The sequence below is a fragment of the Scytonema hankhaensis NUACC26 genome (assembly GCF_045865695.1).
Lineage (GTDB): Bacteria > Cyanobacteriota > Cyanobacteriia > Cyanobacteriales > Nostocaceae > Scytonema.
In genome coordinates this window covers 1-57,671 of the sequence record NZ_BAACAP010000200.1, presented here as the reverse complement: position 1 = coordinate 57,671, position 57,671 = coordinate 1, and the positions used below count along the sequence as shown (strand labels likewise).

Below are 57,671 nucleotides of genomic sequence, written 5' to 3'. Positions count from 1 at the left end.
TTCTGCAAATCATGGCTATCCTCCTTTTGAGGGAACTGCCAGTTTTCGCCATGCTATTACTAGCTGGTATCACAGGCGTTATGGAGTGGATTTAGATCCTGATAGCGAAGCATTACCGTTACTCGGATCTAAAGAAGGATTGGGACATCTTGCTATGGCTTATATCAATCCGGGCGATCTAGTTTTAGTCCCCTCTCCTGCTTATCCCGCTCATTTCCGGGGACCTGTCATAGCTGGAGGGACAATTCACAGTTTAATTCTCAAGCCGGAGAATGATTGGCTGATCGATCTTGCTGCTATTCCTGACTCCGTAGCCGAACAAGCAAAAATCCTCTACTTTAATTATCCTAGCAATCCTACAGCGGCTACTGCACCCCGCGAATTTTTTACCGATATTGTCGCTTTTGCTCGGAAGTACGAGATTTTATTGGTACACGATCTGTGTTACGCTGAGTTGGCTTTTGATGGTTATCAACCAACTAGTTTGTTAGAAATTCCAGGTGCAAAAGAAATTGGGGTTGAGTTTCATACCCTTTCTAAAACTTATAATATGGCAGGTTGGCGCGTTGGTTTTGTTGTAGGCAATCGTCATATTATTCAAGGTTTGCGAACGTTAAAAACTAACTTGGATTATGGTATTTTTGCAGCATTGCAAACTGCTGCAGAAGCCGCTTTACAACTACCGGATAAGTATTTGTATGAGGTGCAAGAACGATACAGCGAACGTCGTGATTTTTTAATTCAGGGTTTGGGACAGTTAGGTTGGGATATTCCTAAAACTAAGGCGACAATGTATCTGTGGGTTCCTTGTCCTACTGGGATCGGTTCTACAGATTTTGCCTTGAGTGTATTGCAGCAAACTGGTGTTGTTGTAACACCCGGTAATGCTTTTGGGGTTGCTGGGGAAGGATATGTGAGAATCAGTCTAATTGCAGATTGCGATCGCTTGGGTGAAGCTTTACACAGATTTAAACAAGCGGGTATTTACTATTCATAAAAGTAAGGGACTTGCAATACTCCCTGGGCGTGCTCTTATGATTACCATTACACGTAGGGTGGGCACTGCCCACCAAAGCGCGAACGGTGGGCAGTGCCCACCCTACAAAATTCGGTAATTTTAGAGCGGAAAGGGAGTAAGATAAGATCCCACCAAGCAGGGAAAATCTGGTAAACGCAACCTACAAAAATTCACGATAATTACTTCGGTTATGAGAATCATACAAATGTCTTCATATTTTAATCGAGTGTCCATTGCACAATTGCCTCACTTAGAAATTATCTTGTTGATTCCGAAGTAAAGCTTGTAATATATCTCTTTGTTCTTTCAAAAGAGCTTGCTGTTCTGTGACTAAATTTGTTAATTGGGCATTTAATTGTGTTAGCAACAGAACTAAATCTCGGTATCGTTCTAATAGACGAGTTTCTTCTGTTTGGCGACGACGTTGAAAGCGATACGCAATTAAAGGTGGACGATTCAGTCGTAATCGTTTGCAAGTAAATTCTCCTGTTATGGTCAAAGCCAGCAACTGCCCATCCTCTAACTCAATAAAATGTTTATCATATTGTTCAGAGCGAGGATTCCACAATTTTGGTAAAGACTCATCTGTACTCCAGAAATCTTGCTTATATTGATTACAACAAGTGCAAGAATAAATTAGGTTTTCTAAATTGTCAGAACCTCCTCTCGATTGGGGTTGGTAATGGTCGATCGTGAGAGTTCCTCCTACATCAGTTTCTCTCACTCCACAAAATTCGCAAGCATAGTTTGCTCGTTGCCGAACTTGTTCTCGTACTTCTTTTGAGATAGTCATGCCGAATGTCGAATTGCCAATTCTTGCCGTAATATACCAATTTCTTGGCGTAAATTCTCATTTTCGCGAGATATTTGCTGAATGCGTTGAGCTACAAATGTTAGCTGGTTTAAGGATGCTTCAATCTGAGTTGGCAATTGTGCTAGGTTAATTTGAGAGCTAGTATTATCACCCAGCAGTTTGCTTTCAATTGCATCTAGCTTTGCATACCAAGCATCTAGCTGCTCTTTTTCTAAGGTAGTAAGTTGTTCGCCTAGCGTTGAGCGATTGTGCAGTTGCCTCCCTATTTCATCTGAAATCATTAGTTCTCTCCTGACTTGTGGCTAGTGAAAATTGTACCAATAAAAAGAAACAAGGCAAAGCGAAAGGTGTCCACATTCAACAAACCAAAATATGCTGTTTAATGCTCGCGTGGGATGGCAGTCACAAGAGTATCAAGCTAGTATAGAAAATCAACCCACTCTTTGTTTAGAACTTACTTAGTTGTTGTGATTAACCAACACTCGGAAACTATCCTTAACGCTCAATTTGAAAAAGCATCAAATCGGGGCTATATATTTACCTGGTTTGATTGGTTTTGCCTGTGGTATCCTCCTGGTTGGCTCATTTTATTTAATCGACACTGGCAGCACTATCATACAGATCCAGATGGGTGGAATTGGCTGGAGTATCTCTTATTTCTAATCCCTGGAGGGTTCTATATAGCATTGTCCGTGCGTTGGTTGCGTCTTGGCTGTCGTTCCCCACAGAGTGAGAATGGAGAATTCGATTCCAATTATCAACAAGCGTTTCGAGATGAAATTCTTGCTCCTATAGTTAAATATTATTTTCGTGGTGAGTTACAACAAGTCGAAAATTTACCGCAAACAGGACCAACGATTGTGGCAATGAATCATGCGGGAATGTGTTTTCCTTGGGATATTATGACTCTAGGCTACCTTTTAAGTAAAACAAGAGGATGGATAGTACAACCATTAGCTGGTGTCTCTTTGTTCGATCATGCTTGGATAAATTGGTGGCTACCACCTGGATGGACAAAAATGTTAGGTGCTATCAGAGCAGAGTTAGATGATTTTGAAGCTGCAGTCCAAGAACGAAAAATTCTTTTGTATGCACCAGAAGGTTTGCGCGGACCAAGAAAAGGTTGGGGAAAACGCTATCAATTAGAAACTTTTGATTTAAGTTTTATTCGGCTCAGTCAGCGTTATAAAATTCCTATATTGCCTGTCATTTGTATTGGTAGTGAAAACTTACATCCTTGGACATTAAATATTAAAAAAATACAAAATTTATTGAATTTGCCATTTTTGCCGATATCTCCTTTAATACCAATATTTATTCTTTTTCCCTCAATGGGCGTTTGGGCAATGAGAAGTAGATTGCGTTATTTTATTCAGCCTTTGTATGAAGTAGAAGGCTATAGCGATCGCACGGAAAGAGCAGAGGCTTACCAAAAAGCACAACAGTTAAAAGAAAAAATTCAAGCTCAAATTATCCAAATAAGAACTTCATCTAAAAAAAGAATATGTTCGTAAAACAATACGGTTCAGTTAAGGATAATTGTAGGTTGGGTAGAGCGGTAGCGTTACCCAACAAACGCTGCCTTGATGTTGGGTTTCGTTCCTCAACCCAACCTACATCGTATTATCTCATAAAAGAGCAAAAACTTGAACTTCATCTGCCTGTACGGTAGTTTTGAGGAGTTGTTCCTGTTATTTGGCGAAATTGCGTGCTGAAGTAGGCATGACTGTTAAAACCAACTCGATAAGCAATTTCAATAATTGGTAGTTCTGTCTTCTCCAATAAATATTTTGCTTGGTTGATGCGATGGTGAATTAAATACTTAAGAGGAGTTTGCCCAGTTGTTTTCTTAAAAATACGTGAAAAGTGAACGGGACTGTAGCCCACTATTTTTGCCATGTCCCCAATGGAAATATTTTGTGTGCCTTTTGCTGCAATAAAATCCCGCAATTTGGTTAATTGTCGAACAGAGAGTTTACCTGAATTTAGAGTCTTAGGAAAATTGTTGGGGGAATTATTAACTAAATGATATGCGAGTACATTCAGTGTAGATTCAATGAGTAACTGACTGGCTTCTCCATAACGCAAGCGATCGCTGCGTATATTTGCTGCCAATTGTATTATAAACGGGTCGTCGGTAATTTTCAGATCTCCTAAACAGAGCGATCGCCCCCTATCAGATTCAGGTATTGCTTGGGTAATCCAATGAGGTGTTAAGTAAAAGTTCACCAATTCACTAGCTTGTTCAACCACCAATCCGTGCGGTTGCTTGGAAGGGACTATATAGCATTGTCCCACTCTAACTTGCCCTTGCATTTGCCGTCCCGTTGCAGTGTGCCAAGTACAAAAAAGCTCTCCGTTATCGAACACAACGGTTATTTGATAAGGAATATGCTCGTGTTCGCCAAGATTATTCGGTTGCAGATTAGCATTAAAAAGCCCTGTCCCATCGTTATCCAACCTGAGATATTGGTGCAAAATGCCGCGATCGTCATAATGTGAGGTTTTCTGACCAGTGTTTGGATCGATGAGCATACTCCCAAAATAAAAGAAATTTTACTAAACAACAAATTGCGATGGAATATTGAAAATCATGATAAATATCTGAAAGATTTTTGACTGTCGGTATCTTAAACTAACCCTGAGTAATTTTTGCCAAATTTAAGGTAGCCTTTACCTTGAGGGAGTAACTATATGACCGAACGAGCCAAAGCAGTCGCAATTGTTACAGGTGCTTCAAGAGGTATTGGAGCCAAGATTGCTAAAAAACTGGCTTCCAATGGTTTTGCTGTAGTGGTTAACTACGCAGGGAATAAGCAAAAAGCGGATGAAGTCGTCAACGCCATTAAAGCCACAGGAGGGGAAGCAATCTCAGTTCAAGGGGATGTATCCAACTCCAAAGATGTTGCCTATTTATTTGATATTGCCGAACAAGAATTTGGTGGTGTTGATGTCTTAGTGAATAATGCCGGTATTCAAACCCCAACAGCCATGAATATTGCCGATACGGACGACGATTTGTATGACCGAATTTTCAATACAAATACTCGTGGTACGTTCTTTCTTTTGCGACAAGCTGCCAAGCGATTGCGTGAAGGCGGACACATTGTTAACTTTTCAACCAGTGCAGTTGGTTTAGCTATGCCCGGTTATGCTGTATATGCTGGCTCAAAAGCTGCTGTTGAAATCTTTACCAACATAATGGCTAAGGAACTCAGGGGACGAAATATCACTGTCAATGCTGTCGCACCAGGACCTACCGCTACCGATCTATTCTATCAAGGTAAGTCTGAGGAATTGATTCAGAAATTTGCTCAACAAGCACCTCTAGAGCGATTGGGACAACCAGAAGATATTGCGAATGCTGTGGCTTTCTTAGTTAGTCCTGCAGGAAGTTGGATCAATGGTCAAATTATTCGTGTGAATGGAGGTATTGTTTAGTTTAGGATTGCTATGGTATCAAACACTACGACTTAACTGATAGTTGGGAAGTAGACTGATTGCCGCTCGCTGCATGGAAAGGTATGCTCGTGGTAAATTTTTAACAGTACAGTCTACTTGTCCCACCTCATTAATACAATCCACACTATGAAAATCGACCGATTGCAGGAACTCAAGCAAAAACTGACGAATGAAGCAGAATTGTCCGAGATTTGGACATTTTATATGGATCATTTTGCAGATCATCCGGAATTTACTGACCTGGGTAAGCCAGCCCAGAATGAATATTTAAATAGTGTCATCCACAAAACTTGTCAGCAAATGTTTGGCAAGGCAATCAAGATTACTAATTTTTTCCTAATCTACATTCCGGAGTATCGTTTATTTCACGGTCCTTTCCAAGTTGAACGACGTATTGGAGGTGTGATTTATTTCGAGGATCTAAAAACTGGGTTACTTGCAGTGTCGGCAGATTATCCACCTACCGATGCGGTTAAGTATTCACGTTTTTCTGAGGTGATGCGATTGTCAGGACTTAATCGCAACGATCTCAATTGAGAGAAGCGCAACGCCTATCATCATAATGATTCCTAGTCTGCTAAGGTACAAATTTATCAGCGTTCATCTGCTACAGGCTGTGGTTAATTCACGATCTTGTAATTCCTGAAAGTGGGAATCGCTACAATTCGGATGTAGAAGTTCCAAAGCGATATCCTTTGCCATAAATGGTATGAATTAAAGGGGTTTCTCCAGTCTGTTCGATCTTCCTCCTGAGCAAACGAATCAGTGCTGCAATCACATTACTGCTAGGTTGTTCGCCATCCTTCCACAAATGTTGCAAAATTTGCGCGTGGGTCAGTAATTGCCCAGAATTTTCCATGAAATACTGTAAAAGCTGGCTTTCTTTTTCAGACAGTTCGATCGCTCTTCCTTGACGATAAGCCACTTGATTATCGCGATCGAGTTCTAGCTCGGCTACAGTTAACTTATGAGCGATCCCGCTATAAGGTTGCGAGCCAGAACGACGTAACAGCGCCCGGACTCGCGCCAGTAACTCCCGCAATTCAAAGGGTTTCACTAAATAATCATCTGCACCCACATCTAAACCTTGTACTCGGTCATCTAGAGTATCCTTAGCAGTTAGAAATAAAACTGGCGTAGTTTTCCCCTCGCTTCGCAATTCTTGACAAATCTCCAATCCCGTCTTTCCTGGCAGCATCCAATCTAAAATTAGTAAATCGTAATTACCTTCCTGTACGAGTTGACTACCTCTCGTGCCATCATAAACAGTATCAACACTATAGCCCTCACGAGTTAACAAGCGAGTCAAAGGGTCAGTCAGTTCAATTTCATCATCAACTACCAAAATTCGCATATCTTAGGGATTGGGGGTTGGGGATTGGCGATTGGCGATTAGGGATTGGAAAATGTGTTCGGGAAACTGATATCCTACAAATTTGAGCTTAATGCGTAACCTCCTAATCTAAGATCTTCATATGCTGACTGTTGCACTACCAAAAGGCGAACTTCTTAAAAATACCATCCGCATACTGCAAGATGTAGGATTGGACTTTAGTGCTTTTTTGGATTCGGGTAACCGCCAACTTCAGATTACTGATTCTAGTGGAACAGCAAAAGGTTTACTAGTACGGGCGCAGGATGTGCCGGTTTATGTAGAATACGGTCAAGCACAGCTAGGTATTGTTGGTTACGATGTACTGAGGGAGAAAAAACCACAAGTCGCTCATTTGGTTGATTTGCAGTTTGGGCATTGTCGGATGTCGGTGGCGGTAAAACAGTCAAGCCCTTATCGTTCGGCGTTGGAGTTACCTCCTCATGGTCGAGTTGCTTCCAAGTATGTCAATTGCGCTCGCGAATATTTTTACAGTTTGGATTTTCCTGTAGAAATTGTACCGTTATCTGGTTCTGTAGAATTAGGTCCGATTACAGGAATGTCGGAGGCAATTGTTGATTTGGTTTCTACAGGACGGACTTTGCGCGAGAATGGTTTGGTTGAGATTGCAACTCTTTATGAAAGTACGGCTAGGTTAATTGCCCATCCTTTAAGTTACCGTCTTAATATGGGAAATTTACTGGAATTTGTTGAAAAATTGCGAGTTAGGGGGTAAGCATTAAAGGCGATCGGCAATAGCACTCAGAATGATTGTAGTCAATAATTATATAGGACTAGTATTTGATTTTTGAAATATGCGTAGTAGGGTGGGCATTGCTCACCATTTGCTATCGGTGGGCAATGCCCACCCTACAGTACTTAGAGTTTTTTACAAATCATTTATGATTCCTATAATAATTTATATAAATTAACAAGCAGAGCGAAAAACAAGCGCTAAAAGTGTTAAAACTTAAAAGAACTTTCACAATACAGAAATAGATCGCTTTAGCAAGCTATAAATAGAGGAAAGTACAGAGAAATTTCTGTAAATTTATTTAAAGATTTATGAAAGATGAGACAACTTATGATGAAGTGGCGAGGTTAGAAGCACTCCGTCAATATCAAATTCTCGATACCGAACCAGAAGAGGCTTACGACAATATTGCTAAGCTAGCTGCCTTTATTTGTGACGCTCCTATTGTTTTGGTCAATTTTATTGATAAGGATCGCCAATGGTTTAAGGCAAAGATAGGTATTGACTTTACAGAAGTCCCTCGAACTGTAGGTTTATCCTACCTGTGCTATAAAGCACGGGATGTGGCGATCGTATCTGACACTCATGCTGATGAAGAGTTAGCAAAGAATCCAGTCGTTACAGACTATCCCTATGTAAGGTTTTATGCGGGCTTTCCCTTAATGACTCCTAAAGGAGATCTGGTGGGTACTCTCTGTGTCCTCGATCGCGTTCCCAGAGAACTGAACCAATCACAGATAGAAGCTCTCAAAGCCTTGAGCCGTCAAGTCATCAGTCAACTGGAACTCAGACGCAATCTCACTGAGGTCTGTCATTTTGCAGATGAACTTCAATTGACACAGGAAAAACTCGCACACAGTGAAAATCTTCTCCGTACAATTGTTCAGTCAGAACCAGAGTGTGTCAAATTACTCGCCAACGATGGCACTCTGTTGGAGATGAATCCAGCAGGGCTGGCAATGATTGAGGCTGATTCTCTCAAGCAAGTTGTGGGAAAGTGCATTTATCCTTTAATTGCTCGTGAGTACCGTCAAGAATTTATAGATCTCACAAATGAGGTTTTTCTGGGGAAATCGGGGATACTGGAATTTGAACTTATAGGACTCAAACAAAAGCGTCGTTGGTTAGAAACTAACGCTGTTCCTTTGCGTAGTCCCGATGGAGATATTATTTCTTTGTTAGCAGTGACTCGCGATATTACTGCTCGCAAGCAAGCAGAACAAGAGCGTCAAAGACTTCTAGAACGAGAAAAAATAGCACGGGAACGAAGCGAAGTGGCTCAACGCGAAGCAGAAGCCGCCCGAAACCAAAGCATAAAAATTTTAGAAAGTATTACTGATGCCTTCTTTGCCCTAGATAAAGATTGGCGTTTTATTTATGTAAATCGACAAGCAGAACGATTTTTACAAAGCAAGCGGGAAGAATTACTCGCTCAATCTGTATGGGAGAAGTTTTCCGAGGCAGTAGGGGCTACTTTTTATCAGCAGTATCACAAAGCAGTTGCTCAACAGGTAAGTGTTTCTTTTGAAGCATTTTATCCACCACGAAATACTTGGTTTGAAGTCCATGCTTATCCCACAAGCGTTGGGCTTTCTGTATATTTTCAGGACATTACTCAGCGCAAATACGCTGAAATCGCTCTTAGAGAAAGTGAAGAACGCTGGCAATTAGCTCTACGGGGTAATAATGATGGGATTTGGGACTGGAATATCAAAACTAATGAAGTGTTCTTTTCTCCTCGTTGGAAGGAAATGCTAGGGTATGAAGACAGTGAGGTTTCTAATTATTTGGATGAGTGGAGGAAACGAATTCATCCTGATGATTTAGAAAGGGTTATGGAAGTGATAAAAGATCACTTTGCAAAAAAGACCCCCTACTATATCAGCGAACACCGAATACAGTGTAAAGATGGTTCTTATAAATGGATTCTAGATAGGGGTCAAGCATTGTGGGATGATGTAGGTAATGTCTTACGTATGGTAGGATCTCATACAGATATTACAGAACGGAAGCTAGCCGAAGAAGAATTAAAGCACCAAAATAGGCGATCGCAACTTTTTGCCGAAATTACCCTAAAAATTCGCCAATCGTTACAAATTGAGGAAATCCTGCAAACAGCAGTCACGGAAGTCCAAAAACTGTTAAAGGCAGATCGAGTTCTTGTGTTCCGTCTTTGGACAGATGGTTCGGGGACTGTCATGCAAGAGGCTGTTTTGCCTGGATTTCCGATAGTTCTGGGCAAAAACCTTCACGATCCGTGCTTTGGGAAAGACTATCAAGAGCCATACCGTCATGGAAGAGTGAGCGCGATCGCGGATATTGAAACAGCAAACATCCAAGATTGCCACAGACAATTTCTCGCACAATTTGGTGTAAAATCTAATCTCGTCGTACCGATACTCCAACGGGAAAACTTATGGGGTTTGTTAATCGCTCACCAATGCGATCGCCCCCGAAATTGGAGCAGTTTAGAGATAGAGTTATTACAACAGTTAGCAGATCAAATTGGGATTGCTTTATCACAAGCACATTTGTTAGAACAAGAAACCCATCAATGGGAAGAACTCGTTCGTTCTAATGCCGAACTAGAACAATTCGCGTATGTTGCTTCTCACGATTTACAAGAACCATTGCGAATGGTTACAAGTTACTTGCAGCTTTTGGAGCGACGCTACAAAGATAAACTAGACACTCAAGCCCACGAATTCATAGCCTATGCTGTAGACGGGGCGCATCGGATGCAGAAACTCATCCAAGATTTACTGAGTTATTCTCGTGTCAGTACTCGCGGACAGCCCTTCCAGTTAGTTCAGTGTCAGTCTCTTATCAAAAGCGCTCTTACCAATCTCAAAATAGCGATCGAAGAAAGTGGTGCAGTCATTACACAGGATTCATTGCCTGAAATTATGGCAGATCCCACACAACTGACACAGTTATTTCAAAATCTGATTGCAAATGCCATTAAATTTCGCAGCGAACAAACACCTCTCATTCATATTGGAGTCGAACGTATAGAGGAAAGATGGCGATTTGCTGTCAGAGATAATGGAATTGGTATGGAACCCCAGTATGCGGAGCGAATTTTTATTATTTTCCAAAGATTACATACCAGAGACAAGTATCCCGGTACTGGTATTGGACTGGCAATATGTAAGAAAATTGTAGAACGTCACGGTGGAAACATCTGGGTTGAGTCACAACCGGAACAAGGTACAACTTTCTTCTTTACTATTCCCGATAGAGCAGGAAATCGCTTGTGAGTACAGAATTAGTTATGCCTATTGAGATTTTGCTTGTAGAAGACAATCCCGGTGACGTGCAGCTAACCCAGATCGCTCTGGAAGATAGTAAAATCTCCGTGAACTTAAATGTAGCACGCGATGGCGTTGAAGCAATGGCATTTCTACGTAAGGAAGAACAGTATAAAGGAATGCCAACTCCAGACATTATCTTACTCGATCTCAATTTACCGAGAAAAGATGGACGAGAGGTGCTAGCAGAAATAAAAGAAGATAGAATTCTTAGAAGAATTCCAGTTGTCGTCCTAACCACATCTGGTTCGGAAGAAGATGTTCTCAGAGCATACAATCTCTGTGCAAACTGTTACATTACCAAACCAGTTGACTTTGACCAATTCGTTAAAATTGTACATTCTATCGAAAGCTTCTGGTTTACTGTTGTCAAACTACCACAGGAGTAAAGAGGACGGGGGAGTGGCAAAATAGGGGAAAATAATGAAAGTCTTATTAGTTGAAGATAACCCTGGAGATGTTCGGCTGTTGGAGGAATTTTTATTAGAAGTTCCGTCTGTTGAATTTGTTTTGCAACAAGTACAACAGTTAGATGAAGCACTAAAATCTCTGGAAGAAGAAAATTTTGATGTTATTTTACTAGACTTGTTACTGCCAGATAGCCAGGGATTAGAAACATTTATTAAAATTCACACTCAATCTCCTACCATTCCTGTGATTGTTTTGACAGGTTTTAATGATGAAACCCTAGCAATCCACGCAATGCAGCAAGGGGCGCAAGATTATTTAGTCAAGGGACAGGTAAATGGCGATTTACTGTTCCGTTCTATGCGATACGCAATTGAGCGTCAGCGCACGGAGGAAGCTTTAAGACGGAGTGAGGAGCGATTTCGGGTAGCGCTGAAGAACTCTCCTATCTTTGTATTCAACCAAGACAAAGAACTACGCTATACTTGGGTTTATAATCCGATTTTTGGACTGACTGCTGAAGAAATTTTGGGCAAATGCGATTCAGAGGTTATTTGGGGTAATGATGGCGAACGTCTCAAAGAGATAAAGTTGAATGTACTCGCTACCGGAATAGGAATCAGGGAAGAAGTTCCGATCTCGACAGCCCAAGGAACTCGATATTACGATCTCACTGTCGAACCATTGTATAACGAATCTCATGAAATTGTAGGTATCACCTGTGCCTGTATTGATATTAACGAGCATAAATTGGCTGAAGAGAAAATTCGTCAACAAGCCGCTTTACTAGATGTTACCACTGATGCAATTTTTGTCAGAGATTTAGAGAATCGTATCTTATTCTGGAACAAAGGTGCAGAAAATTTATACGGCTGGCTTTCCCAAGAAGCTTGCGGAGAGGATGCTAGCAAGTTTTTGTACAATGAAACGCCATCAGAAGAGCAAACAGCTTTTGTCAGTGTAACTCGCAAAGGTAAATGGCAGGGCGAAGTGACTAAATTGACGAAGAACAATCAGGAAATTCTTGTAGAAAGTCGTTGGACTTTGGTGTGCGATCGCAATGGTAAACCCAATTCAATCCTCACTGTTGATACAGATATTTCCGAAAAAAAACTTTTAGAATCTCAATTATTCCGCGCTCAAAGGTTAGAAAGTATCGGTACTTTAGCAAGTGGTATTGCTCACGATTTAAACAACATACTAACACCTATTCTGGCAGTCGCGCAACTATTACCTTTGAAGTACCCCGATATTTACGAGCAAGATATGCACCTGTTAGAAATATTGGAAGATAGTGCCAAACGTGGTGCAGATTTAGTAAAACAAGTTTTATCTTTTGCGCGAGGTGTTGAAGGAAAACGCATTACTTTGCAACTGAGACACTTAATTAAAGAAGTTATAACTATTCTTAAAGAAACATTTCCCAAATCTTTAGAAGTTTACACTGATATACAACAAGATTTATGGATGGTTTCTGGTGATAGTACGCAACTGCATCAGGTACTCATGAATCTTTGTGTCAACGCCCGCGATGCTATGCCTAACGGTGGGACTTTAAGTATCTCCGCCGAAAATCTGTTTGTTGATGAAAATTATGCTCGCATGCATCTAGAGGCAAAAACTGGACCTTATACAGTTATTACTGTTTCAGATACAGGAGTTGGTATTTCTTCAGAAATTATAGATAGAATTTTTGAACCATTTTTTACCACCAAAGAACAAGGCAAAGGAACTGGTTTAGGGCTTTCGACTGTCATTGGCATCGTTAAAAGTCATGGTGGTTTTGTAAATGTCTATAGTGAAATTGGCTCTGGAACCAGCTTTAAAATTTACTTCCCTGCAGTCGAAGAAATGGAAACAGAGGTTGCACCGGAAGTAGAGGTATTGACGGGTAATGGAGAACTGATTTTAGTTGTAGACGACGAACCTTCAATTCAAGAAATTACCAAAGCATCTTTAGAAGCATACAACTATAAGATTGTGACTGCCAATGATGGCGTGGAAGCGATCGCACTCTATGCCCAATATAAGGATAAAATCCGCGTCGTGTTGATGGATATGATGTTACCCTTACTCGATGGTTTAACAGCTATCCGTACAATTCAAAAAATCAACCCACACGTGAAAGTCATTGCTACAAGTGGGTTGATGTCTAGCAATAAGTTAGCTGCTGCTACTGGCAATGGTGTCCAGAAATTTTTGCCCAAGCCTTATACTGTAAAAGAATTATTGCATGCTCTACAGACAGTACTTAGTTAGATAACTGTATTCTTGTGGTACGGGCTAATGTGTTCTTGTGGTACGGGCGGGACGCCCGTACAAAGATAAGAGGGTAGGCGAGGACGCCCACCCCACAAGAAGGAGAATTTGTTTCTTAGGAATCCCTAAGCTCAGTTTCTTGTAAAGAGTCTCAGCCGCAATCGTTCTGTATCAATCTCTGGCATGGTGTCATGGTAGAAATGGAAACACTACATTAAAAGGGGGTTACTTTGTTATTGTAAAAATTAATATAATCTTGATACTGTCAGCACCCCGCTCGCTTTGTGACGGGGCGTCATGCCTCTCCCTTTAGATAGCTGACCAGTCTAAGTCTTTAACTAGGCTACGTTTAAGTCAAGTGCTGAAAAACCTACCGGAGGATGCGTAGCTAGTCTTCCGCTCTAGTATCAAAAAATTAAACAGTTTTACGAGGGGTAAGACAGTGTTTTTTGAATATGCCGACCTTAAACATTGACGAAGCTAACGTTACCCAGAAATGGAGGGACATTTATGTCCAAAGTATTTGTAATTGACACTAACAAAAAACCATTAAATTCAATTCATTCAGCCCAAGCAAGACAACTTCTTAGGAATGGAAAAGCAGCAGTTTTTAAACGCTTTCCTTTCACAATCATCTTGAAAGAAGCTCGTCCCGATGTGCCCGTTGAACCTCTAAGAATTAAGATTGACCCTGGTTCCCAAATCACAGGCATCGCTATAGTTAATGACACAACCGGAGAAGTCATATTTGCTGCGGAAATTAAGCACCGAGGTTTTGCAATTCATGAATCTCTGACATCTAGAAAACAACTAAGAAGAAGTAGGAGAAATCGAAAAACTAGATATCGCCAACCACCAATTTCCGAGTGGTTTAGGAAAGGTAACAAACAACCTTGCCCGAAAAAACGTCGAGAGGGTTGGTTAGCCCCAAGCCTAAAAAGCCGTGTTGATAACATCAAAACTTGGGTTGAAAGATTGCGGAAAGTAGCTTCAATTGAAGCAATTTCTCAGGAATTAGTACGTTTTGATATGCAATTAATTCGGAATCCTGACATTCACGGGTTAGAATATCAGCAAGGAACTCTTTTCGGCTACGAGACTAGGGAGTACTTACTTGAAAAGTGGAATAGACAATGCGCTTACTGTAGTGTCAAAGATGTTGCATTTCAAATAGAACACATTCATTGTCGAGCTAAAGGAGGTAGCAACTCAATCACAAACTTGACTGTATCATGCAAAAAATGTAATCAGAAAAAAGGGATAAAAGATATCAAAGATTTTCTCAAAAAAGACCCTGTAAGGTTAGAGAAGATTTTGAAACAGGCTAAACAACTACTTACAGATGCTGCTGCTGTTAACACAACTCGGTTGGCATTACTGAAAACACTGAAAGCAACGGGACTTCCAGTAGAAACGGGAAGTGGTGGGTTAACTAAGTTCAATAGAACTAAACAGGAATTATCAAAAACTCATTGGGTTGATTCAGCGTGCGTTGGTCAATCAACTCCAATTCTAAATATTAAAGGTGTCAGACCCTTGTTGATTACAGCTAACGGTCATGGAACAAGACAAATCTGTCGTACAGACAAGTACGGTTTCCCAAATCGTCATTGTTCTAGAACTAAATTTCACTTTGGTTTTCAGACTGGTGACATCGTTAAAGCCGTTGTCACAAAAGGTAAAAAAGTTGGTCAATATGTTGGACGCCTTGCAACTCGTGCAACTGGCAGTTTCAACATTTCAAATAAGTCTGGATTAGTTCAAGGAATTAGCCACAAATATTGCCACAACGTACAGGCAAAGGATGGTTACTCATATGCATTTTAAATTATTTAGACGGCAATTAAAATTGCTCGTGTCGCGGTTCCTCCGTGGTCTAAAGACACACGGTTTCCCCGCTCCCGGAGGTTTTTAGATGAATAACTCTACGACTCTAACAAAATCCGATACAAAGGACCGTCGGCGTGAAAATGACTGGCGGTTATTTTTGCGTTTAGTCCCTTATGCCCGTCATTATGGAAAATTGCTAGCGCTGTCAATGCTGCTACTCGTACCCATAGCCCTCAGCAACGCTTTGCAACCTCTGCTTATCGGACAAGCAATTTCTCTCATTCGCAATGAACCCAACACCTACGAGTTTTTAAAAAATCGCCCTATGTTACAAGGGCTACAAATTATCGAAATCGTGCTACTGCTAACAGTCACAATTAGGCTGATATTAACAGGTTTTCAAGGTTATTTAGTACAAGCGGTAGGGCAAAAAATTACAGCAGAAATCCGAAAAGACTTATTCCATCACGTAACATCCTTAGCAGTGCGTTTTTTTGATAGGACGCCTGTAGGTAAAATTATTACTAGACTCACCAGCGATGTGGAAGTGTTGGGAGATGTATTTGCAACTGGTGCAATCGGCATTGTGTCGGATTTGTTTTCTATGCTGGTAATTATTAGTTTTATGTTTTCTATCAATTGGCAACTGGCTTTGTTGCTCTTGTTGATGCTCGTACCAGTATCGGGAGTGATTACTTATTTTCAGTTGCAATACCGGAAAGCAAATTACAAAGCAAGAGAAGAAATTTCGATGCTGAATTCTCAGTTACAAGAAAATATTATTGGCATTAATGTCGTACAACTGTTTCGGCGAGAAAAATTTAACGCAGGGTTGTTTCGCAAGACCAACAATCGTTATATTCGAGAAGTCGATAGCACTATCTTTTTCGAGTCTGCTGTTTCTGCAACATTGGAATGGATTGCTTTGATTGCGATTGGGATTGTTTTATGGGTGGGAAGTAATTTGCTACTGCAGCAAAACTTGACTTTCGGGATTTTATCTGCCTTTGTTTTGTATGCCGAACGATTGTTCCAACCCCTACAACAATTTGCTGAAAAATTTACTGTCATTCAAGCAGGTTTTACAGCAGTGGAACGTGTCAGCGAAGTTTTAGATGAACCAATAGAAATTCGCGATCGCGCAAATCCCAGATTCTCTATTTTAGACTCAAGATTGGGGTACATTGACGAAATTACAGATCGAGTGACACTTACCAACTTGCAACCCAAACGAGGGGAAATCCGTTTTGAACATGTTTGGTTTGCCTACAAAGATGATGAATATGTCATCAAAGATTTAGATTTCACCATCAATCCCGGAGAAAAAATTGCATTGGTAGGACCAACAGGTGCGGGGAAAAGTTCCATTATTCGACTTTTATGCCGTCTTTACGAACCCAGTCAAGGGCGTATATTTGTAGATGGTGTAGATGTTCGAGAAATACCCCAAGCCGACTTGCGACGTTACATGGCAGTCATTTTGCAAGACGGCTTTTTATTTGCAGGTGATGTCAAAAGCAACATTAGCTTGGGAGACATTTACAGCTTTGAAGAAATTCAACAAGCTGCAGAGAAAACTAATGTAGCCTCGTTTATCGAGCAATTGCCACAAGGATACGATACCCAACTACGAGAACGTGGCACAAATCTTTCAAGCGGACAAAAACAACTATTAGCTTTTGCTCGTGCAGCAATTCGCAGTCCAGAAGTTTTAGTTTTAGACGAAGCCACTGCAAGTTTAGATGTTGTCACAGAAGCTTTAGTTCAGGAAGCGCTAGACAAGCTTTTGTCAGGACGTACCGCCATTATCATTGCTCACCGCCTGTCTACCATTCGCAATGTAGATCGGATTTTTGTACTTAAGCAAGGAGAACTCATAGAACAAGGAAGCCATGAAGAGTTATTGCGTCAAGGAGGAATGTACGCAACTCTTCATAATTTGCAAATGTTAGGAAGTTGAGTTAATTAATAGTAGGGGCGCAAGGCATTGCGCCCTTACAGTTGTTAGCGGTTAGTAGATAGCGGTTGATAGTTAACAACCAACAACTAACAAATAACAACCAACAACTAACAACTAACAACTAACAACTAACCCTTTTTGGAGAAAAATCGATGTGGGTGTTTGCCGTCTTCATCTGTTTCTGTTGGATGGTGTCTTTGTGTTTACATGAATTTGGTCATGCAATAGTGGCATATTGGGGTGGAGATACTTCAGTTAAAGAAAAAGGATATCTAACTCTTAATCCTCTCAAATATACCGATCCGGGTTTAAGCTTAGTTATGCCACTCTTTTTCCTCCTTCTGGGTGGAATTGCTCTCCCTGGAGGTGCAGTTTACATTAACCATCATCGATTACGCAATCGTTGGTGGCTTAGTGCTGTGTCGGCAGCTGGTCCGATTGCCAATATAATTGTTGTGTTGTTGTTATCGCTGCCTTTTCTCTTAGGTTGGCATACTCAATTATTAGAGAACGGTAGTATGTTTTGGTTTTATTTAATGACCTGTTTGGCTTATGTTATCGTCCTAAATATCTATGTTGTTTTTATTAATTTATTGCCGATTCCCTCTCTTGATGGTTATGGAATTATTGAGCCTTGGTTACCCCGTAACATACAAGTCGAGCTTAACAGAATAGGCAAGTATGGTATCTGGATTCTAATAGGATTGCTCTGGTTTGCCCGTCCGTTTAATAAATTTTTATGGGATATCACGCATAAAATTAGCGGATTGCTTGGTGTTTCGCCAGCTTTGGCATGGGGAGGAGGAGAAATATTTAGCCAATATTCTCTTTATATTATCTTAGGATTAATTTTTATATTATGGTTATTTCGAGACAAGAAAAAAGATTCTTATCATAAAGGAAAACAGTTAGTTTCTAAGAATCGCTATCAAGAGGCAGTTGCTGCATTAGATAAATCTATTGAAAAGCAACCCAAGGACTTTGATTCTTGGTTTTTGCGTGGGTATGCACTGTACTGTATGCAACACTATGAAGAAGCGCTCGATTCTTACGATAAAGCAGCATCAATCCAGCCCGATAATGCGAATGTGAGATATTACCAAGGAATTGTGTTCCAGGATTTAGAAAAAGTAGAAGAAGCTTTATCTGTATATACCGAAGCAGTACAACTCAAACCTGATTTTCCAGAAGCTTTAAGTCATAGAGGCTATATTTTAATAGATTTAAAACGTTATAAAGAAGCGCTTGCAGATTTCGATACAGCAATCCAGTATCAAAAAACATATGTAAATGCTTGGGTAGGTAAAGGTGATGTGTTAGTCAAAATGCATCGCTACGAACAAGCAGTTAGTGCTTATACCCAAGTGGTGAAATTACAACCCAATTCTTCAGCTTGGATGAGTAAGGTTAGAGTATTGGAGAATAAATTACAACAGTATGAAAAGGTTTTAGATGTCTATAATGAGAAAATAAAGTATCAACCAGAGGACGCTGATATCTGGTATCGACGAGGATTGATTTTAGAGAAATTACAACGTCAAGATGAGGCTTTAGAGTCATTTGAGCAAACTATAAGATGTTACACTCGGTTGCTAAAACATCAACCAAAGGATGCTTATATTTGGTACGAAAAAGGATCTTTATTAGAGAAATTACAACGGGATAAAGAGGCATTAGTCGCCTATAACAAAGTGGTGGAAATTCAACCGGATTTCGAGCAAGCTTGGTATAAACAAGGCATAATTCTAGAAAAACTAGAGCGTTATGAAGAAGCATTATTTGCCTATAACAAAGTGGTAGAAATTCAACCTGGTTTCAATGAAGCTTGGTATAACCAAGGCATGACTCTAGAAAAATTACAGCGTTATGAAGAAGCGATCGCAGCTTATGATAAGGCTATTGAAATCTGTCCAGATGATTGCAATTCTTGGTTTCAAAAGGGGCGGGCTTTAGTATTAAATAAGCAAGATGAAGCTGCTCTTGAGTCCTTTAATCAAGCAATTACCATTCATTCAGAATTTTATAATTTTTGGTTTTGGCGTGGCTCTGTACTCGAGCAATTGCAACAGTATGAAGATGCACTTTTGGCTTATGAAAAATCCATTGAACTTAAATCAGACTATCCCTATGCTTGGGCTGGTAAAGGTATTGTTTTAATGAAGTTAAAACGCTACGAGGGATCTCACGCTGCTTACGATCGCGCACTTGAACTAAAACCTGACATCGATTATGTTTGGTACAACAAAGCTTCTTGTTATGTATTAGAAGGTAATATACCTCTAGCGATTCAAAACCTACAAAAAGCAATTAGTTTCAATCCAGAAAAAATTCTCAATGAGGTTAAAAGCGATCCGGTATTTGATGCAATTCGGGAACATCCACTTTTTAAAGCTTTAGAAATTTGATAAGTTAGGGGTTTTCAGCAAGTCAATTATTCCAGATTGTGGGACGGGCGAGGACGCCCGCACCACAAGAAATTCCAGCCACAAGAAATTCCAGCCACAAGAAATTCCAGCCACAAGAAATTCTGGGAAGAAATTTTGGGAGATTTTTTATTTGAAGTCCCTTGGTGGTTGTAGAGATGCACTGTTCATAGCGCCTCTGCAACCACTAACTACTTACTACAAGTTGCAAACTTAGTAGAAGCAACCCAAAGACTATCAACTGAATAGTTGACAACCACTGATTCTTGTGTAGAGGTACAAGAAGGTTTAATTTTCACGGCTTTAGCTTCATCTTTGACAAGCTTAGCTTGATAACAGTACGCCGAGCCATCTGGTTTCTCAAAAGTTATTTCACCCAACACCATTTTTTCCTCTAAATGTTGCTGGATAATCTTACCTGTCACTTTGTAATCGAACCAATCCCATCCGTGGCGTAAGATAAGTTCTCTCTCTAAAGCCTGAATTGCATTTGGTAAAATTCCCCAGCCTCGGTACACTTTTGTTAAGGAATTAATATCACCAGTCCGTGTCAAAATTGACTTAAATGATTCTTGGTCTAAACCACCATAGTATCTTCCTTCAGGCAAATCTATAGCTGTTGGTGCAAACCGATGTCCGCCTATATGGCTGGATTTCCAAATCCGAACCTTGTCGAGTCCCAAGCTAAAAACGGAGGTTGTTGCATGGAAGTAAAAGGGATTTCCATATCGAGCACAACAGCGATCGCGACTCCCGTGGGTACAGATAAGTATATCTCTTGTTGTACTTGTTTCTACCTCACCGTCTATCCCAGAACGCATCCACTTTTTAACAACAGTTGCAACTTGTTCGATATTTCTCAAACAAAATTCTTGTTTGTGATATCCATTACTCAGTCCTTCTTTTTTTTGATAAATCAGAAGGGTTGTTTTTTCTACTTTATGGGATGAGTTATTGCTAATTAAGAGAAACGAGATTGGTAGTTTCTCTCGCTTTATTTCCTTAACTAACATCTGTAAATTCTCTGGAACCCATCTGGAATCTATTGCTTCTGGCGACCAAGGTGGAGGACATTCAACCAATATGTAAGTTTGGTAATTGCTAGCACTACCAATAATATCTTCTCCCGCTTCGCGTGAATTGTCAGAACAAAAGAAAGTATTCATCTACCTTTACTAGTTAACGTGTTTTGACGGACAAAGGATATTACAAACAGAGATAGTTACTTTAACTACGGTCTCCCCTCTTGGCGCAATCTGCTATTATAAAAAATTTTCGACTGTCAAAAATAGCTTTTTTTGTACAATTTCCTTGAAGGAATCGTTGGATAAAAAATGATTCTAGTTTGTCTGTTAATCGGTACATATTGCAAAAAATTCTCAATTGTGTCTTAAAAAAAAGAAAAGTGCAGCATCAATGTTTTAAGCGTTAGTTAGCTAGTAACTTAGCCAACGCTCTTGTCTTCTATAGCTTAATACTAAATATTAGCAACTACTAACCGTTAATGTCACTTTCTTCAGCATTAGCACTTGATGCGATAAGAGGTACTTTTACTTAGCAGTTTCAGGATAATTGACTTAATTTTAATGCAAACCTTTCTGCCTTTTGACTACTTTTAGGCAGACATTGCAATATCCTGAGACACACTTTGTCTCAGACACTCTCAGTCACTTTTTCACACCATCTGACTGTCTGAAAATTACGTCAACAGTCAGACAAGTGCTCATGCTACGACTCTAACTGAAGTCAATAACAAAAGCAAGTATTTGCTAATTATTCTAATCTTTACTTAAGTTTTAAATGAAATGATACAAGATAATCTAATATGAACTGGTATCGAGTGGCTGAAAAGCCTTTTAAAAGCGAGTTTTGTTATCCGGATAGAATATATTAATTATTCTTGCTTCGGAGAAAAAAAGTATTAATACTCCTAGTCAGTAGTTACTGCTCTAGGTTGGTAACTCAGTAATTTTCATCTGATGAGTTGAAATTGCTTATGGCTGTAGCTTCTTTCCGCTTTTATGCAGAGTTAAATGATTTCTTACCTACTCAGAAAAGGGAGGTAAGTATAGAACATTCCTTTACCGAACGAGCTTCCATAAAAGATATGATAGAAGCTTTAGGTGTTCCCCATCCAGAAGTGGACTGTATTGAAGTGAACGGCAAATATGTAGATTTTTCCTACATAGTGCGTGATAGAGATACAATTAGTGTTTATCCAATTTCTGCCAAATCCCAATTATCCAGCATTTCAACAAGACCTCAACTCCCAAGCAAAATTCGGTTTGTTTTAGATATTCATTTGGGCAAATTGGCAACATCTTTACGCTTGTTAGGCTTTGATACTTTGTACCGCAATGATTACGCCGATGAAGAATTAGCTCGTATCTCTAGCACCCAAGAACGAATTTTGTTAACACGAGATAAGCCGGGTACGGCTTGCGCTTCGCGAACGCGGTTTATTAATGAGAAGCATTGTAATACATGGATATTACGTGAGAAACACCGCTCCACAGCAGCAAATTGTGGAAGTGATGCAACGTTTTCAGTTATATCAATTAGTATCGCCCTTTCAAAGATGTTTGCGCTGTAACGGGTTACTTGAATCCGTACCCAAGGAAGCGATCGCTGACCAATTACCAGAAAGCGTTCGTTTGTACGTTAACGAATTTTATCAGTGTCAAAACTGCAACCAGGTCTACTGGAAAGGGTCTCATTATGAAAAATTGCAACAGTTTATTGATTCGGTTATTAATAATCGTTAGTGGTTAGTGGTTAGTGGTTAGTAGTTGATGGTTGGCGACTAACAACTAACAACTAACAACTAACAACTATCAATTAACTATGTCATTAATCTTAGCCCTTGATTTTGGTGGTACAAAGCTAGCAGCAGCGACTGTTAATGCTGGTTCTAGGGATTGGTTGAGTTACGAACGCCGTCTGCAAGGTGAAAATGCAAGTGCTAATACCGATTTGGAAATTATGCGATCGCTGATGGCTTCGGTGCTACAAGAGAAAAAACCGGATGCGATCGGTGTTAGCTTTGGAGGACCAGTAGATGCAACAACTGGGACAGTGCGGCTATCTCATCACGTCCCTGGATGGGAGAATATACCTTTACGGAAGTTGTTAGAGGAAGAATTTAGCGTTCCGTGTAGTGTAGATAATGATGCCAATGTTGCAGCTTTGGGCGAGTATCGCTTTGGTGCGGGTCAGGGATACGATAGCTTGTTTTATATGACTGTCAGTACTGGTGTGGGGGGCGGTTGGATAATTAATGGTTTACCCTGGCGAGGTGCAGAAGGGATGGCTGGTGAAATCGGACATATGGTCGTCGATCCGTCGGGACCAGTTTGTTTGTGTGGAAAGCGGGGGTGTGTAGAAAGGCTAGCGTCGGGACCTTATATGGCGTTGGATGCGAGGGAGGCTTTGTTGAATGAACGCACTAGAAGCAGAGGAGAAATTTTGAGGGAGTTAGTGGGAGATAAACTGGAGTTGATTACAGGGAAGGTAGTGAGTGAGGCGGCGACAACTGGGGATGAATTGGCTGTGGAACTTTTGTACAGGAGTAGCTGGGCTTTAGGTGTAGGGATTGGCAATGTCGCGAATTTGATGAATCCACAACGATTTGTGTTGGGTGGTGGCGTAACGAAAGCCGGAGAGAATTTTTGGGCTGTGTTGCAAAGAGTCGCGAGGGAGACTGCTTTACCAGAAGTCAATTTTGAGATTGTTCCGGCTGTGCTTGGTGATGATGCACCTTTATGGGGAGCCGTAGCGCTTGCTATGCTAAAGTTGTCAACAACCCCTAAAACATAAATTTATGGTAAAGGATAACTTCAAACGGATATCCTTTGACTTTCGTAGTAATCGGACATACTAAAACCAAATCTACTCTGCGGTTATATTTAAATAATGAGATAACAAGTGCAGGACGCCTACCAGCTTGCTCGCGACCAACTTGAGGTGTAAAGTTAATCCAAATGATGTCGCCTTGCTTGGGAATATATAACTCAGACTCAGAAGACTTCACGACCTATGGGTTCTCCGCTATCAATTTCACTATGTAAATTATCCGTTGTTACCCGTGACAGTAGCTCATCTAAGTTATGTACTTGTTTGCGAAAGCGGGGTAAGCTACTCGTGATACTTTGCAATGCCAAGGATTGTACTGATTGACCAGTTAACTCAGACAGGTGATTTAATTCTTCAAATAGTGATTCTGGAATTTCTAATGTCAGCTTCTGGGTAAACATCTTTTACTTGCTTTGATTATTGCTATCTCTTTATTATAGGAAGCAGTGTAGATAATGATGCCAATGTTGTAGCTTTGGGCAAGTATCGCTTTGGTGCGGGTCAGGGATACGATAGCTTGTTTTATATGACTGTCAGTACTGGTGTGGGGGGCGGTTGGATAATTATTTAGCTCATCAGCTACAACTTGAGGGATTATGACTACACGGTAGAGTTCTTGCAATATGTCGATCTGGTCGATGAGCAATAGGTAACAAATTGGGGAAGTATCAGAGACGATAATCATTGCACTCTAAATTCCTTAAGAGTTTGAATATCTCTTTCTAATTCAGTCGCATCATAATTAAGATAAACACCCATCCTTTTCAAAAAGGCATGAGTTTCTAAACGAGACTCTAACTGAAGTATTTGTCGGACTTCAGATGTACTAATTTCCCCACAACGATAAGCATCAGCGACAATCACTTCTAATAGTCTACGAGAAAGGCTGCCCCATGCTTGGTCTAACCGGTTGGCAATTTCATCGGGAATTTCAACTGTGATTTGCATAGAGTATTCTAGCGATAGCAGTAGTTTTATTCCATTTTAATCATGTCACCTTGCTTAGAAACATATAACTTAGCATCAGTTGACTACAGGACTTACAGGTTCTCCACTGTCAGTAGACTAAAAAGTTTTGTAAGCGTTAAAAAAAGTAGCCTATGATACAGCTTTTCGAGAGTTCAAAAGAGTCGATCGCTTATAATAATACGTAGAGACCCTGCTTATGTAATTTGAAAGGTTGCCATGAGTAATTATACTTCTATCAAAATAATTGTTGAATTATCAGCGTTGGCAAATGAGTTTATTAAAAAAAGTAAGTACTAAATATAAGCGAAACGAGCGCTTAAGGCATATTGGTTTGTACTTATTTGCCTTTGTTCCTTGGACAATAGTTTTAGGACTTCTTGGCTGGTCTTATTATGATTCAAAACAAACAGAAAATCAGGAATGAAGTTAAAGTCAATAGTAACTTTTTGCTGTCCTTATCGAATATCTATTTTGTATCAAAAATATTTTTTTTGTTCTCGCTAGTCAACTTTGTTGAAAATAACAACAGGTTAAAATTTTTATGACTACTGACTTAACATCAAAAGTATCCCCTGATTTTCTAACCGTGCTTTCTCAAGCCGTGGCTTTCTATCAAGGACAGACAAATCAACGTCCTTCTGCTGAATCCGTCGTTGATGCATTGCTGCAAGCAGAAAAAGCTGCCAAACAACAAAGACTGACTTATGCATTTGAACCTCTTTTAGGTAAATGGCGATTATGTTTTACCACTGGAACTAAAAAATTGAGAAAGCGAGGGGGAATTGTTTTGGGTAAAGGCTTTTATATGCCTAAGTTAACTCCAGCCCATATTTCCTTTAGTGCGGCTTCTCAAGAAGATAAAAATTTAGGCAAAGGAGCAATTACTAATTCTGTTCAATTAAGCCCAATATTTTTAAAATTTGAGGGATTAGCTCAGTACTTAGGAAAAAAGAACTTGCTAGCATTCGATTTCAATCGCATACAATTGCAACTCTTTGGTCGAACTATTTACAGTGGAAATGTAAGAGGTGGTAAAGTTCAGGCTGCAAATTTTTACAACCAATCCATTGCTAAATTGCCCTTTTTTGCCTTCTTCCTAGTTACAGAAAACTTCATTGCAGCCCGTGGTCGTGGAGGTGGTTTAGCACTTTGGATTCGCGAACATTGACCACTCCCCAGCTTACAGATTTCCAAAAAATAAATTCTTCATCTTGTGGTTCATTTAGGTGAAAACTGCTGTAAAAACAGTAGCCCGCACAGGCGGGCTTTGTTTGTATAGCCTTACACTTCTAGTGTAGGATAACTACGATCGCTTGGCGCTTGGTTCGTAAAGGTAAGTCATATCGGGACCAGAGGGGATAATACCGCCCGGATTGAGAGGAAAAAGATTGCCATAATAATCCCGCTTGACACTTTCCACGTCACAAGTGTCAGCAACACCAGGAAGTTGGTACAAGTCCCGTAAGTAAGCGCTGAGATTTTGATAATCTTTAATTCTTTTACGATTGCACTTAAAAAGTCCGTGGTACGCACTATCAAAGCGAAATAATGTAGTAAATAGACGGACATCCGCTAATGTTACAGTATTTCCACATAAATATCGACTTGAACTAAGCGTATCTTCAATTTTATCTAAAGTTGTGAAGAGTTCATTGGAAACTTTATCGTAAGCCTCCTGAGTTTGAGCAAAACCACAACGATAAACACCATTATTAACACTTGTATAAATCAAATCATTCCAATCATCAATTTTCTGTTTGAGTTCCGTCGGGTACAAATCTAAAGTCGGATTTTGAGCAAACTCGTTAAACTCCGAATTCAGCATAACGATAATTTCTGAACTCTCATTATTAACGATGGTTTTAGTCTGGTTATCCCACAAAACCGGAACCGTACTCCGTCCCGTATAACCCGCTTCAGCAAGCTGATATAGTTCAGCAAGGGTACGACAACCAACATAATCTTGGTTAAAGATCCAACCTCCTTCTATTGGAGAAGGGTCAACAACAGTAACTGGTATAATTTCCTCAAGCCCTTTGAGTGCTCGAACAACAAGAGTCCGGTGCGCCCAAGGACAACTCATTCCTACTATTAAGCTGTAACGATTTGCGGCGGGTAAGTACTGGTTGTCTGCCTTTGTTCCTACAAAGTTCCGGAAATAACTGCTTGGACGAATGTATTCTCCTGATGTGTTGCGGGGGGCTAGCTTTGACATCATCATATGCCAGAGAGTGACCCAAACAAACTTTCCTAGCTTAATGATGAGTTTTGGTGGAAGTGACCTTCTTTTGTTATTGGTCTTGGAAATCTCTACTTTCATGGGAATTGTCCCCAAACATACAACTCGAACTAAAAACAGCAGAATATAGCACTCCTAAATTATTTGTAACGTAGTAACGTAGGGTGGTCAATGCCCACCACTAAGACTTTTGGTGGGTATTGCCCACCCTACGTGTATTTCATAAATCAAATAGGATTGCTATATTAATTAGATCTTGCACCAAATTTTTGGCAAGTGCGAGCTAACATAGTTTTCATATATTTACGAATCGGGAATAGTTGAGACAAGGTTCTTCCAACCTATTTTCAGTAATGAAACTCTATTATTTTATACATATACAACCAGAATAAAAACTTATTTTTCCCAAGTCTATAATAGAGTTAGTGTTCATAAACTCAATTATTTGTTACATCGACTTAGCTAACACCTAAGACACTCTCATGTATATTCTTTAATAAAGATTAATATATAATATGCTTTGCTGCCTAAATCCTGAGTGTTCTCAACCTATAAATCCAGATAGAACAAAGTTCTGCATCAATTGCGGAGCAGAATTAGTATCTCTCCTAAGAAATCGTTATCGTGTTATTAAGCCGCTAGGAGGGGGAGGATTTGCTCGTACTTATCTTGCAGAAGATATGGATAAGTTGGATGAGCATTGTGCTGTCAAACAACTCGCACCACAAGTTCAAGGGAGTTGGTCGCTGAAAAAAGCAACAGAGTTATTTCAACAAGAAGCAAAACGGCTACAACATTTGGGAGAGCATCCTCAAATTCCTCACCTATACGCCTATTTTAAGCAAGATGACTACTTGTACTTAGTGCAGCAGTTTATCAAAGGGCAAAATTTAATGGAAGAATTAAAACAGCAGGGGGTATTTGATGAAGTAAAAATTCGAGGCGTTTTGCATGATTTATTACCAGTTATAGCAGCAGTCCATCAGCAACAGGTAATTCACCGAGATATTAAGCCAGAAAATATCCTTCGCCGGGAAAGCGATGGGAGATTGGTACTAATTGATTTTGGAGTAGCCAAGCAGAAGACAAGCACAGCAGTCGCAACCGCAAATCATCAACCGGGAACATACATTGGTTCTTTTGGTTATGCACCGCTCGAGCAAATGCAAAAAGGTGAGGCTTATCCATCTAGCGATCTTTATAGCTTAGGAGGCACTTGCTTTCATCTGCTAACCAATGCTCATCCCATAGACATCTGGTTAAGAGAGGGTTATAGCTGGGTTTCTAGATGGAGACAATACGTACAACAACCAATCAGTCAAGAATTAGCTCACATTCTCGATAAGTTGTTGCAAGTTTATCACGAAGAGCGTTATCAATCAGCAAGAGCTGTTTTACAAGATTTAAATTTTAAATCGCTACCACAACAATCTTTCTCTACATCACGACTTGGTTCGTTTTCAACAATACTTTCTCCGCACCAACCCTCAACAATCCCCTCATACACTCAACCACCAAGCCCAGACCCATCCTTGTATCTCAAAAAACTACTGCCAACAGCAGTTATTGCAGGATCGGGAAGCTCATTTTTAGCGCTTATCCTTCTAAGTTTCTTAGAAACAGTTTGGATGAGTTCTGGTATTTGGTTACTACTTTTGGGAGTTATTATCTTTTTTCAGACTCTCTCAATTTCCGAAAAAACTTATTTGTTTACTGTTTCTGCAATTACAACATTGTTTATTTTCCTGGTTTATCAAAGCTTGTCGATTTCCAATCTTCTTAAATCCGGTTTACATGGGCTGGGAATTTTTATACTGCTAGTTCTACTTGCTGGATTGTTATCTTTTGCTCTGCTCAATTTATCACAACTTTTAAATAAATTGATTTCTAATTATTTTTAATTAAGAACATGGAACTTTCTTACCTCCTATGCTCGCAACGCGGGAATGAAAACTTTTTAACCCTACGCTGTATTTTCAAGACAGATATCCACGCTCAAATGTCCACAACGAGGAAATGAAAATAATTCTTTACCCATGCCCAATGACGCGCTCTGTGCTATCTCCTTACGGAGACGCTACGCGAACAACTAGTGGTAACCACAAGCTAGCACTGGCTCCCCAATGCCCTATTTTCTAAATAGAATATAAATTTTATTTTAGGTTATTTATATGAATGAGAAAGAAAACATCAGGTTGCTTGCTTCTTTTTTGATAGCTGGAGCATTAATAACAGGTATTTTGTGGTTATTAGGTAAATTTGTCAGTCCACAACAAACGAACAATCAATTACCAGATTCAGGCTCGATAAGTGTCACCTCAAATGACAACATAAGTTTGGGTGAGGAGATTTTTATTACTAAAAACAACTCTACTGAAAAAATAGAAGGGAGTAAAGCATTTGCCAAAGGCGATTTTGCCACGGCTGTCCAGCAATTTACCGCTGCTTTGAATAAGAATCGCAACGATCCAGAAACTTTAATTTATTTAAATAACGCTAATGCCGAATCACATAAAAGTAATACAAAACCTATAAAAGTTAGTGTTCTTTTGCCATTAGGAACAGTAGATCAAGCAGAAGAGACTTTACGCGGAGTAGCTCAAGCTCAAGATGCGCTTAATAACAGCCGTGACAAAATTAATGGAGCTTGGTTACAACTTCAAATTGCGGCAATTCCAAATTTTAGAGACACTCAAGCTATTGAAAGTCTAAATCGGCGCTTGATTGACGATCCAAGCATATTAGCCTCTGTAGGGTTTACTCGCGATCCGTCTATTTATAACGATCGCAAGTTAGTCATGGTTTCTACTGGTAATGTAAGTTCCAGGCAATCGTTCCAGGGGCAACAATATGTATTCTATGCTACTCATAAACCTAGTATTTTTAGCGACAAGCTGGCTGAATATATAGTGAAAAGAACTGGTATAAAAAATATCGCTATTTGTAAAGATTCGTCATCACAACAAACACAAGACAGATCGAGAGAGCCGAGTATCAATAGAGAAACCCTTATAAAACTACACCAAGAATCTATTAAAAGTAGTAAGTATCAAGGTAAAGTCACTAATACAAATTGTGATTTTGGTGACAGTACCCCAGTAGGCGATATTTTAAGACGAGCCAGAACAGATGGAGCAGAAGGTTTACTATTATTTCCTAGTTACCGCTCAATTAATAATCCCAATTCAAAGTTTTTCGAGTTGATACGAGAAAATAAAAAACAAGGGGAGCTACCACTGTTTGGTTATCAAAATATGTACAACAGCAGAATGTTGAAGTATGGAAGAGAGAACTTAAACAAAATGGTATTAGCTGTACCTTGGCATCGAGATGCAAATCCAGACAATCCTTTCTCTACAGAAGCTTCCCATCTTTGGGGTGGTGAAGTCAGCCCGCACACTGCGATCGTGTATGATGCACTTCAAGCAATTATTACAGGCTTGCGAGAAGACAGCACTCGTGAAGGTTTACAAAAAACTCTGTCTAAACCTGACTTCGTAGCTTTCGGTGCAGCCGGAAGAATTAAATTTTCACCACAAGGCGAACGCGATCGCGAAGGGGGAGTTTTTCTTGTCAGAGTTGAACCCTGTAACTCTGGTAGAGGTTGCGAATCAGATTCTCAACTTCGTTTTAATTTGATAGAAAATTAAACCGCAGCCTGTAGCAGATGGACGCGGATAGTTGTTTTTATACTGTCTGCGCGCGTCCGCGTTCATCTGCGGTTCAAAAACTAAAACTCTAATACTAACTCAAAGAAGCTAAATCCGGCAATACCAGTGAATTCAAATGCGTCCACAGTTGCAGATCGGTAAAATCTGGAATTGTCATAAATGCCCCAATTGCTAAAAGAACCTTTGGATCTTGGGTGGAAGTCACACCAACCGTAGGGATACCAGCACCAACAGCAGAACGAATCCCAGATGGTGAGTCTTCAAGTACAATAGCTTGTTCTGCTGTTATACCTAAGTGCTTTAGCGATACTTGGTAAGGTGCGGGGTCTGGTTTGCCTGCTATGCAATCTTCTCCTAGGACAATTGTATCAAAGACTTTCTGAATATCCAAAACTTCTAACATAAATTGTACGTTGAGTTTTGGTGCGTTTGTGACTAAAGTACGTTTGAGTTTATGCGTATCTGTCCATGCTATAAGTTCTGCAAATCCATCCATAGGCTTGAGAATTTCTCTGGCTTTTTGCCGGAAAAGTTCCTCTTTGTCGTCTGCAAATCTTACACTTTCTTCCGATGATAATTGTGGTAGTAAATCTTCTATAATTTGTGGGTTTGTTCGCCCGCTTATTCTGGATTTATAAAATGTTTCGTCAATATCCATGCCATAATCTCTCAGCATTTCCCGCCACGCTTGGTAGTGTATTGGGTCAGTATTGGCAATCGTCCCATCTAAGTCAAAAAGAATTGCTGCCAGCATGGTTTTTACCGTGTAAACTCTTGTAAAGTTTCTTTAAATAGTTTACACTCTTTTTTCCAAATTTGTTATCTCACAACATTCAATAAGAAGAAAAAACTATAATTAATTATCCAAATTGTGACAACCTATAGATACGAGTAAGGGTTGTCGGGTAAGTATACCCTTACTCGTTTCCTTTTCCTAAGTTAGAGTCACAGATTTTCTGTATAGTCCAATGCCAACTGCAAAAAAGTCTTTCCGTGTCGATGCTCTACAAGTACAGGTTTACAAATCAGAAGTCGAACTAGCGCTGGATGTTGCAGAAACAACACAACAGTATTTAAAGAACATCCTCCTAAAGAAAGAAACGGCTGCTTTATTATTAGCAACAGGGAATTCTCAACTTAAATTTCTTGATGCTTTGATTGCAAATGGTGGTATTGATTGGTCGCGAATTATCTTGTTTCATTTAGATGAATACTTGGGTATTGCATCTAACCATTCTGCTAGTTTCCGCCATTATTTACGAGAACGTGTAGAAAATCGGGTAAATCCTAAAATGTTTCACTATATTGAAGGTGATACCTTACAACCTTTGATAGAATGCGATCGCTATACCAAATTACTGCAAGCACAACCAATAGACTTATGCTGTCTTGGGGTTGGCGAAAACGGGCATCTCGCTTTTAACGATCCTACAGTCGCTGACTTTAACGATTCCTATGCAGTAAAACTCGTGAAGCTAGATGATACAAACCGCCAACAACAAGTTAATACGGGTTATTTCTCAAAATTAGAAGCTGTTCCGCAGTACGCTTTTACCGTCACGATTCCGTTGATTTGTTCTGCTCAAAAAATTATCTGTCTTGCACAAGGAAAACGCAAAGAAAAAATTGTACAACGGATGTTGCATGGAGACGTGACTGCTAATTGTCCTGCTTCTATTCTTCAAAGGTGCGATCGAGCAACATTATTTTTGGATGTAGATTCTGCTGCTTTAGTAGAAATACCTTAATATCATCAAGGGGGGACGGCGTTAGCAGGGGGGTGAATTTTCTTACAACTCATTTAAGATTGCTATGTGAGTATCCTATTAAAGGCAATTCTAGATTAACCAGAAGCCAAAACTGCACCGCTTATGTGGTGCAGTTTTGAGTAGTTTACAAGTTTCTACACATTATTTTCCTTTCCATGTGGTACACTAGTACCAGTGCCATCACAAATCCCACCATACATTGGTGGGTTTTTCTATTTCCATCATAGTATCTTTATCGCTGTCCCGTCTGAAGTGGTGCAAACTCCTTAGCAATCTCTTCACTCACATTATCGGGACAAAGCACTGAAAAGACTACTTTAGCCAACATCAGATGGGTTGTGGTTGTTGGGTGTAAATCATCCCAGAAAAAGAACTTACCTGTACCTTGCTGAGATTGAGCAATTTTGTTAAGTTTAGGGTCAGTAACATTTGTGAAACCAAATTTTGCTGGGTTATTAATGATTTGACTAAAGATTGAATTAATATCGAACAAGATAATATTCGCACTCTCGTCATAAGAGGACTTTAACGCATCAAAAGCTTTTGCCAAACCCGCGTTATGAGCTTTTGTTAATTCATTCAGTAAAATAGATTTCTGAGAGTCATTACGAGTTAACGGCACTACACCTAAATCTGGTAAATTGAGAACCAATATATTCCGAGCACCTATTTTAGCAAGTGAGGAGACAGCGTTTACCAGATTTTGAATAGGTAAGGTAGGGTCAGTCACGCCACCACCCAAGTAATCGTTACTCCCAGCCCACACAATGTAAAGACCTTGAGAGTTAACATCCTGACGGTTTTCCTTAACAGATGCAGTAAAGTTGTTAATTTGTTGCTGCAATCCCGGTAAGTTTAGAGGGTTATCGGGAATCATGGTATTCGCACTTCCTGTATTAGCACCACCTGTCGCAAAATTTGTGCTTCTGTTCGTCGTCAATCCCATCAAGAGTGCAAGATATTCTACCCATACCAAACCATTAGAAAAATGACCTTGAAAGTATGGCGGTGATGGTGGGCTTCCCTCACCTTTCGCTTTCTTTGTCGCGTCAAAAGCATTACCAAGATCGCTAAGACTATCACCAAATACGTAAAGAGCAGTGTATTTATTCTGGAATTGTAGTACTCCTCTGGTATCTGGTGTAAAAGATTCGCCTTCTAAATCGGGGCTGAGATGGCGATACTGATTCACCATATCATAGAGATTAACGTGCATAGCTGTAGTTTCTCCTCGAAGCTGAAATGTTTTTGTTGAAAAACAAAGGCAAGAATAATCACTTGAACCTTGCTATATATGATATGGAGTACAGCAGATTGTACTTATGCACAGCAACCACCTATAACTCTCAATTCATTGTTTCTGCAAAATTTTCAACAAAAAACATCAATCTTTTCATAAATTTTTAGCTAAGGCATCTGCAGTAACAGATTTATCTGGATAATGATTTGTTAAGCTGTAAGCGCTGGTAGGAGGAGCAATGTCAGCGTAATGCACTGGTTGTTATCTGGTCGTTTGAAAGTAGAGAAGTTAAAGGTAAAGATAGAGGGCTTACCAGAATCGTTACACGGTACGAAGCTGGTACATCTATCTGACTTGCACTATGATGGCTTGCGATTGTCAGAAAAAATGTTACAAGAAGCGATCGCAATTAGCAATGAAGCGCAACCCGATTTAGTTGTACTTACAGGTGATTATGTAACCGACGATCCATTACCCATTCAGCAGCTGGTGCTACGACTCAAGCATCTTCAAAGTCGTGCTGGAATTTATGCTGTGCTGGGCAATCATGACATATATTACAAACGTTCAAAAACTATAGTTACGGATGCACTTAACAGCATAGGTGCTACAGTACTTTGGAATGAAATCGGTTATCCATTTGGGGAAGAACTACCATTTGTGGGGTTAGCTGATTATTGGTCGCGAGAATTTAACCCCAAACTAGTAATGGATCTGTTAGATGCTACCAAACCTTGTATCGTATTATCCCACAATCCCGACACAGCAGAGATTTTGCAACAATGGCGAGTTGATTTACAATTATCCGGTCATACTCACGGCGGTCAAATTGTGCTTCCAATAATCGGACCTGTTGTGGTTTATTACAAAAAGTTTGTTCGCAAAGTTTCTAAAAAAATTCGACGCTGGGTGCCTTACTTGCGAGGAGACTGTGCCAAAGTCGTCAAACATTGGGAATGGGCACAAGGTTTTCATACAGTAGGAACAAATCAGCTTTACGTCAATCGCGGTTTAGGAACTTATCCCCCAGGGCGTTTGTTCTGCCGACCTGAAGTGACTATCCTGACTCTAGTTAAAAATGACCAGAGATAAAAAATAGGATGAGTCGCCTAGACACACCTATAACAATTAACCGCCAATAGCTACTGTAGGTTCAAAGCAAGCAGCTATTGGCGGTTTATGGGTAATTCGATCGATTGACAAAAAAACAGAAAGTAACTTAACTAAGGTGGACAGAATTTCGCAACTTAAACCCGTTCAGAAATTTGTGTTCTTTATATTCCAGCTAGGCAGGCATTTTTTCTGTGCGTTCAATAACCTCCAAATTAACTCAATAACTTCATCTTTAGGCGAAAACACATTTACGGAACACAAAACCTGACTGGCGATCGCGAATTCACTAGATGCAGGTGGCACTCGGCTCTAGTAGATACTTTTGACTTAACTTGTTTAGTGCCTATGTTCAAATTAACACGCCCTTTTGGTAACGGTCACAATTTTTACCTAATTTTATTACCCTTAACTTTCCTTAATATTATCTTAAATTTTCTATAACTTAGTGAGTGGTCCCTCACATTAATGTTGATGAGCTGGACGCGGTAGTAGGGTGGGCACTGCCCACCAATAGTCTTATGTGGCGGTCATTACCCACCCTACGTGAAGTTCAAAGATAGTTATAGTTATATGGCTTACTGTGATTTTCGATTAAGTGAAGTTATCCAAACTTTTGAGTTGACAGTTAATGAGACTTCCGGGCTGTTTGCAAATATTCCAGAAGAAGAGTGTAGCGATTTACTGGTAACCATTTTCCGCGAAAATGTTATGACGACTTATTTACATGGTAATAACTTAATTGTTTTATCTCCACTACCACTTGTTGCTAAAGTTTTACCATCAGGGCTAAAAGCAACACAATAAACAGCATCGTCATTTGCTGTAAAAGAGCGAATTTCCTGACCTGTATCAACTTGCCAAAGCTTAACTGTTTTGTCTCTACTACCACTTGCCAAAGTTTTGCCATCAGGACTAAAGGTGACAGAATAAACATCATCTGTATGCCCTGAAAATGTTTGTACTTCTTGACCATTAGGCAATTGCCAAATTTTGATAGTTTTGTCGCTACTACCACTTGCTATTTGCTTTCCACTAGGGCTAAAAGCAACAGAATTTATCCCTCCAAAAGAATCAGAATTTCCTTTAAGAGTTAAAAATTTATCCTCAGATAAATACCAAACTTTGATAGTTTTATCATTACCAGCACCTCCACTTGCTAAAATCTTACCGTCAGGGCTAAAAGCAACGCATAAAACTTCATCAGAATGTCCTTGAATGGTATTAATTTCTTTATAAGTATCCGTAGACCAAAGTTTAATAGTTTTATCTTTAGAGCCACTAGCTATAGTTTTTCCATCTGGGCTAAAAGCAACACTATAAACTTTATCTTTATGCCCAGTAAACGCGAACAGTTCTTCTCCTGTCACAACATTCCATAACTTAACAGTTTTATCGTCGCTTCCACTAACTAAAATCTTGCCATCAGGACTAAAAGCAACTGCATTCACTCGCGACGGTTCTTCTTTCCCTTGAAGTGTACGGGCTGCCTTTTTAGGGATATCCCAAATTTTTATAGTTTTGTCATGGCTTCCACTTGCTAGAACTTCTCCATTAAAACTAAAAACAACGGACATAACTCTATCTGTATGCCCTTGAAGAACATTTTGAAAGAGTATTTCCTGCACGCTTGGAGATACAGTAGGATCTGGTGTTGATAGTATTGTTTGTTGATTAGTTGGTGGATTTAAGGGTTGTTGTAAGCTAACAGGTTCTGAAAGTTTAGTATTCTGTGGCTTTGTTGGAATTGGCGCGAGTAATTTGATATTTGCTTGTGGCAATGGAATCTCAAAATTTTTGTTTTGTTCGCTTTCAGTCTCATTTTGAAATTGAGGTTTTGTCTTGGTCACTAACTCGGTTAACGCTCGTACTTCTGTTTGGAGTTGAGCCAAAGTGTTGAAACATTCTTCTATCTGCTTTTGAGTGTTGCTACTCAGTTGTTGTGTAAAACCGTCAAGTTGTGTGAAGCGCTGTTCCCAATTCTGTTGTTTGGTGGTTTGATTTGACTGCTGTTTAAAAGCATCGAGTTGAGCTAAACCTTGAGTGACAGGTTCGAGTTGTTTTAGAGTGTTAGCACTCAGTTGCTGCATTCCGGTTTCAATTTGAACGATCCGTTGCTCCCAACGCTTGAGTTCCTGAAGTTGTTGTTGGATAGTTTGATTTAACTGTTGTGTGAAACTGTCCACTTGAGATAACCGCTGGTTAAGTGGATTTATTTGGTTTTGTGTGTTTTCACTAAATTGTCGTATAAAAGTATCAAGCTGGGTTAAGTGCTGTCGAAAAGCATCAATATTTTGTGTTTGCCGATCCCTTTGTAATTCTTGGACTTGTTGTTGAAATGTTGTTCTCAAATCTCGAACTGTTGTCTCAAATTGTTCGAGACGTTGCGTAAAAGTATCTAAACTTTGCTGTTGCTGGTTTTGAAGCTTTTCGAGTTGTTCTCCTGTAGTTGTACTCAGGTTTTGAGTCAAAGTATCAAAGTTAGCAAGACGCTGACGGAGTGGGTTGAGAAGTAGGTCTTGTTTTACAAGCGTTTCTTGCAAGTTCTGCTCTTTCAAGTACTTTAAACGTTCCCGATTGGCAACGTTGAGGCAGACTGAGATTGTGAGGGGAGTTGCTACATAAATTATTTGTTGAGTGAGCGTTGTTGCGACTAATCCTAATGCAGCAAGAGAAATTGAGGCGTATTCGCTAACCTCTAGCCAATGAAGTTTGGTCATGATGGGTGGTCTGCTGTGGTTGGCACTTGGAGAGAAAACAGCTGGATCTGGCAACGCGATTTTCAGAACCTACCTTCATCTTCTTCCAATACACACAGACAAACTGTGCTTGGAATTTCTCATTTACTAAGGATGAAGGGACTGGGGACTGGGGACTGGGGACTGGGGACTGAGTACTGGGGACTGGGGACTGGGGACTGAGTACTAGGGACTGGGGAATTCTTACTCCCAATCCCCAATCCCTAATCCCCAATCCCCTTTATCGGTATCGCCGATTAAACCCAAGTAAACTCTTTATCCACTGAAAAAACCTGCCTATCAGGGATTTTGACTTAGATTTCCGTTTCGAGCGTTTGGAACGTCTTGATGAGGGTGACGAATAATTTTCTCTAATCCTTAACTGCCCTTCTAATTGTGCTGCTTTATCTAAATCTGAGGCGGCTCGATGTTCGTAACCGAGCATGGAACAAACATACCCACGGTACTTGTATGCTTCTGTGTAATTTGGATTGAGGCGAATAGCGTGAGTAAAGTCGGTTAAGGCGTCTTCGTATCTTCCTAATTTTGCGTTCTCGACTCCATCGTTGTAAAATGCCTCGGCGTTGAAGCGATTTACATAAACTCTTGCGATTGGCTTTTGATAAGATTCACTTGTGCGAGCGCTCTGTTGTGTATAAGTCGGTTGATAGGATTTGAGTTTGTTATAAGCTTCATTAATAAGTTTTATTTTTTCCTCTGCTTCTTGCTTTTGCAGCGTTTGTGGAAAATTATCTGGATGCCATATTTTGACCAGATTGCGATAGGCATGCTTGATCTCCGCTTGCGACGCACCGGGTTTTAGTTCTAATACAGAATAAGCTTCTTCTATGCTCATGCGATCGCTCATACGGAGAATTGGGATGCACTGTAAATCTCTATTAATTATTCCCAAAAAACTTTCATGTTTTTCCAGAAATTGCTAACTTTGCCAAATCTTAATTGTTGTGTCTCGACTGCTACTAATGAGGGTTTTTCCATCGGGACTAAAAGCAACAGCATTTACCGAGTCAGAGTGATGACCTATAGCGTATAGTTGCTCTCCATTGTCAATCTGCCAAAACCTTACACTTCTATCCGCACTACCACTGACAATTTGCCGACCATCGGGACTCATTGTAACAGACAAAACAGCGTCACTATGTCCTGTTAAAGAATTATTTTGCTTACCTGTATTTAGATCCCACAATTTAATAGTTTTGTCGTAACTTCCACTAGCTAACATTTGTCCATTAGAAGCGATCGCAACACACATGACTCTACCCATATGTTTATTAAAACTCTGTAAAACTTTTTTACTTTTTAGATGCCAAACTTTGATACTATTGTCACCACTTCCACTGACTAAAATTTCTCCATTTGGACTAAGAGCTAAAGAATTTACGGAGTAAGAATGACCTTTGAGAACGTGCAGCAATTGTTCCATACCTATGTGTGTAATTTTGATGGTGGTATCCCGACCTCCGCTAAACATCAATTGACCATCAAGACTCAAAGCAATGGAAAAAACCGGAGTTGCATGAACTTTGAGCGTCTTTAGTAATTTACCTGATGCAACTTCCCAAATCATGACATTACAGTCATCGCTACCACTCACTAAAGTTTTACTATCAGGACTAAATGCAAGACATCTCACCCATTTAATATGACCTGTCAGAGTATGTAAAACTTTTCCGGTGTTAAGATGCCAAATTTTTATTGTGTTATCACTACTTCCACTTGCAAAAGTTTGACCATCTGGACTAATTGCGATCGACAAAACCCAATTAGCATGATTGAGAGTGTGAATGCATTTCCAAGGAGAGGTAACTGTTGATTTACTTGATGGTTGTGATGTATTTTGAGGAGGTTTTGAAGCTGGTGCAGTCACTTCATGTTTTCTGGCTTCTCGTTCTAGTCTTGTAGCATTTCTAAAATCTGAAGCGGCTCTATTTTCCCATCCCATTTTTGAACAGGCAAGCCCTCGATATTTGTATGCGTCAAAGTAATTAGGATTGAGGCGTATTGCTTTCGTAAAATTCTCAATTGCGGCAATATAATTTTTTTGTTGGGCTTGTTCTATGCCCCATTTATAAAAAGTTTCAGCATCGGAACGATTAGAGTAAATTTTTGTTTTACTTGTTGAAGTTGTATTTCTAGAAGCAGATGGTTTTGCCAAGCTTGGTTTTATAAACTTTAGTAATTCATAAGCTTGGTTAATTCTTTTAATTTTTTCCTCAGCCTCTTGCTTTTGCTTAGCTTCGGAAAAACCATCGGGATGCCAAGTTTTTGCCAGTTTGCGGTAAGCAAGCTTGACATCCTCTTGTGATGCATCAGCAGTCAGCCCAAGAATATCATAGGCAAGCTTTATGTCCAAGCGATCGCTCATACTAGTAAAAATAATATCAATTGTAAATCCATGCTAACTTTTCTCAGAAATCCTTATCATTCCATTCAAACACCCCATAGCGGTTACCACTGGGATGGTACGAGTCGCCGCTTCTTTGAAGGCTGGTATTATCGCGTCACTCTACCGCAAGAAGGTCAAACATTTGCTTTCATGTACTCAATAGAAGACCCAAAAGGAGGTCAACCTCACAGTGGCGGTGCAGCACAAATTCTTGGTCCAAACGATGAGTATTTGTGGCGTACCTTTCCCGACACCAGTAAATTTTGGGCAAGTCGAGACGTACTAGGCTTAGGACATTGGGGAAAAATAGGGGTTAGGGATTGGCGATTAGGGATTGGGGAAAAACCTGATGCTCAATCGCCCTTCGGGTTCGCAGTCCCCTACGGAGGGAAACCCTCCTTCAGGGCTGTCTCACCAATCGCCAATCCCCAATACATACATCCCCAAGAATTTGAACGCAATATTTTAGAAGGCTATCAAGCAACAGCAACTCTAAACCAAGGAGTTATTAAAGATCCTGCAACTGGTCAGTATTGTCGTTGGCAATACGAAATTCAACCCATCTACGGTTGGGGCGATAGAGGTGGTATTCAGCAATCCACTGCAGGTTTGCTGTCATTTCTACAAATTTTTGAGCCGGGATGGCAAATTTTAATGGCACACGGCTTAGCTTCTGGCTGGATTGATTGGAATGGCAAACGTTATGAATTTACCAATGCTCCAGCGTATAGTGAGAAAAATTGGGGAGGCGCTTTCCCGCAAAAATGGTTTTGGGTAAATTGCAATAGCTTTGAAGGAGAACCAGACCTTGCCTTAACTGCAGGCGGAGGAAGGCGTGGTGTTTTGTGGTGGATGGAATCCGTGGCGATGGTAGGTTTGCACTATCAGGGGAAATTTTACGAATTTGTACCTTGGAACTCTCAAGTCAAGTGGAATATTAGCTCTTGGGGAAAATGGCAAATCCAAGCAAAAAATTCTCGCTATGAAGTTGAGGTTACAGGGACTACCAATCTACCCGGAACTCCTTTACGTGCGCCTACAGCCAATGGTTTACTTTTCTGTTGTCGCGACACAATGCAAGGAGAGTTAAATTTAGAACTGCGAGACAATAATACTGAAAAAGGAAAAATTATCCTGAAGGCAAGTAGCTTCCTTTGTGGATTAGAGATAGGAGGAAAAGGCTGGGAAAACTCCTGGCAGTCCCACTAAAAGTGGTATCATAGTAGTGATGTTATTTTTTTGGGGCTGTAGCTCAGTTGGATAGAGCGAGCGCCTCCTGAAGTATCGGGCACCATAGGGGAAACTCTATGAGTGAATGTGGTTAAATTCGGTGAACCCTAAAGAGTTAAGAACCCTTCATGGGAAAACTATAAGGGAATACCGAGCCAAGCCGAAGTAAATTGTTATTTGTCTTTGGTCATTAGTCATTGGTCATTAGTAATACCAAATGACAAACGACAAAGGACAAATGACAAAAATTATTCGGAAGGTGTAGAGACTAGTAAGCCACCGCCTAAAGGTACGAAGCCTATGGTGAAGGTATAGTCCAGAGAGTGGGGAAACTCACACAAATCTGAAGCGCTAGGCCGCCGGTTCGAATCTGGCCAGTCCCGTTTTAAATGAAGTTAGTAGATAGTGGTTAGTCAGTAAAGTGCTGGTTCACTTAGTCTTTGTTTTTACCCCACCCTAACCCTCCCCTTGCTAAGGGGAGGGAATTGGAGAGCTAATCTCCCCCCTTTCCAAGATGAGGGAATTGGAGAGCTAATCTCCCCCTTTCCAAGATGAGGGAATTGGAGATCTAATCTCCCCCCTTTCCAAGGGGGGACTAAGGGGGGTAAATTCGACTTGCGTACTCCTGCTTTATGTATTACTGTCGCAATTCCTTGCATCCCTACTAACAACTAACAACCAACAACTAACAACTAACAACCAATGTTCAAAGTAGTCACTCTTTGATAGAACCTTGAGCAAGACACCATTGAAAGCTATTTCTTCTCGGTTTATGCTTTTAGCCTTACCAGTTATGTTGTGGTGGGGTTACAAAGAAATGCAAAGCCAATTTGTGCGACCCCAAGCAATTTTAGTCTTGGGTGGTTCAACATCAAAATTAGAGCGAGAAAAGTTTACAACAGATCTTGCTCGCCAAAACCCACACTTACCTATTTGGATTACTGGAGGTAGTCCACCAACAATAACGAAAAAAGTATTTAAAAAAGCTGGAATCGATCCGAAGCGTTTACATTTAGATTACAGGGCGCAAAATACAGTAGAAAATTTTACAACGCTTGTTGATGATTTAGAACAAAAGGGAATTAAGAGTGTCTATCTTGTAACTTCAGATTATCATATGCGTCGCGCTCGCGTGATTGGTAAAATTGTTTTAGGGAGTCGGGGAATTAATATTAAACCAGTGGCAGTTCCTTCTCGAACGTCTCCCGAACCAATAGAAAAATCTATCCGCGATGGCGTAAGAGCAATTGTTTGGATAGCCACTGGTTATACAGGAAGTGAAGAGTTTCAAGCAGATAATTAATAAAGTATCAGTACCTTGTCTTGTAGTGCGGGCATCTTGCCTGCCACTTATTTAGGACGGGCAAGATGCCCATCCCACAAGAAATTTTGAGAGATTTTTCTTTAGAAGTCTTTATACCAAAATCTATGCTGCTATCTTTTCTTGTACTAGTACAAATGGTTGTACGATTAGAGTATTAAATCGCTTTTCTTGTTGCATATTCCATTCTCCTACCTGGGCTATAGAGGGTTTGGCAATTAATGCTTCATCAATCCAGACTTGTACTTCTGAAACGCGATCGCTAGCGATGGCGACTCCTACATCTATTAAGTCCAATCCTTCTGTAACTACAATCACAGCATCGCGTTGTACGTGAGGAATTAGCCACGACCACTCGGCTTCATCCAAATTTTCTAATAACTCTGCTCTTAAATCTCGTTCGGTCATTTGACTAAACCTCAGACTTCATTTCATCGATTTCAAATAAAGAAACTATAACACCAGCGATAGGAATAGAAATAAAAATTCCTAACAATCCAGCGACTTTAGCACCTACAAGTAAAGCAAAAAACACCACAACAGGGTTTAAATTGAGTGCTCCTTGCATAATTCTAGGCGAAATTAGGTTATCTTGTATTTGTTGAAGAACAATACAAGCAACTAGTACTTTAATAGCTAGCCAAACACTCTGAGATAATACAATGAGTGTAATAACGCTAACTCCTAATGTAGCTCCTATACCGGGTATGATATCAAGCAATCCAACTACCACTGATAGTATTAATGCAAAAGGTACATTAAGTATTAAAAATACAAGAAAAGTAGAACATGTCAGAAATAATGTTAAGATTAACTGACCTCTAAAAAAACCTAAAAAGTTGCGTTTTATGATGCGGGTGAATCTATCTCTCCTTCTTTGTGGTACTCCTTTTATGATAAATTGCCAAAGTTTTTCTCCATCGAGCAGCATAAAAAAGGCAACAACAGCAATTAAGATAAAAGTTACAAAGTTAGTAATAAAGCTTTGAAAAATATTTAAACTTGTCACAAGCATAGAGATAGCTTGATTTCGCAATTGCTCTTCTATAACAGTTAAATCAATTTGTAAATTTCGATTGCGAAGGAAATCTTCTAGCCGATCTACTAAGGGTATTAAAGAGTTTAAAAATGCAGTGACGCTATTGATTAATTGCTGTCCTTGGGATAATACAGTTAAACCAACTGTAATCGTTAAAGCACTGAGAACTACAATACTTAGTAGGAAAACGAAAACAACTGCTATGCTATGAGGTAAAAAATGCCTTAGCCATTGTACGGGATAGCTGAGTAAAAAAGCTAGAATAGCAGCAAATGAGAAAATAACGATGACTGATTCAAAGTAACCTAGAAGTAGTACGATCGCCCAACCGGATGCTACTAAAAGCAAAAAACGAACCAGCGCCAGATTGTTCAGGCGGTGCCAAAAATCGTTGGCATCAAAACCGCTCATATATTATGTTTGAAAAACTTTATAAAATCTCCTATTAGACTGACATAGCCAAAGCAACAATTGCCACTTCCTTTAAGCATATTTCCAATTAACGCCCCAAATCGTGAAGGGCATTAATGGCTGTTGCACACTGTTTCGTAACAGCTTCTAATTCTTCTTTATCGGTTGAACTAGGAGCATTAATTAACTCGCCAATTCTTACGGTGACTGGAACCGAACGGGGAGTTGCCGATCCCTTTTGCTCAATTGCTTGAGTTCCCCACAAACACACAGGAAGAAGAGGCGCGTTTGCCTTAGCAGCAATCAGTGCAGCACCTCGTTTCGGATCTGTTATGCGTCCATCAGGGGTACGAGTGCCTTGTAGAAAAACGCCAACAGCCCACCCCTCATTCAAATATTTTAGGGCAGCGCGAATTGCAGTGCGATCGGCACTACCCCGACTGACGGGATAAGCCCCATACAACTCAATAGCTTGTTTTAAAATTGGGATTTTAAAAAGTTCTTCTTTTGCCATGTATGCTACGGGACGGCGCACGCTGCTAGAAACAAGTGGCGGATCGTAGTTACTGGCATGATTGCTAACTACCACAAGCGGTCCAGCTTTAGGAACATTTTTAGCACCATAAATCTGCCCTCGAAAGTAGACTTGTAGCATTGGACTGACTACTGACCACTTAAAGGCGTAGTAAAGTAACAGACTGGCAAATGGTTCGCGGTTTTTACCCACAGGCGATCGCTTTTAGTAGACTGATATATTAGCATATAGCAATCCTAAATCATTCGCGAACAGTTATACCAATTCTCCAAATGATTGCTACACACGATCCCCCTAAATCCCCCTTAAAAAGGGGGACTTTAAGTACTTTCTCCCTTAAAAAGGGGGACTTTAAGTACTTTCCCCCCTTAAAAAGGGGGACTTTAAGTACTTTCTCCCTTAAAAAGGGGAACTTTAAGTACTTTCCCCCCTTAAAAAGGGGAACTTTAAGTACTTTCCCCCCTTTTTAAGGGGGGCTAGGGGGGATCTCAATCTGTTGCTTTAATATAGAGAATTGGTATTAGATCCAATGACCTCCCTAGGAAAATAAAAATAATTGTAGGTTGGGTTGAACAAAGTGAAACCCAACACCAAACATGAAAATAACTTTTTTCCCAATCCCCAATCCCTAGTCCCCATTTTCTACCTAGATAGCTCAGCAACAGAGCGAACATTTTCCAAGATTAAACCAGAGCAAGTTCGTTTAATCAAACCAGTTAGAACGTTACCAGGTCCAATTTCCACAACGCGCTCAATTCCATTTTCAGGCAATGCCAATGCGATTTCTCTCCACCGCACTCCGCCTGTCATTTGTTGTCTTAAACGTTGTTTTAAAACATCCGCCTCAATTGATGGAACTGGCTCTACATTTGATAGGACTGGTACTTTTGCTTGTTGAAATTCTACAGAATCAAGCATTTGTTCAAACTCAGCTGCAACTTCTGCCATCAAAGGTGAATGAAACGCACCTGAAACATTGAGAGGAATGGCGCGTTTTGCTTTAACTTGAGACAAGACTGCCTCAACAGCTTCTGGAGTTCCAGAAATAACAACTTGTGTGGCGCTATTGTCATTTGCTAGAACCGCATCAGGATTTTCATCGATCGCTTTTTCCAGTTTTTCTCGGTCAAAATTTATTAATGCTGCCATCATCCCACATTCCGCACCATCCATAAGTTCTGCCCGATGTTTCACTAGGTGCAGCCCAGCCGACCAATCAAAGACACCCGCTACATAAAGAGCAATATATTCTCCCAAACTGTGTCCGGTAACTAAATCCGGGCTATATTTTTCTTGCAAAATATCAGCAAATATGCTTTCTACCACATACAAACAAGGTTGAGTGTAGAGAGTGCGAAATAACTTTTCCTCATTTGTTTGGCAAATTTCAATAACAGACCAACCCAAGATACTTTCAGCTTGGGCAAACTTCTCTTTTACAAACGGTAAATTCAGTAAATCCATTCCCATGCCCAAGGCTTGCGAACCTTGTCCGGGAAATACCCACGCAGTTTTTGTCATTTAGTCATTAGTTAGTTGTTAGTTGTTAGTGGTTTGTGGTTAGCTGTACTTACCACCCTACTATGTAAATAAAAAGCATAACAGCTTACTAGTCACTAACGACTAACTACTAACTAATATTTACCGGTTCCATCGAAAGATGGCGGCACCCCAAGTCAGACCTGCTCCAAAACCAGAGGCAGCTATAATGTCACCGGGTTTGATTTTACCTTGTCGTACTGCTTCATCCAAAGCCAGAGGGATAGAAGCAGCAGAAGTATTACCGTAATTAGCAAGATTGCTAAGAACTTTGTCTACTGGAATGTTCAAGCGATTGGCAACAGCGTCTAGAATACGTTGGTTGGCTTGATGCAGCAAAAGCCAATCTATTTCGTCAACACCAAGGGAGGCGCGAAATAAAGCTTTATCAATCACTTCTGGTACTTTTTGTACGGCAAAGCGATAGACTTCTTTGCCGTTCATTGAGATCGGCATAAAGCTTCCTTTCCCAACACCGATCCCCTGAGTTAGGTCTAAATGACTTGCTTTGTAACTAAGGTTCAGGCAATTATTCTGAGTTCCATCGCTTCTGAGTTCAAACCCCAGCAAGCCATCTGTTTCATTGGCTTGCATGACGATTGCCCCAGCACCATCGCCAAACAATACACACGTACCACGATCTTGCCAATCTACCCAACGAGAGAGAACATCTGCCCCTATCAACAGAACGTTTTGATAAACTCCGGTTCTGATATATTGGGCAGCAGTGACAAGTCCGAACACGAAGCCGGAACACGCTGCTGTTAGATCGAAAGCGACTGCTCTGGTAGCACCCAAAGCAGCTTGAATTCTACAAGCAGTGCCAAACAAGTCATCGGGGGTAGAAGTTGCCAGCAGAATTAAATCTAAATCTTGTGGATTGATTTGAGCCATTGCGATCGCCTGACGGCTAGCAGCGACTGCTAAATCAGTCAAAGATTCATTGGGATTCGCCAAACGACGTTGCCGAATTCCCGTTCTTGTAGTAATCCATTCATCTGATGTTTCAACCAGTTCAGTTAGTGCCTGGTTATCCAGGAAAGCAGCTGGCACTGCCGAACCACTTCCTGTTATTGCTATTCCTAAATTTTGCACTCCGGCATCTCCTTAAACAGTGACTAGTCATTCGTCCTTTGTTATTAGTCATTAGTCACTTAGTCATTCGTCCTTTGTGTAACTCCTGACAAATGACCATTGACAATTGACAAATGACAAATAACAAATGACATTTAGCCACTTTCTTGCTGAACGCTTTGATACTGGGATTGAATTCTTTGTATTACTTGGTTGTTAACAGCTTCTTTTGCCATGCGAATAGCATTAAAAATCGAAGGTGCTTGGGAACTACCGTGACTAATAATACAAATTCCTCCTACTCCCAAAAGTAAAGCACCCCCATGTTCGGCATGATCGACTCTCTGTTTAATCCGTCTGAGATTTGGTTTTAAAATAGCTGTTCCAATTTGACCGCGCACTCCTTGGGGTAATTCTTCCCGCATAATCTGCAGCATAATTTCCCCAACGGCTTCGGCAAACTTTAGCAACACGTTACCCACAAACCCGTCACAGACAATTACGTCAAAATGACCGGACAGAACATCGCGTCCTTCGGCATTACCAATAAAAGTAATTCCCGCTTTTTCCTTCAATAGTTGATGGGCGCGTACAGCAGCGTCGTTGCCTTTGCAGTCTTCTTCACCGATATTTAATAAACCTACTTTAGGTTCTGGGGTTCCTAAAACATACTGACTGTATATAGACCCCATCACCGCAAACTGTTCTAAGAATTTTGGACGGCAATCCACATTTGCGCCCACATCAAGGACTAGTACTGGCTTGCCTGCTACCATTGTGGGAAAAACCGCACCAATTGCTGGACGGTCAATTCCCGGTAGTCGTCCCAAGCGTAGTAAAGCTGCTGCCATTGCTGCTCCGGAGTGTCCGGCAGAAACGACGGCATCTGCTTGCTGTTTTTTCACCAAATCCATCGCCACATTGATGGAAGCCTTCGGCTTGCGCCGAATAGCGCTTAAAGGCTCCTCATCCATCGCGATCGCTTCAGAGGCACTCACGATTTCTACGTGCGCCAGATTGGTCTTTGGCGGTAGTTTGCTTTGAATTTGTTGGGGATCGCCCACCAACAGTACTTCTACACCTAATTCTTCTCGTGCTCGCAAAGCGCCAGCGACGATTTCATCAGGTGCATGATCCCCTCCCATTGCGTCAATTGCGATCCGCACGCCAGTCGATCCCATTGCTCAGAGCTTCTAGAAACCTTACAAATTTTACCAAACAAGCCCAACATAACACGAATTGTTACTACGGGATTGGGGATTGGCGACTGGGGACTGGGGACTGGGGATTGGGCCTTGGGCATTGCTAAGGGACTTCCAAATAAAAAAATAACCAACTTTCTCTTGTGGTACGGGCTTCTAGCCCGTCATTCACAAAGAATGGGCTAGAAGCCCGTACCACAAGATGGATAATTTATTTCTTGGACATCCCTAAAAACAATTCAATTCTTATTTTTTCCTAGCTATTCTCATAGCCTAATCGCCAATCGCCAGCCCATTCCCAATCGCTAATCTAATCGCCAATCGCCAAATCCAAAAATTGCCTGATTGAGAAGTAGGCTATGGGAAGATATCAGATAGATAAAATCGAGTCAATAGCTCAAGTGTGTAGATTCACGCGGGCAGCTTTTTAAAGAGTAGAGTAGGGTGGGATGAAGTATGAAGTATAGAATTATTCATCCTTCATCCTTTTTCATTAAAAAGTATCATGTGGGAACCCTAAGATCGGAAAATACAAATCATAGGGTTTTGCTTCCTACAAAAACTTTGTTATCTAACTCACTTTCGTTATGAGACATCAACAGTTATTATGACTCAGGACATGAGCCAGAGCAAGCAAACAGTAAATTTACGTAATGTAAAGTAGCATATAAAAGAAAGGATAACGGATGCTGGAATTATTTAGTTCAGGGTTAATTTCCATTTGGCTAGAGATGGCAGGTGTACAGGTTAAACCTACAGATGTATTGGATATACTAGCTTGGCAAAGCAGCCCTGGCTTAGTTCTTGCTCCCGATCCAAATCCATCTGGTAGTGCGATCGTGCAGCAGTACCTTAAAGGACTACAAACATTAAAACTCGTTACAACACCGGAGCAAGCACAAAATCAGGGGATTTGGCTTCAGTCAGGACCTATCTTGATGGCTAACCATCAAGGTACAACACCTCTAAGCGCTGCTTCTTTAACTAAAATCGCCACTTCATTAGCTGCACTAACGACTCTCGGTCCAAACCATCAATTTCAAACTTTGGTCAGTACCACAGGCTCATTACAAAATGGTGTCTTACAAGGCGACTTGATAATCACAGGCGGAGGAGATCCGTTATTTGTTTGGGAAGAAGCGATCGCACTAGGCAACAGTCTCAACCAAATGGGTATCAAGCGTGTTACAGGAAATTTGATAATTGATGGCAATTTTGTCATGAATTTTCAGCGTAACCCAGAGCTTGCAGGTCAAATGCTCAGACAGGCAATCAATTCTGCCACTTGGTCTCGTGCTGTGTCCTTCCAACATTCACTTATGGCTAAAGGGACTCCCAAACCTCAAGTGACTATAGCCGGACAGGTAAAATTACTAGCACAAAATGTGCCATTTTTCAAAATTCCTCAACAAACCTTATTATTGCGTCATCGTTCGCTACCATTGAGGCAAATCATCAAGGAAATGAACGTTTTCAGCAATAATGAAATGGCAGAAATGTTAGCTGAAGCCGTTGGGGGAGCGCATATCGTACAAGCAAAAGCCGCAAGACTAGCAAGGGTTCCTCAGTCAGAAATTCAATTAATTAACGGTTCTGGACTTGGACAAGAAAACCGCATTTCTCCCAGAGCCGTTTGTGCGATGTTAATGGCAATTCAAAAAGAAGCTTTTGCTCACCAACTGACTATAGCCGATCTCTTTCCGATGGCGGGGTTTGACAATCGTGGAACAACGCACTCCAGACATCTTCCAATAGCCACTGTCATGAAAACAGGTACTTTGCGAGATGTCAGTGCTTTAGCAGGAGTTGTACCGACACGCGATCGCGGTTTAGTTTGGTTTGCCATTATCAATCGCGGTTATACCGTACCAGCTTTTCGAGCCGGACAAGATCAATTGTTACAAACTCTTGTCAAGCAATTACAAGTTGCTCCAGCTATTCCTGCTAGTTTAACACCCCACACAGCTATCAGAGCGTTACCCCAATTTGGTGCAGCCAATCGTAATGAGATGGTTTATGGTGGATAGTCAATGATGACCGGTGACCGATAACTGATAACTGGTCAGGTGGTCACTGATTCCTCAACTCTTTTGGAATAATTTCTGTCACCACTTTATCGCTTGAATTGCCACCTTTCACTTCAATTGTTTCTGCTTGAATGTTACCAGTAGCCTGTTGACCCTTGAAAGCTAAAGGGGGATCGATTTGTCGGTAAACGACATTACCCTGTCCTTCAACTAATTTCTTATCAAGATACCAAGTGAGATTGTTGGATTTTAGAGATTGACGGCGTTCCCCTACAGCATAAACATCTCCTGCTAGGTAAACTGTTTTCTCTTGTATCTTCATCTCTCCTCTGTTAGCCGTAACTCTAACATTTTCTTCTCGATGAAAGACTTGTACGGGAGCGTTTGCGTTAATAATTTCCGTATTCAAGTTCCATGTCATCTCGTTACTCGCAACTTGTACGGGTGGATCTAGAAGTTCTATCTGAGCATTTTTCTTAACAGTAGCAATTTTGGTTTTTAAATTAACTTCAGCAGAATCGCCTCTTCCACGATCGCTCACTTGGTTGTTTTTATAGCGATTGATTTGCATAGGACGATCGCCTATCAGTTTTTCCTCTTTAATTTTCCAAATTAAATGCTCGGTTCGCATTTGCATAACTGGATCGACTGATTGTGCTATGACTCCGCCAGAAAAATCTACGCGCTGTTCGCGAGTTTTCACTCGCGCTTCCCGTGCTACTGCTTGCAGTTGCTTGTGATTTCCATTGATGTTGTTACGAACAATCAGCAAATCTTCTTTGGGTCGCCACTCTAATTCGTTGCCTTGCAACACCACACCGTTACGAGGATCTGTGGCAACAATTTTTCCTTTTAGAAAGAGTTGCTTGCCATCTTGTTCGATATCCGCTTGCTGTGCTTGTATTTGGTATACTACTTTACCGTCTTGATACAGTTCCCCATAAGGGTTTTCTGCTTCACCAATTTGTTTATCTTTTGTATATTTTGCTTGTTTAGCATTCACTTTCCAAATGGGTCTTCCCAGTTCATCTGCCTGTAATAGGGAAACGCCAATAAAAGTTAAGTTACTGTCTTTAGCATTTGCTTTTGATGGAGGATTTTGGATTGGAGGTTTATTGACCACGTTAGATTGTCCTCCTCCACAGGCAACTAAGCTCATGGTTATAAACCATAGGAGGAAGAGAAAGATGGGGGAACTTGAGGTCTTCTTTAAGGATAAGGCAGGGGGAAGTCGGTGTCCCCTCTGGGGATAAGAGGGAACTCGGTTGTCTTTTTGATTCATTATTGCTCTTGAATTTCCAAGTGAGTGTCACTCTCTCTAGGTTCTTCCAAAAAACCCATACTTGCTGATAGTGGTCGGTAAGGATAACTTTGACGGGGTGTTTTTTGGATATCTTCTTTGACTGCTTCTAGATCGATATAGCGATCGCTTACATTAATTAAGCTATCACTCGTCATCGAGCGCAAGCTCACGACTTCAACTCGCACACCACGGTAGCTAACAGAATTCACTGCATATGCCAGATCCCCGTCTCCACTGACCAGCACTGCTGTGTCATATGAATCTACTAAAGCCATCATATCCACAGCTATTTCTACATCTAAGTTAGCTTTTTTCGAGCCATCTGGTAGCTGTACTAAATCTTTAGCAATCACTCTATAACCGTTACGTCGCATCCACAGTAAAAAACCTTGTTGCTTTTCATTCGTTCGGTCTACTCCAGTGTAAAAAAAAGCACGTAAAAGTCTAGATCCTCCTGTTAGCCTACTGAGAAGTTTTGTGTAATCTATTTCTATTCCCAGTTGTAGTGCAGCATAAAATAAATTTGAGCCATCTATAAATATAGCTACACGACCCCGATTTTCCAAAACTTGTTCCGGTGTAAATATTGAGTCGCTTTCCAGATTATTCAACATCATTGTCATACCTCTTTTTTATTGAATGTAATAATTGATACCTATTTTCCAAATATCGAGATAGAGTGGTTTATGATAATTTTTCAGGACTAATAAATTTAGTCCCGATAAATCAGAAAAAGAAACTTGAAACAACTAATCGTTTTTAGGTAATTCTATGCGCTTAAAGATTGGTTTTGGTTCGCCCAGCTTTTGTTGGGCTGAGAGTACACCCCATGTTCCATGAATTGAAAAAGGAGCAGCTATTGAAGTTTTTATTTGTTCGTTAAAATTTATTCCAAATCCCAGTTGCTGGTATATATCGCTACTAATATTTGGAATAATGGGAGATAGAAGATAGGCAGCTAGTCTCACTGATTCAAGAACTGCATAAAGCACTTGTTCTACTGCTTGTTGCTGCCCTTGTTTATATAACGACCAAGGTGCTTGTTCATCAATAAACTTATTGCTAGCTTGTACTAGCAGAAGTACAGATTCGCAAGCTCGATTGAAAGCGAGTGCTTCATAAGCGTTGCGGACTTGTTCTCCAAGATGCAAACCGATGGATTTCAAAGTACGATCCGACGATATATTATCATTCGCTACTGGCGGAAGATTTCCGGCACAGTACTTTTTCACCATATTCAAAGTACGGTTTAACAAATTACCTAAATCATTTGCTAAATCTGCATTTAGAATATTAATGAACCTACTTTCATTAAAGTCGCCATCTTTGCCGAATTCAATTTCCTTAAGAAAGTAATAACGAACTGCATCGCTACCATAACGCTCGACTAGGGCGATTGGATCGAGAGTATTTCCCAAAGATTTGCCCATTTTCTGACCGTCTTTAGTCAAAAAACCATGCCCAAAGACTTTTTCTGGTAGAGGCAAACCCCCTGACATGAGCATTGCAGGCCAGTACACAGCATGAAAGCGGAGAATATCTTTACCAATCAGGTGTAAGTTGATTGGCCACCATTTGGCTGTTGCATTCTCCAAAGTTGGTTCGTCTTCAGGTTCGAGTAGTGCAGTTACGTAACCCAGTAAGGCATCAAACCAGACATACAGTGTATGATTGGGATCGGATGGTACTGGAAAACCCCAGTCTACGTTGATACGTGAAATCGAAAAGTCCTGCAAACCACCCTCGACAAAATTTAGAACTTCATTTCTTCGGCTTTCTGGTTGAATAAAATCTGGTCGGGATTCGTAAAGTGCTTGTAGTTGAGTTTGATATTTGGATAACCGGAAAAAATAGTTTTGCTCGTCCCGCCACTCTACCTCTTTGTTAGTATGGATGGGACACCGATGACCCTCTAATAATTCTCGCTCTTCTTTAAATTCTTCACAAGATACACAGTACCAACCTTTTTGTTGTCCCTGGTAAATGTCACCTGCACTCCATACTCGCTGGAAAAACTCTTTGACAATAAGTTCGTGGCGAGGAGAGGTTGTCCGAATAAAGCGATCGTACTGAATATCGAGCAATTTCCACAAAGAGACAAAACCGAGGGACATTTCATCAGAAAAGTCTTGAGGTGGAAGCCCTTTACTTTCTGCTGTCCTCTGAATTTTTTGTCCGTGTTCGTCTGTACCCGTAATCAGTAAAGCACGACGCCCTAGCAGTCTCTGAAATCTTACCACTGCATCTGCTGCCATGGTTGTGTAAGCACTGCCAATGTGAGGTAAATCATTTACATAGTACAGTGGTGTTGTCAGTGCAAACGTCTTTTCTGTTTTATTTACTTGATTCATGCAGAGTAAAAACGAGTTGTTAAAAATATGTTTTGTTTTCTATCTTACTTCTTTAGACAAAACCACGTAATTATATTACATAACTTCTGTATTTTCAAGTCAGGTTTAGAAGGGATTGGGGACTGGGGACTGAGGACTGGGGACTAGGAAATTAATTCTCAATCGCCAATCGCCAATCCCTAATCCCTAAATTAATTTCTCCAAAAAAAAGAGAATCTTTACTAAGAATTTGTGGAAAATTTGTATGAAATTTTAGAGTGCTAAATAGACAAACTCCTATCTTCATAGGGATTTTCCTTAGTTTGTATTAATCTGACATTTCTACCTTAAGGCAGTCGTTGGTCTTAGTTAAGAAATGTAAAAATTGGTCTGAGATAAGCTGCAAAAAGTAAAAAGATGAAGAGCCCCCTAGAGATTTCTCGTTGGTTACTGGCGGCACTATCAACTAAAATATTTCGCTACTATGAGGATCGCATTCCTCAAGACGCCAGTGTGTTAGTAGTGAGCAATCACCGCAGCTTTATGGATGCGCCAGTTTTGATGGCAGCCCTATCAAGCCCAATTCGTTTTGCCTGTCATCACTATATGGGACAAGTCCCAATCATGCGGGAGATTGTGACGGGACAATTAGGGTGCTTTCCACTAGAAGCTAATCTGCATCGTCAGCAAAGCTTTTTTCACCAGGCACAAATTCTGCTACAGTCAAAGCAATTGGTGGGAGTGTTTCCTGAAGGTACGGAGCCAATGGTGAAATTTACCCAACCTAGTAGTATGGGAGAATTTCAGAGAGGTTTTGCTCATTTGGCGTTGCGATCGCAAGTACCGGATTTAGCAGTTTTGCCAATTGCCATAGCTTCCCTTGAAGAAGTTAACACATCTGCCGTACCCCTGAGATTATTAAGTTTGTTCGATCCATCAGAACCTTTATTCAATCAATCGGGTTGGCATCCGTTAGTGACATATCGTCGAGTTGCGGTCCTAATCGGAGAGCCTTATTGGATTAAGTCGCATCAAAAAGAAAAATACCAAGGCAAACAGGCAAAAACTGTAGTGACAGAATTAACACAACACTGTCATTCAGAAATCTCTCAGCTGCTGCGTGAAGGTTCTTATTAGAATCTAGTGACCAGTGACCACCTGACCAGTGACCAGTGACCAGCGAGCGAGACCAATGATTAGCCCTAAAGTAGAACTCAAGCCTTGCTTTTTAACTCCTAAACGGCTACAGCCAGAATTGCCGTTATTTGTTTACTTACCAGGTATGGACGGAACTGGTCAGCTTTTGCGATCGCAAACCGCAGGATTAGAAGCAGGGTTTGATGTCCGATGTTTGGCAATACCAAGAGACGATTTGACAAGTTGGGATGTTCTTGCTCATAACGTCTTAGATTTAATTCATGCTGAACTGGAAAAAAGTGCTTGTCGAGAAGTGTACTTGTGTGGCGAATCCTTTGGAGGTTGTTTAGCACAGAAAGTGGCTATCAAAGCACCCAAATTGTTTAAGCGAATCGTTCTCATTAACTCCGCAAGTGCCTTTCATCTACGTCCGTTTTTAGGTTGGTTATCTCAACTAACACCCTTAGTACCATCATGCTTGTACGATATTGGTGGATTGGGCTTGTTACCATTCTTAGCTAATTTGCCAAGGATTTCACGCAGCGATCGACACGAACTCGTCAAAAGTATACGATACGTACCGCCACAAACAGTTCTTTGGAGAATTTCCCTACTAAGAGAGTTTCACGTTGATGACGCACAACTAAGCAGCCTCACCCAGCCTGTCTTAGTCATCGCTGGTTCTCAAGATCGACTTTTGCCTTCCCTAGAAGAAGCAAAACGTTTAACAAGTATTTTACCCAATGCCAAAATGTTAGTACTATCTAACTGCGGACACGCCTGCTTATTGGAAGCAGATATTAATCTCTATGAAATTATGAAAGAGCAAGATTTTTTAGATCCTAGCGTTCCAATGGTTGAAGCATAAAAGCGATCCCATTTGAGATTTTGGATTTTAGATTACAACAGTTTTACAAAAGCTTTATTTCATTTAATTAAAGATGCATCGCACTCTTTCGTTAAGGGATTTCTAAGAAATAAATTATCCATCTTCTTGTGGGACGGGCGTCCTCGCCCGTCTTAGACTAGTGTCGGGCGGGACGCCCGCACCACAAAAGACAGTTGGTTATTTTTTTATTTGGAAGTCTGTAAATCAGAATAATATGATTCATAATAGAGATAAAAATAAAGAAAGTTAAAAATGGAAACTATTAAATTATTGATAAGCGGGGACAATCAATACGTAATTTTATCTCAAGAATTTCAAATTAAGGGGACTGAAGTTTATGTGAAAAAAGTAGGAAATACTATAGTTTTGTTGCCCAAGGAAAATCTATGGAAAATTTTGTTTGATAGTTTAAACTTATTCTCTGATGACTTCATGGAAAATCGAGAGCAACCCATGTTAGAGAATAGAGAGTCATTTGAATGAAGTTTTTATTAGACTTTTCTCCTTCTAGGAAGAAGCCAAAAGTCCCCTATATTTGCTACAACCATCAATAATCGCCAGAACCGGGAAGTAGCGAAAAATGGTAGACAAAAAACAACAAAGCAATTCTTCTAATCTCCCTACTAACGATAAAGAAGATAAACCATCTTTACTAGAATCCGTTGCGGAAACACTAGGCTATGCCGTGGGTACTGCTGTAGGAGTAGGTGCAGCAGCAGGTAGTATTGCTGTAGAAGCAGGCAAAGCAGTTGCAGAAACAGCTACCGAAGTGGGAGAAGCCGCAGCAAAACAAACACACAATTTGATAGAGCAAGCCACCCATACAGCAGGAGAATTCGCTAATTATCTTGGTGAAAACTGGCTGATTAGAAAACTATCAGGAGTTTTAAATTTAAATTGGCTAGTTGGTGCTTCTGACAACGTTAATTTGGAAAAAGCAGCAGCAGCAGTTAAAAAATTACAGCTAGAACACCCTAATGACTCGCCTAGCCAAATCTCTCACCGTATCATGGTTGAGAAAGCAGCAATGGCAGGGGGAATTGGATTGGCAACTAGTATTTTGCCAGGAGTTGCGGTGGCACTTTTAGCAATTGATTTGGCAGCTACTACAGAGTTACAATCGGAAATGGTTTACCAAATTGCTGCTGCTTACGGTTTAGATTTGAAAGACCCCGCTCGTAAGGGTGAAGTGCTAGCAATTTTTGGTTTGGCTTTAGGTGGTGGTCGTCTGTTAAAGGCAGCAGGTTTGGGTTTGCTGAAAAATATTCCTTTTGCTGGTGCAGTTATTGGTGCTAGTTCTAATGCAACAATGATTTATTCACTGGGATATGCAGCTTGCCGATTTTATGAAGCAAAAATAGATATATCGAAGTCTTTGTCTTCTGAGGAAACTCTAGCAGAATTAAAGCAAGAAAGCGAAAATTATTTAGAAAAAGCGATCGCACAAGAAGCTGTCATGGATCAAATCTTAGTTCACATGATTCTTGCTCGCTATCCAGAGAAAACTTGGGAAGAAATTTTGCCGGAATTGCAAGCTTTGAATTTGAGTTCTAACTCATTAGAAACTATTGCTCAAAATATCAAATCTCCTCAATCTTTAGAGAGTCTTCTCAATCAACTTAATAAAGATTTTGCCATACCTGTTTTAGCTCAATGTTACAGAATTGCTCACAGTCAAAATGAGATAACACCTACAGAACAAAATATCATTGATACAATTACTAGTAAATTTAACATCGATGTTAATAGTATTAAGTCATTGGTTGACAGTCATATCGGTAAGTAGCAACGGTGTACACACAAATTAGGTTTACCTCTTTTAGAAAGCTAAGGCGTATATACAAATTAATACCCCCCTTAGAAAGGCGACGGTGTATATACAAATTCATACCCCCCTTAGTCCCCCCTTAGAAAGGCGACGGTGTATATACAAATTCATACCCCCCTTAGTCCCCCCTTAGAAAGGCGACGGTGTATATACAAATTCATACCCCCCTTAATCCCCCCTTGGAAAGGCGACGGTGTATA

At 40.4% G+C, this 57,671-nt stretch carries 48 protein-coding genes and 3 pseudogenes (1 of these 51 running past the window's edge); 27 read left to right on the top strand and 24 right to left on the bottom strand.

Annotation, left to right across the window (positions count from 1 at the left end):
- On the top strand, positions 1 to 997 hold the 3' portion of the coding sequence (locus tag ACKTT2_RS22995) for an aspartate aminotransferase (RefSeq protein WP_407890799.1). It extends 188 nt beyond the left edge of the window; 997 of the gene's 1,185 nt are visible here — the last part of the coding sequence; its start codon lies off the left edge, out of view; it ends in the stop codon at positions 995 to 997.
- Positions 998 to 1,268: 271 nt separating this feature from the next.
- Here the strand turns inward: ACKTT2_RS22995 and ACKTT2_RS22990 are convergent, their stop codons facing one another.
- Together ACKTT2_RS22990 and ACKTT2_RS22985 are read right to left on the bottom strand one after the other, a co-directional pair.
- On the bottom strand, positions 1,269 to 1,811 hold the full coding sequence (locus tag ACKTT2_RS22990; protein ID WP_407890797.1) for an HNH endonuclease: 543 nt from the start codon (positions 1,809 to 1,811) through the stop codon (positions 1,269 to 1,271).
- Positions 1,808 to 2,113 (bottom strand): hypothetical protein, encoded by a 306-nt coding sequence (locus ACKTT2_RS22985; RefSeq protein WP_407890795.1) that lies wholly within the window; start codon positions 2,111 to 2,113, stop codon positions 1,808 to 1,810. The genes ACKTT2_RS22990 and ACKTT2_RS22985 overlap by 4 nt, the downstream gene beginning before the upstream one ends.
- A gap of 186 nt (positions 2,114 to 2,299) precedes the next feature.
- Between ACKTT2_RS22985 and ACKTT2_RS22980 the strand changes: the two genes are divergently transcribed.
- Positions 2,300 to 3,346, top strand: a complete 1,047-nt coding sequence (locus ACKTT2_RS22980) for a 1-acyl-sn-glycerol-3-phosphate acyltransferase (protein ID WP_407890793.1) — start codon at positions 2,300 to 2,302, stop codon at positions 3,344 to 3,346.
- Positions 3,347 to 3,485: 139 nt separating this feature from the next.
- Here ACKTT2_RS22980 and ACKTT2_RS22975 read toward each other — a convergent pair whose 3' ends face one another.
- Positions 3,486 to 4,367 (bottom strand): helix-turn-helix transcriptional regulator, encoded by an 882-nt coding sequence (locus ACKTT2_RS22975; RefSeq protein ID WP_407890791.1) that lies wholly within the window; start codon positions 4,365 to 4,367, stop codon positions 3,486 to 3,488.
- A gap of 159 nt (positions 4,368 to 4,526) precedes the next feature.
- On the opposite strand from ACKTT2_RS22975, the gene ACKTT2_RS22970 reads away from it, so the two are divergent.
- Both ACKTT2_RS22970 and ACKTT2_RS22965 read left to right on the top strand, forming a co-directional pair.
- Entirely contained in the window at positions 4,527 to 5,273 is a 747-nt protein-coding gene (locus ACKTT2_RS22970) for an SDR family oxidoreductase (protein WP_407890789.1), read from the top strand.
- A gap of 147 nt (positions 5,274 to 5,420) precedes the next feature.
- A complete protein-coding gene (locus ACKTT2_RS22965) occupies positions 5,421 to 5,831 on the top strand; it encodes a hypothetical protein (RefSeq protein WP_407890787.1) in 411 nt (136 codons plus the stop codon).
- Between the two features lie 121 nt (positions 5,832 to 5,952).
- On the opposite strand, the gene rppA is transcribed toward ACKTT2_RS22965, so the two are convergent.
- The gene (gene rppA, locus ACKTT2_RS22960; protein ID WP_407890785.1) at positions 5,953 to 6,648 is read right to left on the bottom strand and encodes a two-component system response regulator RppA; all 696 of its coding nucleotides are present in this window, start codon (positions 6,646 to 6,648) and stop codon (positions 5,953 to 5,955) included.
- Positions 6,649 to 6,769: 121 nt separating this feature from the next.
- Here rppA and hisG point away from each other — a divergent pair, with 121 nt between their 5' ends.
- From hisG to ACKTT2_RS22925, 7 genes are all read left to right on the top strand, one after another.
- Positions 6,770 to 7,402, top strand: coding sequence for an ATP phosphoribosyltransferase (gene hisG / locus ACKTT2_RS22955; RefSeq protein ID WP_407890783.1), 633 nt, complete (start codon positions 6,770 to 6,772; stop codon positions 7,400 to 7,402).
- 329 nt (positions 7,403 to 7,731) lie between these two features.
- On the top strand, positions 7,732 to 10,680 hold the full coding sequence (locus tag ACKTT2_RS22950) for a PAS domain S-box protein (RefSeq protein WP_407890781.1): 2,949 nt from the start codon (positions 7,732 to 7,734) through the stop codon (positions 10,678 to 10,680).
- 14 nt (positions 10,681 to 10,694) lie between these two features.
- The gene (locus ACKTT2_RS22945) at positions 10,695 to 11,120 is read left to right on the top strand and encodes a response regulator (RefSeq protein ID WP_407890845.1); all 426 of its coding nucleotides are present in this window, start codon (positions 10,695 to 10,697) and stop codon (positions 11,118 to 11,120) included.
- Between the two features lie 34 nt (positions 11,121 to 11,154).
- Complete coding sequence (locus tag ACKTT2_RS22940) at positions 11,155 to 13,398, top strand: hybrid sensor histidine kinase/response regulator (protein ID WP_407890779.1); 2,244 nt, start codon at positions 11,155 to 11,157, stop codon at positions 13,396 to 13,398.
- A gap of 510 nt (positions 13,399 to 13,908) precedes the next feature.
- Positions 13,909 to 15,225: an RNA-guided endonuclease IscB gene (iscB, locus tag ACKTT2_RS22935; RefSeq protein ID WP_407890777.1), complete on the top strand. Its 1,317-nt coding sequence runs from the start codon at positions 13,909 to 13,911 to the stop codon at positions 15,223 to 15,225.
- An 88-nt stretch (positions 15,226 to 15,313) separates the two neighbouring features.
- Positions 15,314 to 17,188, top strand: a complete 1,875-nt coding sequence (locus ACKTT2_RS22930; protein WP_407890775.1) for an ABC transporter ATP-binding protein — start codon at positions 15,314 to 15,316, stop codon at positions 17,186 to 17,188.
- Positions 17,189 to 17,340: 152 nt separating this feature from the next.
- A complete protein-coding gene (locus ACKTT2_RS22925) occupies positions 17,341 to 19,593 on the top strand; it encodes a tetratricopeptide repeat protein (protein ID WP_407890773.1) in 2,253 nt (750 codons plus the stop codon).
- 209 nt (positions 19,594 to 19,802) lie between these two features.
- Here ACKTT2_RS22925 and ACKTT2_RS22920 read toward each other — a convergent pair whose 3' ends face one another.
- Positions 19,803 to 20,777, bottom strand: coding sequence for a ferredoxin family protein (locus tag ACKTT2_RS22920; protein WP_407890771.1), 975 nt, complete (start codon positions 20,775 to 20,777; stop codon positions 19,803 to 19,805).
- Positions 20,778 to 21,607: 830 nt separating this feature from the next.
- Here ACKTT2_RS22920 and ACKTT2_RS22915 point away from each other — a divergent pair.
- Both ACKTT2_RS22915 and ACKTT2_RS22910 read left to right on the top strand, forming a co-directional pair.
- Positions 21,608 to 22,376, top strand: a pseudogene (locus tag ACKTT2_RS22915) (Mut7-C RNAse domain-containing protein).
- A 79-nt stretch (positions 22,377 to 22,455) separates the two neighbouring features.
- Positions 22,456 to 23,427: an ROK family protein gene (locus tag ACKTT2_RS22910; protein WP_407890769.1), complete on the top strand. Its 972-nt coding sequence runs from the start codon at positions 22,456 to 22,458 to the stop codon at positions 23,425 to 23,427.
- On the opposite strand, the gene ACKTT2_RS22905 is transcribed toward ACKTT2_RS22910, so the two are convergent.
- Together ACKTT2_RS22905 and ACKTT2_RS22900 are read right to left on the bottom strand one after the other, a co-directional pair.
- Positions 23,417 to 23,641: a type II toxin-antitoxin system PemK/MazF family toxin gene (locus tag ACKTT2_RS22905; RefSeq protein WP_407890767.1), complete on the bottom strand. Its 225-nt coding sequence runs from the start codon at positions 23,639 to 23,641 to the stop codon at positions 23,417 to 23,419. The two genes, ACKTT2_RS22910 and ACKTT2_RS22905, sit on opposite strands and share 11 nt — an antisense overlap.
- On the bottom strand, positions 23,628 to 23,864 hold the full coding sequence (locus ACKTT2_RS22900) for an AbrB/MazE/SpoVT family DNA-binding domain-containing protein (protein WP_407890765.1): 237 nt from the start codon (positions 23,862 to 23,864) through the stop codon (positions 23,628 to 23,630). The genes ACKTT2_RS22905 and ACKTT2_RS22900 overlap by 14 nt, the downstream gene beginning before the upstream one ends.
- A 35-nt stretch (positions 23,865 to 23,899) precedes the next feature.
- Between ACKTT2_RS22900 and ACKTT2_RS22895 the strand changes: the two are divergent.
- Positions 23,900 to 24,028 (top strand): annotated as a pseudogene (locus ACKTT2_RS22895) (ROK family protein); the annotation flags it as partial.
- Between the two features lie 6 nt (positions 24,029 to 24,034).
- Here ACKTT2_RS22895 and ACKTT2_RS52375 read toward each other — a convergent pair.
- Together ACKTT2_RS52375 and ACKTT2_RS22890 are read right to left on the bottom strand one after the other, a co-directional pair.
- Positions 24,035 to 24,148, bottom strand: a pseudogene (locus ACKTT2_RS52375) (PIN domain-containing protein); the annotation flags it as partial.
- Positions 24,145 to 24,411 (bottom strand): UPF0175 family protein, encoded by a 267-nt coding sequence (locus ACKTT2_RS22890; RefSeq protein ID WP_407890763.1) that lies wholly within the window; start codon positions 24,409 to 24,411, stop codon positions 24,145 to 24,147. The pseudogene ACKTT2_RS52375 and the gene ACKTT2_RS22890, both read right to left, overlap by 4 nt.
- Positions 24,412 to 24,973: 562 nt before the next feature.
- On the opposite strand from ACKTT2_RS22890, the gene ACKTT2_RS22885 reads away from it, so the two are divergent.
- The gene (locus ACKTT2_RS22885; RefSeq protein WP_407890761.1) at positions 24,974 to 25,600 is read left to right on the top strand and encodes a hypothetical protein; all 627 of its coding nucleotides are present in this window, start codon (positions 24,974 to 24,976) and stop codon (positions 25,598 to 25,600) included.
- Positions 25,601 to 25,735: 135 nt separating this feature from the next.
- Here the strand turns inward: ACKTT2_RS22885 and ACKTT2_RS22880 are convergent, their stop codons facing one another.
- Positions 25,736 to 26,752 (bottom strand): glutathione S-transferase family protein, encoded by a 1,017-nt coding sequence (locus tag ACKTT2_RS22880; protein WP_407890759.1) that lies wholly within the window; start codon positions 26,750 to 26,752, stop codon positions 25,736 to 25,738.
- A gap of 434 nt (positions 26,753 to 27,186) precedes the next feature.
- Between ACKTT2_RS22880 and ACKTT2_RS22875 the strand changes: the two genes are divergently transcribed.
- Both ACKTT2_RS22875 and ACKTT2_RS22870 read left to right on the top strand, forming a co-directional pair.
- Positions 27,187 to 28,572, top strand: a complete 1,386-nt coding sequence (locus ACKTT2_RS22875; protein ID WP_407890757.1) for a protein kinase domain-containing protein — start codon at positions 27,187 to 27,189, stop codon at positions 28,570 to 28,572.
- 270 nt (positions 28,573 to 28,842) lie between these two features.
- Entirely contained in the window at positions 28,843 to 30,321 is a 1,479-nt protein-coding gene (locus ACKTT2_RS22870; RefSeq protein WP_407890755.1) for an ABC transporter substrate-binding protein, read from the top strand.
- A gap of 94 nt (positions 30,322 to 30,415) precedes the next feature.
- On the opposite strand, the gene ACKTT2_RS22865 is transcribed toward ACKTT2_RS22870, so the two are convergent.
- Positions 30,416 to 31,096 carry an HAD family hydrolase gene (locus ACKTT2_RS22865; protein WP_407890753.1) on the bottom strand — a complete coding sequence of 227 codons (681 nt, stop codon included), beginning with the start codon at positions 31,094 to 31,096 and terminating at the stop codon, positions 30,416 to 30,418.
- 214 nt (positions 31,097 to 31,310) lie between these two features.
- Here ACKTT2_RS22865 and ACKTT2_RS22860 point away from each other — a divergent pair, with 214 nt between their 5' ends.
- The gene (locus ACKTT2_RS22860; protein ID WP_407890751.1) at positions 31,311 to 32,090 is read left to right on the top strand and encodes a glucosamine-6-phosphate deaminase; all 780 of its coding nucleotides are present in this window, start codon (positions 31,311 to 31,313) and stop codon (positions 32,088 to 32,090) included.
- A gap of 253 nt (positions 32,091 to 32,343) precedes the next feature.
- On the opposite strand, the gene ACKTT2_RS22855 is transcribed toward ACKTT2_RS22860, so the two are convergent.
- Positions 32,344 to 33,327, bottom strand: coding sequence for an SGNH/GDSL hydrolase family protein (locus tag ACKTT2_RS22855; protein WP_407890749.1), 984 nt, complete (start codon positions 33,325 to 33,327; stop codon positions 32,344 to 32,346).
- Positions 33,328 to 33,600: 273 nt separating this feature from the next.
- Here ACKTT2_RS22855 and ACKTT2_RS22850 point away from each other — a divergent pair, with 273 nt between their 5' ends.
- Positions 33,601 to 34,443, top strand: coding sequence for a metallophosphoesterase (locus ACKTT2_RS22850; RefSeq protein ID WP_407890747.1), 843 nt, complete (start codon positions 33,601 to 33,603; stop codon positions 34,441 to 34,443).
- 737 nt (positions 34,444 to 35,180) lie between these two features.
- Here ACKTT2_RS22850 and ACKTT2_RS22845 read toward each other — a convergent pair.
- Positions 35,181 to 37,181, bottom strand: a complete 2,001-nt coding sequence (locus ACKTT2_RS22845) for a WD40 domain-containing protein (RefSeq protein WP_407890745.1) — start codon at positions 37,179 to 37,181, stop codon at positions 35,181 to 35,183.
- Between ACKTT2_RS22845 and ACKTT2_RS22840 the strand changes: the two genes are divergently transcribed.
- Positions 37,167 to 37,382, top strand: a complete 216-nt coding sequence (locus ACKTT2_RS22840) for a hypothetical protein (protein WP_407890743.1) — start codon at positions 37,167 to 37,169, stop codon at positions 37,380 to 37,382. The two genes, ACKTT2_RS22845 and ACKTT2_RS22840, sit on opposite strands and share 15 nt — an antisense overlap.
- 58 nt (positions 37,383 to 37,440) lie before the next feature.
- On the opposite strand, the gene ACKTT2_RS22835 is transcribed toward ACKTT2_RS22840, so the two are convergent.
- Positions 37,441 to 38,067: a J domain-containing protein gene (locus ACKTT2_RS22835; protein ID WP_407890843.1), complete on the bottom strand. Its 627-nt coding sequence runs from the start codon at positions 38,065 to 38,067 to the stop codon at positions 37,441 to 37,443.
- A gap of 72 nt (positions 38,068 to 38,139) precedes the next feature.
- A complete protein-coding gene (locus ACKTT2_RS22830; protein WP_407890740.1) occupies positions 38,140 to 39,585 on the bottom strand; it encodes a WD40 domain-containing protein in 1,446 nt (481 codons plus the stop codon).
- 30 nt (positions 39,586 to 39,615) lie between these two features.
- Here ACKTT2_RS22830 and ACKTT2_RS22825 point away from each other — a divergent pair, with 30 nt between their 5' ends.
- Both ACKTT2_RS22825 and ACKTT2_RS22820 read left to right on the top strand, forming a co-directional pair.
- Complete coding sequence (locus tag ACKTT2_RS22825) at positions 39,616 to 40,815, top strand: tocopherol cyclase family protein (RefSeq protein WP_407890738.1); 1,200 nt, start codon at positions 39,616 to 39,618, stop codon at positions 40,813 to 40,815.
- Between the two features lie 793 nt (positions 40,816 to 41,608).
- On the top strand, positions 41,609 to 42,139 hold the full coding sequence (locus ACKTT2_RS22820) for a YdcF family protein (protein WP_407890841.1): 531 nt from the start codon (positions 41,609 to 41,611) through the stop codon (positions 42,137 to 42,139).
- A gap of 123 nt (positions 42,140 to 42,262) precedes the next feature.
- Here ACKTT2_RS22820 and ACKTT2_RS22815 read toward each other — a convergent pair whose 3' ends face one another.
- From ACKTT2_RS22815 to plsX, 6 genes are all read right to left on the bottom strand, one after another.
- Positions 42,263 to 42,565: a DUF2288 domain-containing protein gene (locus ACKTT2_RS22815; protein ID WP_407890736.1), complete on the bottom strand. Its 303-nt coding sequence runs from the start codon at positions 42,563 to 42,565 to the stop codon at positions 42,263 to 42,265.
- Between the two features lie 4 nt (positions 42,566 to 42,569).
- Positions 42,570 to 43,607 (bottom strand): AI-2E family transporter, encoded by a 1,038-nt coding sequence (locus ACKTT2_RS22810; RefSeq protein ID WP_407890734.1) that lies wholly within the window; start codon positions 43,605 to 43,607, stop codon positions 42,570 to 42,572.
- Positions 43,608 to 43,695: 88 nt separating this feature from the next.
- Positions 43,696 to 44,334, bottom strand: a complete 639-nt coding sequence (locus ACKTT2_RS22805) for a lysophospholipid acyltransferase family protein (RefSeq protein WP_407890732.1) — start codon at positions 44,332 to 44,334, stop codon at positions 43,696 to 43,698.
- A gap of 450 nt (positions 44,335 to 44,784) precedes the next feature.
- Entirely contained in the window at positions 44,785 to 45,663 is an 879-nt protein-coding gene (gene fabD, locus ACKTT2_RS22800; RefSeq protein WP_407890730.1) for an ACP S-malonyltransferase, read from the bottom strand.
- A 120-nt stretch (positions 45,664 to 45,783) separates the two neighbouring features.
- Positions 45,784 to 46,776, bottom strand: coding sequence for a beta-ketoacyl-ACP synthase 3 (locus ACKTT2_RS22795; protein ID WP_407890728.1), 993 nt, complete (start codon positions 46,774 to 46,776; stop codon positions 45,784 to 45,786).
- Positions 46,777 to 46,910: 134 nt separating this feature from the next.
- Positions 46,911 to 47,936 carry a phosphate acyltransferase PlsX gene (plsX, locus tag ACKTT2_RS22790; protein ID WP_407890726.1) on the bottom strand — a complete coding sequence of 342 codons (1,026 nt, stop codon included), beginning with the start codon at positions 47,934 to 47,936 and terminating at the stop codon, positions 46,911 to 46,913.
- A 707-nt stretch (positions 47,937 to 48,643) separates the two neighbouring features.
- Between plsX and ACKTT2_RS22785 the strand changes: the two genes are divergently transcribed.
- Complete coding sequence (locus ACKTT2_RS22785; protein ID WP_407890724.1) at positions 48,644 to 49,984, top strand: D-alanyl-D-alanine carboxypeptidase; 1,341 nt, start codon at positions 48,644 to 48,646, stop codon at positions 49,982 to 49,984.
- Between the two features lie 43 nt (positions 49,985 to 50,027).
- On the opposite strand, the gene lptC is transcribed toward ACKTT2_RS22785, so the two are convergent.
- From lptC to metG, 3 genes are all read right to left on the bottom strand, one after another.
- Entirely contained in the window at positions 50,028 to 51,266 is a 1,239-nt protein-coding gene (gene lptC / locus ACKTT2_RS22780; protein ID WP_407890723.1) for an LPS export ABC transporter periplasmic protein LptC, read from the bottom strand.
- A complete protein-coding gene (locus ACKTT2_RS22775; RefSeq protein ID WP_407890839.1) occupies positions 51,266 to 51,901 on the bottom strand; it encodes a LabA-like NYN domain-containing protein in 636 nt (211 codons plus the stop codon). Before ACKTT2_RS22775 ends, lptC begins: the two co-directional genes overlap by 1 nt.
- 135 nt (positions 51,902 to 52,036) lie before the next feature.
- Positions 52,037 to 53,638 carry a methionine--tRNA ligase gene (gene metG, locus ACKTT2_RS22770; protein ID WP_407890721.1) on the bottom strand — a complete coding sequence of 534 codons (1,602 nt, stop codon included), beginning with the start codon at positions 53,636 to 53,638 and terminating at the stop codon, positions 52,037 to 52,039.
- Positions 53,639 to 54,034: 396 nt separating this feature from the next.
- Here metG and ACKTT2_RS22765 point away from each other — a divergent pair, with 396 nt between their 5' ends.
- The 4 genes from ACKTT2_RS22765 to ACKTT2_RS22750 all read left to right on the top strand — a co-directional run bounded on the left by ACKTT2_RS22765 (position 54,035) and on the right by ACKTT2_RS22750 (position 57,429).
- The gene (locus ACKTT2_RS22765) at positions 54,035 to 54,754 is read left to right on the top strand and encodes a lysophospholipid acyltransferase family protein (protein WP_407890720.1); all 720 of its coding nucleotides are present in this window, start codon (positions 54,035 to 54,037) and stop codon (positions 54,752 to 54,754) included.
- A 55-nt stretch (positions 54,755 to 54,809) separates the two neighbouring features.
- On the top strand, positions 54,810 to 55,622 hold the full coding sequence (locus ACKTT2_RS22760) for an alpha/beta fold hydrolase (protein WP_407890719.1): 813 nt from the start codon (positions 54,810 to 54,812) through the stop codon (positions 55,620 to 55,622).
- A gap of 273 nt (positions 55,623 to 55,895) precedes the next feature.
- On the top strand, positions 55,896 to 56,126 hold the full coding sequence (locus ACKTT2_RS22755; RefSeq protein ID WP_407890718.1) for an antitoxin: 231 nt from the start codon (positions 55,896 to 55,898) through the stop codon (positions 56,124 to 56,126).
- A 97-nt stretch (positions 56,127 to 56,223) separates the two neighbouring features.
- The gene (locus ACKTT2_RS22750) at positions 56,224 to 57,429 is read left to right on the top strand and encodes a hypothetical protein (RefSeq protein WP_407890717.1); all 1,206 of its coding nucleotides are present in this window, start codon (positions 56,224 to 56,226) and stop codon (positions 57,427 to 57,429) included.
- Positions 57,430 to 57,671: the final 242 nt, after the last annotated feature.

Coding starts and splice junctions, on each gene's coding strand:
- rppA (WP_407890785.1), bottom strand. CDS start 6,648: ATGCGAATTTTGGTAGTTGATGATGAAATTGAACTGACTGACCCTTTG.
- ACKTT2_RS22945 (WP_407890845.1), top strand. CDS start 10,695: ATGCCTATTGAGATTTTGCTTGTAGAAGACAATCCCGGTGACGTGCAG.
- ACKTT2_RS22855 (WP_407890749.1), bottom strand. CDS start 33,327: ATGCACGTTAATCTCTATGATATGGTGAATCAGTATCGCCATCTCAGC.
- ACKTT2_RS22845 (WP_407890745.1), bottom strand. CDS start 37,181: ATGACCAAACTTCATTGGCTAGAGGTTAGCGAATACGCCTCAATTTCT.
- ACKTT2_RS22835 (WP_407890843.1), bottom strand. CDS start 38,067: ATGAGCGATCGCATGAGCATAGAAGAAGCTTATTCTGTATTAGAACTA.
- ACKTT2_RS22875 (WP_407890757.1), top strand. CDS start 27,187: ATGCTTTGCTGCCTAAATCCTGAGTGTTCTCAACCTATAAATCCAGAT.
- ACKTT2_RS22975 (WP_407890791.1), bottom strand. CDS start 4,367: ATGCTCATCGATCCAAACACTGGTCAGAAAACCTCACATTATGACGAT.
- ACKTT2_RS22820 (WP_407890841.1), top strand. CDS start 41,609: ATGCTTTTAGCCTTACCAGTTATGTTGTGGTGGGGTTACAAAGAAATG.
- ACKTT2_RS22900 (WP_407890765.1), bottom strand. CDS start 23,864: ATGTTTACCCAGAAGCTGACATTAGAAATTCCAGAATCACTATTTGAA.
- fabD (WP_407890730.1), bottom strand. CDS start 45,663: ATGACAAAAACTGCGTGGGTATTTCCCGGACAAGGTTCGCAAGCCTTG.
- ACKTT2_RS22970 (WP_407890789.1), top strand. CDS start 4,527: ATGACCGAACGAGCCAAAGCAGTCGCAATTGTTACAGGTGCTTCAAGA.
- ACKTT2_RS22785 (WP_407890724.1), top strand. CDS start 48,644: ATGCTGGAATTATTTAGTTCAGGGTTAATTTCCATTTGGCTAGAGATG.
- ACKTT2_RS22755 (WP_407890718.1), top strand. CDS start 55,896: ATGGAAACTATTAAATTATTGATAAGCGGGGACAATCAATACGTAATT.
- ACKTT2_RS22750 (WP_407890717.1), top strand. CDS start 56,224: ATGGTAGACAAAAAACAACAAAGCAATTCTTCTAATCTCCCTACTAAC.
- ACKTT2_RS22885 (WP_407890761.1), top strand. CDS start 24,974: ATGACTACTGACTTAACATCAAAAGTATCCCCTGATTTTCTAACCGTG.
- ACKTT2_RS22850 (WP_407890747.1), top strand. CDS start 33,601: ATGCACTGGTTGTTATCTGGTCGTTTGAAAGTAGAGAAGTTAAAGGTA.
- ACKTT2_RS22765 (WP_407890720.1), top strand. CDS start 54,035: ATGAAGAGCCCCCTAGAGATTTCTCGTTGGTTACTGGCGGCACTATCA.
- ACKTT2_RS22860 (WP_407890751.1), top strand. CDS start 31,311: ATGCCAACTGCAAAAAAGTCTTTCCGTGTCGATGCTCTACAAGTACAG.
- ACKTT2_RS22775 (WP_407890839.1), bottom strand. CDS start 51,901: ATGTTGAATAATCTGGAAAGCGACTCAATATTTACACCGGAACAAGTT.
- ACKTT2_RS22920 (WP_407890771.1), bottom strand. CDS start 20,777: ATGAATACTTTCTTTTGTTCTGACAATTCACGCGAAGCGGGAGAAGAT.
- ACKTT2_RS22985 (WP_407890795.1), bottom strand. CDS start 2,113: ATGATTTCAGATGAAATAGGGAGGCAACTGCACAATCGCTCAACGCTA.
- ACKTT2_RS22830 (WP_407890740.1), bottom strand. CDS start 39,585: ATGAGCGATCGCTTGGACATAAAGCTTGCCTATGATATTCTTGGGCTG.
- ACKTT2_RS22925 (WP_407890773.1), top strand. CDS start 17,341: ATGTGGGTGTTTGCCGTCTTCATCTGTTTCTGTTGGATGGTGTCTTTG.
- hisG (WP_407890783.1), top strand. CDS start 6,770: ATGCTGACTGTTGCACTACCAAAAGGCGAACTTCTTAAAAATACCATC.
- plsX (WP_407890726.1), bottom strand. CDS start 47,936: ATGGGATCGACTGGCGTGCGGATCGCAATTGACGCAATGGGAGGGGAT.
- ACKTT2_RS22825 (WP_407890738.1), top strand. CDS start 39,616: ATGCTAACTTTTCTCAGAAATCCTTATCATTCCATTCAAACACCCCAT.
- ACKTT2_RS22865 (WP_407890753.1), bottom strand. CDS start 31,096: ATGCTGGCAGCAATTCTTTTTGACTTAGATGGGACGATTGCCAATACT.
- ACKTT2_RS22965 (WP_407890787.1), top strand. CDS start 5,421: ATGAAAATCGACCGATTGCAGGAACTCAAGCAAAAACTGACGAATGAA.
- lptC (WP_407890723.1), bottom strand. CDS start 51,266: ATGAATCAAAAAGACAACCGAGTTCCCTCTTATCCCCAGAGGGGACAC.
- ACKTT2_RS22910 (WP_407890769.1), top strand. CDS start 22,456: ATGTCATTAATCTTAGCCCTTGATTTTGGTGGTACAAAGCTAGCAGCA.
- ACKTT2_RS22940 (WP_407890779.1), top strand. CDS start 11,155: ATGAAAGTCTTATTAGTTGAAGATAACCCTGGAGATGTTCGGCTGTTG.
- iscB (WP_407890777.1), top strand. CDS start 13,909: ATGTCCAAAGTATTTGTAATTGACACTAACAAAAAACCATTAAATTCA.
- ACKTT2_RS22870 (WP_407890755.1), top strand. CDS start 28,843: ATGAATGAGAAAGAAAACATCAGGTTGCTTGCTTCTTTTTTGATAGCT.
- ACKTT2_RS22815 (WP_407890736.1), bottom strand. CDS start 42,565: ATGACCGAACGAGATTTAAGAGCAGAGTTATTAGAAAATTTGGATGAA.
- ACKTT2_RS22810 (WP_407890734.1), bottom strand. CDS start 43,607: ATGAGCGGTTTTGATGCCAACGATTTTTGGCACCGCCTGAACAATCTG.
- ACKTT2_RS22880 (WP_407890759.1), bottom strand. CDS start 26,752: ATGAAAGTAGAGATTTCCAAGACCAATAACAAAAGAAGGTCACTTCCA.
- ACKTT2_RS22840 (WP_407890743.1), top strand. CDS start 37,167: ATGAAGTTTGGTCATGATGGGTGGTCTGCTGTGGTTGGCACTTGGAGA.
- ACKTT2_RS22930 (WP_407890775.1), top strand. CDS start 15,314: ATGAATAACTCTACGACTCTAACAAAATCCGATACAAAGGACCGTCGG.
- ACKTT2_RS22760 (WP_407890719.1), top strand. CDS start 54,810: ATGATTAGCCCTAAAGTAGAACTCAAGCCTTGCTTTTTAACTCCTAAA.
- ACKTT2_RS22990 (WP_407890797.1), bottom strand. CDS start 1,811: ATGACTATCTCAAAAGAAGTACGAGAACAAGTTCGGCAACGAGCAAAC.
- ACKTT2_RS22950 (WP_407890781.1), top strand. CDS start 7,732: ATGAAAGATGAGACAACTTATGATGAAGTGGCGAGGTTAGAAGCACTC.
- metG (WP_407890721.1), bottom strand. CDS start 53,638: ATGAATCAAGTAAATAAAACAGAAAAGACGTTTGCACTGACAACACCA.
- ACKTT2_RS22890 (WP_407890763.1), bottom strand. CDS start 24,411: ATGCAAATCACAGTTGAAATTCCCGATGAAATTGCCAACCGGTTAGAC.